Below are 57,671 nucleotides of genomic sequence, written 5' to 3' on the forward strand. Positions count from 1 at the left end.
AACAAAAAAATCATTTCAGAAAACATAAAAACCGTCTTTACAAGAAAAACCAGTTCTTTAACTAGAGAAACAAAAACACGAATATGTATACTCTAATTATACACACATCAACGTAACTACCTCTATCAATTAAATTCGAATTAAGGGAGGTTGAAAGTCGGGGATAAGTTCTTTTATTATTTCAAGTTCTGGTAGCACTTCAAAAGGTTTTTCATAAAACTCTTTTTTGTGTAAATGGTATCGAATATTTGAAAAACCTAAATACGTGCTAACTACTTTAAAATATTGAGATATCGTGAGTGGGATTTCTGGTAAGTTTTTAGAACCGCCGTTATTCACAGCTCCCTCAGCAACATAATACAATTTATAACCACCTTTTTTATCGAATTTAATTGTAATGTAATAATCTGCGCCTGGAATAAACTCAAAAATATAATGCTGTTTTATTTCTTCAACATCATCTTTATGATACCAATCTACCCAAAGTTTTCCTTCAGTCTCTTCATCAAGAATTCCAATAAAGCTTTGTAAACTCATATAGCCGTGTATTTTAGTCTCTTTTAGAGTTAAACTCCATTCCAACTCAGCACCATTTAAGGTATTATAAAATTGGAAAACTTCATCAATAATTTTAACTCCATATTCTTCTTCTAAATATGGTAGCTCTCCATCCGTTAGTATTGCTTCCGTTTCTGCATACAAAATATTGGCTCCAATTTCGTGCAATCGTTTTTGCACATTAGTAAATTCATTTAAATAATTCATTTTATCTCCTGTATCTTGGTTTAACATCTAAGTCGTTTGTGAAGTAACGTAAAATTTTCTGAAGCTTTATTCGTATTTGATCTCTTGTCGCTCTTCTTATTGCACTATCAATTTTTCTATTTTCCATTTCTTGTGTTACCTTCTCAATAAAATCTCCTTTTCCAGAATAAGGTCTATTATTTACCATTGCCTGCAGCAACCCTGTTGTAAAATCAATTCCTTTACTCGTTAAGAAGTTCCCCATATGTTGCTTTCCACTTTTGGCCAAGCTTACCCCGGTTGCCATAATATGTGGATCTGGGACTTCTAATGACGTAGTATATACAGGTTTGGTATCTTTTATCCATTTCTGTGACAGATTCGCCTTTCCTTCTTTCGGTCGATAATGATAAATCCCTGCTTTTGCACTAATTCTCTTCGCAAAGGCACTCAATGCTCCTGAAAAATATTTTACAGTGGTTTCTAGCCATACCACATTTTTTTGATTAGGTTGGTTTGCATTCTGACCTCTACTTGTTGTGTTAAATACTAATTTATATGTTTTATCTTCAAATTTTTGATATGCTTTATTTGTGTTATTAGGGGTTGGCACTAAGTTATTTGCCTGCCCTTCTCCTCCTAAATTATCATTGATTAGGTGAAAACGAATCCAAGGGTCGTCATTTCCACTTCCCGTTAAACCTAATTTATTTTTAACAACATCCCATCCAGTAACATTCTCGGTTTGTGGACCAGAACCATAAGGCACTTGATCGGTAATGTAATCTTTCTTCGCCTTAGTCGGTCGATTTCCATCTGAATGAAATTGCATATCAGGCACCGTTGGGTAATCTGCAGGAGAGAAATCTCCGGGCATTCCTCTTAACTTTTCACTTACGTTATTCACTGCTGTTTGTAAATCATTGGCCAATTGCTCATCTTGAGTAGGTGTTTTTCCTCCTTTAATAGCTAAAGTTCTTGCTCTAATAAATGCTTCATAGGCAACCCTTGCCGCCTCTGCTCTCGCTTTTACCGCTGGGTCTGAATCTTTCAAATGAGTATGTATGTGCTGTTTCACTTTTTTCTTAACACTACGCATCATTAATTCAGACTTATTTCCCTTTCCTTCAAAAAACAGTGTATGCTCTTGATTATTTTTATCTCTAAACTTCTTTTTATAGGTCCACCAACTTATTAACTTTTTTACAGCTCCCTTAACCTTAGCCTTTCCTTTTTTAACAAGCTTCTTAAACGCTTTCTTCGCCTTCTTAATAATTTTATTAATTGCCTTATCTATTTTCTTACGAACCTTTTTGATAATCTTTTGAATCTTAGCTGTCAATCCAGTAATACCTAATAACGACGCTAAAAAACCTATTAATACAGGAATTGCTTTTGCTAATGCAGTTTCAATTCCTTTGGCAACTGCTTTTACATTTCCAGCTGCAAGAGCTTTGATACTATTAATAAAGGCATTTACCAACTCAAAAATTTGTGCAGCGCGTTCAACAAAAAACTTCACAATATCAATAATCATCATTGCCGCTTTTACAAAAGCTCCCGCCGGACTTAACAAGCCTAGTATCCATTTGATTCCAGCTTCTACCACTTTGGTTACGATCATATCTCGAATGGCATCCATTACCATTTCTTTCAAGTTACTAAACTGATCTTTGATATATTCCCAAAGTCCTTCTACCCCGTCTTTCCTAACAATTTGAAAAATTTCAACAGCTTTCTCCATACCAGCAACAACAGGCTCTCCTAATAACTTAACCGCTTTGCTACGGAAGTAATCCCAAGTAAGTCCTAACATCTGAGTTACCAAGCTGAATATCCCTGAAAGACTGAATAAATTATCTGGAAGCGTTATTCCTACATTTCCAAGTGAACCTGTTAACCACTCGATCAATCCCTTAATCATATGCTGCTTAATATTAGCTCCAAAATCCATGAAACCTTGTTTCACACCACTAATTAAATTGCTAAGGAACCCAATCGGATCAGATATGATAGCTCCAATAGCACTTACAGCAGCCATCAGTAGGTTGACTAACATATCTTTAATCTTCAGAATTGTTTTAATCACTCCAGCTAATGCGTTGAAAGCTGCACCTATCCAACCTGCACTTACTTTTTCTTTTATTTCGTCAAACTTCTCCTGAAGAGAATCTACATTTTCTTTATACGATTGTGCTAAATCTGCTGCTAACTCTTCTTGCTTTTCATAAACCGTATCTTCTAAATCAGCATACTGATCATTGAAATCATTGAAAGCATCTTCCGCTAGCTTTTTCTGGGACTCATCAAGGCTATCAAATTTTTCTTTCGATTTTTTCTTACCGTCTGCAATAGCATCTAAAGCACTATTGAGTCCATTAGCTATTATGACTGAAATATCATCTAACACCCTATTCATAGTGGAAACAAACTTGCCTTTTTCAACTCTAAACAATCGATCTATTGCCTCTGTGTCTTCTCCAAAAAGCCAATCATCAATAACTGTCCAACCATAAATTTCTCCTAATCCATCTTCAACATTTTTTTCAAATGTTTGTTGCGCCGATTCGGCTTCCTCACTAAACTTTTTATCTACACTTTCCGATAGTTCCTCTAAACTATCAGTTACCGTTTTTTTAGTAGCTTCATAAAGTTTCTCGAATTCAGCATATATTTTTTCCTGCTCGGCTTTATCACTAGTTTTATTTTCTCCCTGACTGGCCAAAACGTTATTTTCTGATAACAATTTAGCCGCTTGCATTTGATCAAGACCTTCCTTACCTGTTCCTGTAGCTACCTTTTTAGCTACGGCCAATTGCGCTTGTTCTTTCTTACGATACGCAACTGGTGCTAATTTCGCTTCCTTCTGCGCATTGTTTTTCTCTTCAAGTGCCCCAGTAAACTTTGGCTCATTTGATTTAGATAATTGACCATCTGTAACCTCGTTTTCCACCATATAGTCGTCTAATGACTGACTTTCCTTTTCCATGGAAATTTCCTGAGAAGTTTTCGGTTTTGGAATTGCTGCTTTAGCATTTAAAGGTGTTGGGGCTTTTCCAGGTGTAGCAGGAGACAATGGTTTTGCTTCATGTGTTGTTTTCCCAGTGGTGGGAGCGGGTTTATCAGCCTCGCTTTTCATTGGCCCAGCTAACTTGTCACTCTCAGCTGTTACTTGGCCTGAAATATTGTCTTTTATTTTATTAATCGGCTTCTCATCCCTAAATTCTTTGGCTTCATCAGAGTTTTTAGGCAACTCTTTTTCCAAATCATCCAAGTTTTTTTGAAGCATTTTCTTAAATCCTTCAGGGGTAAATGGTTCGCGTTTTTTCTCCGCTTCAGAAGTTGAATCCATGGCTTCTGAATGTGCTACCTGATCATTTTTCTTAGATTGAGCAGCTGCTGAAGCATGTCCTGCTTCTTTTTGTTCTGAAACCTTTGCTTCAGGTTCTGGATGTTGAGACTTTTCTTCTTTTACTTTTTCTGTTTCCTTAATTTGCTCTTGGAACGCAGGATCATCTTCTGGTCTCGTAGGCGCTTTTGGTACTTGTTGCTCATCTTTTCCTACCTCTTCTTTTTGCTCTTTTTGTTTTTCTTTGTCTTTGTTTTCTTTCGTTTCTTTATTCACCTCTTTTTTAGGAGGTGTAACTTCTTTCTTAACTGAAGCAGTTGCGAGATTCTCAGTATTAGACACCACCGCCGTTACTGACTCTGAATCATTTCCTTTTGCTTCTGACGTCTGACTTTCTTTTTTCTTTCCTTCTTCTTTTTCTATCGATTTATTACCTATATTTTTTTCTTTAACAGGTGCTTTGGGAGCAAAAAAAGCATGTTGACTTTCCTTATTTTCTTGAGTTTTCTTTACTTTTTGTGTAACCTCATCCTTTTTATCATCAGCCTTCACAACCTTCATTTTAGGTTGAATAAAATTCGTGCTTGTAGATCTATTAATTGGTGAAGATTTTGCTATATTTTTCTTTGCTGTAAACATATCTTATTCTTCTTTTATAAGATTAAGTATTACTTTCATCCCTGCACTAAAGTCATGAATAAAACCATGAATTTCTTTACCATTGGCAGATACTTTACCCGTAAATTTTCCTGAAGCCCCTACATAGGTTGTATATGGAATATCAATACTTGTAGCAGTAATATCGCCACTACCGGTAGCCGTGCTTACCCATTGACCATACATTAAAGAGTATTCGGTAAAGCTTACCTCTCCATTCCTTTTATGTTCAATATAATATTTGCCATTGTTATTTTCTTTATTCCACCAATACCCTGATAGAGATACCTTTATTTTTTCTACTGGTATAAAAGATTTAATTACTTTTTCTTTTTCATTTATTGTTTCCTTTTCCTTCTCAAAAGTCTCTTTTTCAACTTTAAAATGTTTTTCATTGGGTTCTTTCAGACCTAAAAAACCTACATTGTGCAATATGGTTATCACCCCACCAATAGCAGTTATTAGTCCAGTAATGGCCATTATAGTTGTAGAAAATTTAGTTTTCATTGTATCTGACATTTATCCAATTATAGTTTACAGCGACTCTATTTTACTTTATTCGTTTTTTTCACAATCGCTGAGATTTTTAATAGTTCAGGATTAAGCTTTAGGTTTTTTAGTTTCTCTGAAACACCTGACGTGTCTTTTTTTGCGATCGTTTGCTGTTGAATTTTCGCAATCTTTTTTAACTGATAAGCCGTATTTTTTATTACAACACTTTTACCTTCCTCTTTCGGATCTTCATCTGATTTTTCTTCGGTTGCATCAGTACTTTTTCTGTTTTTATCTATTATTTTATCCGCTACTTCAATTGCCTTTTCGGGCTTACCTAACAGTATATTGGATTTACTAATTTGTATAAGATCTTCCTCTGAGGTTGCTCTAGACTCTAGCTCTTCCGTTAGCTCTTCAATTCTATCTCTGGCTATTGAATCTTCAGGGTTTTCCTGATACTGCTTTTGATACTTCGAAAGCTCTATTTTATCTTTTGAAATATTCAGTTCTTTAATACTTGGATAAGCAATCATTAAAATAGGGATCGGAAAAAAGAGTAGTAATTTTTTTATTTCTTCTTTCTTCAAAATATAGTATACTAGCCCTCCACTTAATATGAGGAACAAAAAAGTTCCTAAAAAAAGTAAGACTATTTCGTAAATGTATAAGTCGTTAAATATTCCCATCATGTTTTTTTTAATCATTTACATTTAATCCTGGGAGATACAAATCAACAACAGAAATTCTGAAAGTAAATGAATGTTGAAAAAATACACTTCCAGAAAGTGTACTGCTGCTACCAACAGAAAACCCTCCTTGGCTTATTCCTGCTGAACTCCCTTGAGAGGGTCTGCTCATTTGAACAGTTAAACTAATCGAGTCTCCTGTTTTAGAAGGAACAAAAGCGAGGTTAGCCTCAAGCCTTGGGCTTCCTAAAATAGAGGGTTGACCTACTTGCTCTAAACTAGTAAGATTACACAAGCTGTCTGTTGTATAATTCCAATTTGATAACACATTAAAATGATAATTTCGATCAGATCCTAGTATGGTATCTTCGCTAAACGGTCCATCATCAACGTCATAAAACACGTGAATTGGCATTCTTATTTGTAATACTCCACTTTGATTTTTTTCAAGTGTAATATCAAGATTGTCACTGTGATTTACTTTATAAAACTGAGATCCATTTACCCAAGCTATAGCATCTGGATCAAATTCTATATAGGAAGAGTTACTCATTGAGTTACTACCTATTTCATTGGTAACAAATCGTAAAGGTGTCCTCTGTATTTTTTTCTGCACCATTCCTTTTTGCTGAATAGTATGTGTTAACTCATGCGCCAATAAATGCTTCCCTTCTTTTGTATTTGGATCGTATTTACCTTCATTAAAATAAATATCGTGACCATGAGTAAATGCCTGCGCTCCTACATTTGAGCTCATTTCTTGAGCTTCACTATCTTTATGAATATTCACATTAGAAAAATCTGCTCCGAATCCAGCTTCCATTTCATTCCTTGTTTTCGGATCCATTTTTACCCCTCCAGAACCTCTTCGCAATTTTCCTTCAATAGAATTATTTGTATTAGTTTTCACTCCTTTTTTCGCTTGTACTTCCTCTTCTTCTTGTTTTTGAACTCCTTCTTCCTCCTCCATCATCTGAACTGATTCCTCTTCTGCCATTTCTTTCTTTTGCACCCAAGTACTTACTTCAGAAGCTAAAGGTTTCTGCTGTACTTCTTCTTCAACTTCTTTTTTTAAAACTGTACTCTCTGACTTTGTTTTATTCACCACTTTATCGGCCATTTTATCGGCTTCAACCTCATATTTATCTCCTGCCTTTCCAGTTTTCAATTTTGGCTGAATAAAAGATGTTTTTTTATTTTTAGTTGTATTCGGTCCCGTAGTTTTTTTATCTCTTAAAAACATTTTTAACAAGTTTGGTTTCCTTTGTAATCACCTAATGGAAGCATAATCCTTCCGTAATTGTGTTCAATCATATCTTCAATCTAATTTCAATATTTTAGTTATTTAACAACTGTAACTATGATTGAAGTCTATTTACATTTGATAATCGCTTTCGCATTACCAATAATTTCATCTAATTATTACACTCTTATTTCTAATAGCTATTATTGATCGCTTACTATGATTTAAAAGCTTACCACCATATTATTATCATAGGTATACTTATCAATTTCATTTTTAATTTGATAATACCAATACGGGAATATTTGCTGCAATCTTTCTTCAATTAAAGTCGTTACAGTTCCTTCATACTTTTTCACTCCAAAAAGATGGCTAAAACCAATGTTTTTGGCATTCTTAGCTTGCTCATACATGTTTTTCCCTTCGAGCAAAAGACTCGGATTTACCTGTAAATAATTTAACAGACAGGCCAATGTATATTGCTCTACTACAATACATGGTTCATACCCATTTTGCTTAAAAGCACTATAATTTCGTTTATATAGCTTATAAAGCTCTTCTACTTGATTATAACTCTCGATAAATTTGTCTTTCAACTCCAAGTTTTTAAACCCTATTACTCCACAACTATAGGATGTGCCTAAATCGTTGTTCCAAAATCCTAGATGCGCCATGTATCTATTAAAAAACGCCAACTGAGGTTTATAGTGCCTTTTGTAACTGAACTCTTGTCGTTCAATAATAATTTCGTTAAAATTAAAATCGATATTATTACTTAAAAACACATCCGTATCGAGATGCACAAAAGCAGTATCTTGTTGTTCTATAGCCTTCATTTTTACTTTCATCCATAAATCAGTATCCGATTCATGGGAAATTAAGGTTACTTTACAGGGTAGCATGTATAAAAACTTATAGGCCGTTTCATCAACAAATAACTCAATCTCTGAATACCACATATGACTTTGTAGCACGCTTAAGCTTGTCATGTAAATAGTTTCTTTTAACTTATTACCCATATGCCACCTATTGTTAATCAACGGGTAAGTATCAAGGCTATATATTATTTTGGGTTGTTTTTCCATTTGTTAAAGATTAAATTCGACTATCTAGTTAAAGCGCATCTCAAAGGGCTTCTTTCCTTTTTTGTAAATACATTATAACACACTGCATTGTACAATGAAGCTTTAATGCTATGTTTATACAATCGCTTCCATTCATACTTTTCTTTCTGCATCCTAGATGTTTGTTTTCCAATTTCCTGATTGTGAAAATTCTTCATTTCATTAAAACTAGTATGATGAACTTTTTCACCTAGTAAATAAGATTGATCAATATCTAATCGTTTTAAGTCTCTTTGAAAGAAATCGAAATGAACACATTTACCTCCAAAAGGAACTTCAATGACAAGTACCTCATTGTTTAAACTATTGTAAAATCTATTTTGATACTTTTTATAATCATAGTTTTTAAGAAAATGAGCGATGTCTTCTTCATTTTCATATGCTAAATCAATATCATTAATTACCAAATGATAGTGCTCTCTTAGATTTATGTAATCGGCTATTCCTCCTATAAAAACAACTTTAGACATGTCCATTTGATCAAAAACATTTCTTAAAACCTGCTTCTGTTCTTTGAATATTAATTCGTTATCAAGCTCTTCGTATGTTTCTTTCATTTCAGTTATCAGTTATCAGTTATCAGTTATCAGTTATCAGTTATCAGTTATCAGTTATCAGTTATCAGTTATCAGTTATCAGTTTATAAAATGTTGTTTTTCAAAAGGAGTTTCCGTTATTCATCTTTATTTATTAATTACTTTTTAACTTTATTCTGGCTTTCAATCTCAAATTTTCAAATCAACATATTGGAACATTGCTATACTGTTACCCCAAAGTGATTTACATTAGATGTCTCGATACTATTTCCCCTCCTTTTCAATTCGAAAAATCACTCGACATGACAAATTCCTTTTAATTACAAATTATTAATTTTTGAATTTTCAATTAGGAGTGATCCATTATCAGATCTTTTAATTAACTCATTGATATACTTCTATATTAATTCATTTATACATTAAGGTATCACCATTCAACTTGAATCATAGTTGTTAACCAGGGTAGTTTTACCATAGACATATTCCAATTGATTTTATTCAATAATATATCCTGTGGTTTCCTTTCTATTTTTAAGGAAACAGTTCTCTTCCCCAAAGTTAACTTTCCATTTCTGTTAAAGAACTCGTGCCTTAATAAATCATTGGAAGCATTGTTCATTTTTTCCCAATTCGATAATACTGCTTGAAGCATATTATCCGCTTCTTTTTTATCTTCTTCTGATAAATAGACGAATCTATTAATAGGCTGATTTGGAGGAATACCACAAATAATTTTTTCAAAAATCATATTACTTTCCAAATCCTGTTCTTTCCCAGTAGCTACAAAATGTATAAGATGGATTGCCTTTTCGGGATTTGTTATTTTTTTTGTTTTTTCATCATAAAGCTTTGTGTTTAACAGTACGTATTTTAAGAATGGGTGCGCAAGTATCACTCCTGCATTTTCAACATAAGTATCAGTTTTTAACCCTAAATCTAATATTGAAGATTGATGACTTTTAGAACTCAAGATTTCTTTTTCTAATTGAAGAATTTCTTCTTTTATTATTCCTATTTCATTATCCTTAAAAACCTCTTGTACTTCATTCTTTTTAAACTCCTGTTCTTCTCTCGACTGTTTCTTTTTTCTTTGAGTTTTTATTTCGGAATGAATAAAGTCTTCCGTTAATTCAGATTCTACCTCATTTGTTTCATTTCTCCTTTGATTTTCTCGGTTAATCAACCTTTCAGAAACCTTGTTTTTTGGTGTATCTATTGATAAAAGATTGCTTTTCTTTTGATGTCTCTCTGGAAACAACTTCATTATATGTTGCTCAGAAAACTCATACGTCTCGGTATCAATTTCATTTTTTTCCAAAAACTCAATGATACTTTTTTTAATTTCTACATTAAGCTCATTTACCAGAGCGATTAATTTTGACAAAATAGTTGCATACTCTTCGGCTTCTTCTTTACCAAGTTTTTCATTCGAAATTATTGCTGCATCAATTGCATTGATGATCTTTTCTATTTTAAATAATAAATCGTCTTGAGTTTTATTCTCTCTAACTTCTTTTGATATATTGTAAGAAAAATACACTGCGCATTCATCTAACAACAACGTATCTAAAGTCTTCAATACTTCTAAAATAGGTTCATTTTTAGACATTGATAATTGCTCCTTGAATTTGCTTATAAATGTCATATAAGCTTTCAATTCAGTTACAATCCTTATGATTTGACTCTCTTGATTTTCCTTAAGGTTTAGCTTGATAGCCTCTTGCTCATTACCTCTTTTTCCTTCCGATTTGGATTTCCTTAATTCGCTTTCAACTAGATTACTTTGCTCAGTAACGGTATCTTTTTTCTTATCTACAAATTTATCTCGAGAGGTTAACCTCGCCATTTTGCCTTCCTCTTGTGCTATATCTAATTTACTTTCTATCGCTATGAATTCCTTTTGCAAAACTTTAATTTCTTGAGAAATTTGAAATAACATTTCAATTGGTTGTTTATTCTTTAAAACTTTATCAACCAGATATCGCTGAAGCTTATTTTTTCTTGAATTAATCTTCTCTCGTATTTCGCGAAACTCCAAACTTTCAGTATGTGATACGTCTGATAATAACTTAGATTCATTTCGATCCTTTAATAACACCGACCTATCTAAGTTTTTATTCATAAAATTATAGAGGAATAACCTCATTTTTTTCTCGAAACTAATTGAATCTCTTGCTCTGACTTGCTCAGAGAATAAAATGTCCCAAACTAAAAAACGTTGCTTCAGATCAGTGTTTTTCTCAATAATATCAATGTATATTTTTTCAACTTTCTCAGGAGTTATTAAAGAGTTTATACTTTTTTCACTGCTATTAATTAAGTTCAATATGGTTTTCAAAAGAAACTTATTACTAAACTGTTTTATGAAACGCTCTCTTACCTCCTTCTTTTGCAAATACTCTGGCTTTACAAATTCTATAAGCTCTCTACTTTCGAAATTGGTAGTTCTATCCAGTTTCCACCATGGAGAGGCTCCACTAATTAAAAACTCTTTAAAGAAGTCCTCTTTATTTCTATTAGAACTTATTAAAACTGACTCTTCCAAACCACTGCTTTCCAATAAATCATGCTCAACAGCCCTCTGAATTTTCTTTTCGACTTTTGTAACAACATCAAACTCTACTCCTCTGAAATTGCTTAATTGATCAACAGAAACATCAATTTCTACATGAGGGATCCTAACTTTATACCCTTCATTTTTTGAAGAAATTTCTGTTAGTTTAGTGTCTAATAATGGTAAAATTTTATCCTTCAGATAATCTAAGAATGAATCTTTGAACTGATTTCCAATAGTTAAAGAGTTGGTATCTACCTCAACAAAAACTTTATGAATGATATGTGAATTATCTATCCCCAAAATCTAAACTAGTTAAAGTTTTATCTATTGAATTCGTAATTAGAGTCTGCTCTGAACACTCTTCTTTTACCGTTATTAAAAATGGTTTTAAAGTATTAACCCTATCAATATCAAAACCATTCTGCAAAGTGGCTCCTAAAAAGTCTTGCAACCCTTGCTCCAATACAATGATATTTTCAAAGTTAACATCACCTCGTTTGGAAGCACAACACCATAATAAATAAAACAATCGTACATATGCTTTACCCAGGAAACTTAAAGCAAGCTTATCTTCTTCTGTTTCGATTCTTTCGATAACCCTTATTAATCTTTGAAAAATGTTTTCGTCAATTCCACCAAATAAGTGAACAAAATTCAATGGCTCATTCGGGTCTAAATCTACGATATCTCTTAGGTCTCTAACATCTGTTAAAGTCAATAAAAACCCACTCCATAAACTGTCTATACTACTTTCTAATTTCCCTTGAAGAGTTGACGTTAAAGATTCATATTCGCTGCCTTTTTCATCAATATAATTATTAATTTCCGCTAAGCACTTATCTCTTTTTATCGTCTTTTCTAATTTTTCACTGACTCCGCAAATCTCCGTTACTGTTTGTAATGAAACTACAATTTCTTCTTCTGAATTAGGAATTTCACTCAACGGAATCGTCATTCGATGTCGTGTATTTTTTTCTACTTTTTGTCCGTTAATATCCCATAAATAGGTATCTGCATTATCCGAATTATTTACAATTACCAAGTTATCACCTTCAATAGTCAAGTCAAATCTAGGTATTGGTAGATCTGAAATACTAATTATCAAATTACTTGGTATTCCATCAATAGAAATGGTGACACTTGAAGAGGTAGTTAAACTTGGGTTGAAGCCCCATCTTCCTTCAATACTTACAACTCCTTCGCCATCCAATTCAACAATAGCGTTGGGTGGTAAAATTGTAAATGGAAACACCTCGTTTCTTGTTCTACAAAATTCTTGTGGTTCAATAGACACCGTTGTATTTCTAGGTAATTCAATCAAAATTGTATCAGAAAACTCACTACGACACGAACCTGCTGTTGCCGTTACGGTAACTAAGGGGCTAATACGACCTCTTGACGCTGTATATCTATGAGAGACTCTAAATTCTGGTGTAGTTTCCGTTGGTGTTCCATCACCGAAATCCCAAGTAAATTCTGTTCCAACAATAGGCGGATTTTGCGTTATTAAAAACGTTACCAATACAGTTTCTTCAATGGGTTCTCCTAAAGTTTCAACCATAAACTGAAAATTAGGTTTAGGAGAAACTGAAACAATACAATCGGTATCAAAACCATTTACTGTAAAACTAATAGGTTCACCATGCAAATCAGAACTCACTAATTTAGGATCAAAAAAGTAGTTTCCATCTAACCTAACAACACCTCCATTAAGCCCATTATCTGTTATAGCATCTACAACTCCACCTCTTGGCTCAACATTAAACGGTAGCGGGAATGTATTATCATCAAAGCAAATATGATCCTCTGGAAGACTTAATTCTACTTCTGGAATTTCTAATAAAATATCTTCTGAGAATTCATTCGAACAACGATCTTTCTTTCCAAACAAACTAACTTTGAATCTTGCTATGTTTTCTTCTAATTTATATGTGTAAGAAACTAACATATCGGATGTTGTTAATGAATCCGATCCATCTCCAAAGTTCCAAGTATAATCAACATCTTCTTGATCATTATTCGCTATAATTCTAAAAACGACTTTAATTTCTCTATCTGATGTTGGTTCGGAAATAGTATCGACCATAAAACTGAATTCAGGACGTCGATTAACAAGAATAGCACAATCAGTTTCAAAATTATTGGCTGTAAATTTGATTGGTTTTCCATGTAATTCATGTGAAACTAGTTTCGGATCAAAAACAAATTCTCCTTGGTTTGTATATACAACTCCCCCATTTAATCCTTCTTCTACTTCTGCTTCTACATATCCTTTTTTTGGCATTACTGTAAATGGAATGGGAAGTGTATTATCATCGAAGCACAATTCCTTAACTGGTAAGCTGAGTCCTATTAAATTTTCATCACAACATAAATAAGGTATCGAAAAATCAGCTACCACTGGGGTTAACACTTCAATGGGTTTTTCAACTTCATTTCCATCAAAATCGCCAGATAATGTTAATGCTTTCGGGTAGTAATATGGATAACCATATCCATAAGGATAAGGATATTCATCATATTCACTATCAATATAAATTAAAATAAATGTTCCTCCAGGAACTACTCCTGCCTTATGTTCGTACCCATGATTCCTTTTTAAATACTGCTCAGTATATTCATGCAAAAAATCCTTGCTTTGTTCTCTTGTTCCTTTCACCTTTAAGGCTACTATATTAAAGCTCAAGTTATATTTTGCTCGAATAGCTTCTAGCTCAGTTACTACTTCCTTATAATTTTTCCCTTGATGTCCTTCAATTCTGTAAAAATCAGTATCGAAAGTAACTTCCAATGGTCTTTTCTCATTCAGTAACTGTGTATGATAACTTCGATTTTTCCCTTGCTCTTCAATGATTGTTTTTTCAATATCCCAAAGATTGATTAGATGCTGACCTACATTATTGTAAAATGGAATTGCTTTTTTACTCAACTCACCCAATTCATAGGAAGGTGTTATTCTTATATTCGTAAAATTTGAATTATAATTTAGAAGTTGCTGTAAACTTCTTTTCAATAATGAGTACAATTTTATTTGTTGTAGGTTTTGACTCTGATACAATAACTTTAAGGTAGTATCTATATCAAAAACTTGCTCACGATTTAATTCGTCTTCCACGAATTTTGGCGATTTAAAGTCCTTTAAAGTCTTCTTACATTGTTTAAATATTGGCGATTTATAAAAGTTATATCGAAATACTCCCGTTTTCTCTTCTTGAATTCCACCCAACAAAATATGCTTAGGAAATGCATTAATATCGGGTGTACAAGAAAGGTAATATTCCATACAATGCAACTCTTGCTTCAGTTCGTTGTAGGTGTCAATAATATCTTTTAAAACATCGTATCTATATTGAAAATCTGGCGGGATATTCTCGTCTTGACCAAATTGAAATAAAAATTGATAGCGCTCTTCAAATACATTATACCAAGAAGGTAAATTAAGTCCATAAAATAACTGTTGATACGCTTTTAATGTGCGACCTACGATTTCATTTCTAAAAACTCCTTTGCTAAACTCCTTTTTTAATTCTTCATAATCCGAAAAATATTCAGGCTGCATCAACACTCGATTAGCCATAAGATCAGGTAGCCCTTTTAAAACTGATGTCGACAGATTTGGCTTCTTACTAATCGTGTCATATTGCATTATTCTCTGGGCTACAGAGCTTCTTACCAGCAATACTTTCAAACGGTTACTAACTTCTAACCCTTGATTGTCACATGATAAACTAACACATAAGTCTTTCTTTTTATCATACTCTTCTAAATAGAGCAATACAACTGCGTCATGTAAAGGTACTTTCTGAATATCACTTGAATCATCTCCAATTTCATCTCCCAATAAAAACTCTAATTGCTTCGTTTCTTCCTGAAGAACTTTTGAAGAGTTTACCTCTTTTAAAGTAAAGAGTTCATAAATTTCCAATTGATCATCATTATCATAAAAGTATGGCTTGTATTTAGCATCTTTATTATCATACTTCTTAAAAAAACTGTAGGTATTATGGTTTTGTTGAATTACATTCTTATTTCCTTCTTCATTAAAAAACTTAATAATATCACCATCAGTGGTAATAGCAGTTCCTTGAGAAATATAAATATTACTTGCCTCTTCCGAAAAGCTTACTTCAAAACCACATAGCAGTCCAACTCCACTCAAAAGAATTCTGGATAGACGATCTTGATCATCAAAATAGTTTACTATTTCGTTAAGCTGTCCTTCGGTTAATACTTGATTTTGTGTAAATCGACGATAATTTGTTGTTATATCTGAAAGTTTCGTAGCCATGATTCGTGATTTTAAAGTGATCCTAAGTTTGTTTTTCCTAAAATTATATTCCCTGATAATGATTCATTATCATCATCACTACAGTCAAATAATCTTCCAGTAGGATATACGTTTGAAAGTTTGGTTAGTTTATCAATAAATGTTTTCAACTCCAATGGTGGTTGATCTTGATCAGTTTGTCCTTCCGTTGGGTCTTTCTGAATTGTTGCTTTTGAAAACAAATAATCTTTGTACGCATTTTCAAATTGCAACAAATCATTAGCCTCCTTATCTTGTAATTCATTATCTCTATACCCAATCCAACATATTTTGGGTAAAACATGAGAAGGCAATGTTTCTTTTATTATCTTTTCCATATAATTTCTGAAGTCAGTATTCATGAAGCGAAAAGTGTATCCAGGAATTATAATACTTACACGATAAGAGTAAGGGTCTGTAGGTTCACATTGATTACATTCTTCTTTACTAATAGGCAAAAACAGTTCCTTATCTATTACATCGGCATTGACATTAGGTCTTAATAACATATGCTCTACGATAAATATACCTTCCTCAGAAAATTCATTTTTCAAGAATTGAATTAACTGAATAATAGAGTCTTTTAACTCCTCTTGAGTTTCGTAATAATTAAACCTCTTCGCTATTATTCTATCAGGGTTATGATGACTTGCTATTTTCGGATTTATAATATCGTATGAATACTTCCCTGAATCTGACTGATGAATTTGAATATTATCAATAATAATCTCTTCATCAATTACTAAAGTATTTTCAAATACTTCATTTACTTTTTCTTCAGAGGTTTGAATAATTTGAGAGATCGCAAAATAAAGTTCCCTATTAGCCGATGATAAGTCGTAATATTCTTCTGTAGCCGATAGTATAATTTTATGAGCATTATCTCTTAATCTCCAACGAAATACTTTTTCATCATCAGCGTTAATAAGTGTATAGGTTTCAACATTGTGCTGCTGAGACAAACTTCTTCTATTATAATTTTTTATCCCTAAAAGTCTGGCAATTCTTTTTTGCGTTCCGCTAACATTATTGGTATCCCACAAAGCAATTGAGTCTTGCTTATAAAGATTCGCAGCGTTTCCTCTATTCATGCTGGTTACTTTATAATCACTTAAGAAATCTTCTTTATTTCTCAACACCATTTCATCAGTACTAGCACCGTAAATAGCTCTCATTATAAAGGTATATTCTGAAAATCGCTCTGCAAACCTTGATAATAAATGGTCTAATAGTATATTTCTGCGTTCAATATCATTATCTTGTTTTTCAAACAAGGTTTGGGTTAATGAAATATCACTATTAAGATCGTAATCGGTTACCAAGTCGTCGAGTCCATCAATATCTTTAACAGCTTGCGTAAAATAAGTTTGAGTTAAATTTCCTTTTACAGAAAGTAAATCACTTACTCTTTCTAAATGCTTGAAATAGCTTGCTAAAATTTGGTCGAAAAAAGTCAAATAAGCTTTTAACTGTTTTGCTTGTGCAACGCGCTCGGGAGTTGGTGTATCAATTAAACCCTCTGGTCCAATTCCATAAGTTAATGGAAACTCATTTTGAATAGAGGTATAATCGGTTAAATTGTATTTTTCTCCATCGGGCAATGAAAAGGTTTTGTTTTCGCTAGCGTTTACTCTTTTTTCTTCTTCTTCGTCTTTTAACTCTTGTAAATACTCTACTACTTTGGCTTTGTTTATACTCAGTGGTAATACGCCTTTGTTATAATTGAAAACACTTTTATCGCATAACATTGGTTTCTGATGATCTTCCATACATAATAACCAATCATCTAACATTGCGGCTTCTTGAGCGCAATCGCCCATGGCAATTTCTTTGATATGCTTTACCCCAGGAATAGCCATTATTAACTTGATAATATCAGACAATCGAACTTCATCTGTTAAATCTGCCTTCATCAACTCTTTGCTCTCAATAAACCCGTTATCCAATATTGGGCCGTCAAATATTTCAGTTGATCCATATCCTTTATCAAGCATTTCTTGAATGGAATAAAAGTTTACCGATGGTGAAAAATACCCATCAATAGCATTTAAAATAAGAGCATGTATCTTTTCCTCATCAGCTGTTGTTTCTACTTCTATATCCGCGCAAATTTTTATCGGATACTGATTAATTGGCTTTATAGACACTAAATCTTCACACAAGTTTCTATTTGCATGAAACCTTGTTTTTATCTCCTCGTTTATATCATCCACAATATCCTCTGTACCTTCCTCATAATCTACATAGACATCGTACAGACCTTTTAACCAAAAGTCATCTTTTAAATTGTTGGTTAAATGACTAGTGTCTGATGAATTATAGGTAAGTTTTCCTTCTTTTAAATCGGCAAATACTTGTTTTTTATGGACCGTTAACCAGCAGTTTTTAACTCCTTGAATGTCGATAAACAATTTTCTGTAATCGCTTTCAGTAACAGGGCTTGTTGGTAAGACTTCCGAAGCTTTAAAAAATTGTTCATGAAAATCACCCGAATTGTTAGATGATAGTACATCTTCAATGGGTAAATTAATTCTCATTCCCAAATCGGTAATAGCATACGATAATACTTCGAGGATGGTAATTCCTGGATCGTGTGAATTAAAGTCAGTCCATAATTTACCACCAAGTTTCTCAATATACTCTATGCCTTTATTTCTCAGAAAGTAATAATCTAAGTCGTCTTTAGTGCTGACATTTTTAGGAATACTTATATGTTGATTTAGTATAGACATTGTTCTGCTTCTTGAATGTTAATTTGATTACATGTAGGAACATTCGTTGATATCGAATGAGTTTTCGAAGACACTAAAATGTGTTTAGGACTTGAAGGAGAAAGTTTCTTTTCAAAAGTTAGGCTTTCAAAAACAGTGGTATTTCCTTCTGCTAATTTGATATCATCTTCAGCAGAAATCTTCGCTAACTCCAAAGACACTAAATAATCAACATAAGGTAACTTTTCCACATAGTCAATAACACTACTATTATTTAATTCAATGCCAAATTCAATACTTTCCGATTCATTAAACGCCCATGGAGATAACAACTTGGTTATATCTTCCTGTAATTTATCCTTGTAAAAATTTTCATCAAACTGTGGATAAAACTTCACTTTTACTTCAACGTGAACTCTTTCGTATTGAGCGTTATCAACAAAGGCTTCCACTTGTTTTCCGTTTAAAGTATTTACATATTTTTCTATTTCATTAAGAGTCGTTTGGCTTAATCTTGGTTCGTAAATATCAAATACGTTTCTATTAATAATATCTGGAATAACAATAACCAAAACATTCCCTGGTGACATGAACGAAGTTTTCGATGTATGATTTAAACACTTTACTCGAAACACTTCTGGAAACTCTTCCAATATTAAATGTTCATAATCCCAAAGATTGATTGCTCTATTTTTATGACGGAGTCTTTCACTTACACGTTGATAGTATTTTAAATCGGTTTCTTCTGGTTTCCCTCCAAAAGAATTAAAAGGTTGTTGAACTCCTTTTACTTGAGGAATCCTTGTAACAAGTTTTGAAATAGTTTCAGCCGTTAGTCCTTTTTCTAAATGAGAAAGCTCATTTTTATTGTTAGAAAAAGTAGCTATAGTTGCTTGAGCATACACTCCAAACACCTTACAAACAGCATCGTAACTTTTATGCATTTTGGCGCGTAACCAAATATAATCTTCAGAAAATTTGGTGTTTTTTGCTGTTGCTTGTTCTGGAATTTTTATTTGCACAATTCCTGATTTTAGAAAATTATCCACCTCATTTACAAGTATCTCATCTTCTAATTTTTTCCAATAGTTACGGCACAAAACCGACCAAGAAATCCCTTGTTTGCCCACAAAAGTATCTACATTCGGGTTTTCACTTCCTTCTAAAACTTGTATCAACAACGATACTTGTTGTAGTGCTTCAACATCTTTTAATCCGATATACAATTCCCCTCCATGACAATAGTCAGGTACCAAATAACAAGAAACATCTTGACCAATAATTGAAGATTTTCTTGCTTCCTCTTTCAAAAAACTATGTTCTTCATAAACCCCAAATACATCGTTATGATGTAATTGAATTCTGCTAGTTTCATAAGACGCTGGTTCTACAACCTCTAAACTCACTTCTTCTTGGGCCGCATATGACATTTTAATGCTCTCAATTAAAGGTGTATATGGTTGATTAGGTATTGGTGCCTGATCGTTTTGAGAGGTAAAAGCCAATGTATACAACATTGGATATAATGAATGTAAGAAGGATTGATTTAATGTTAGTTTAAGCTGAGAAGTCTCATCGATTTCTGATTCGGTGTTTTTAAAAGATGTATTTAGCTGAAAAACACCATTGTTCTTTTGAAATAAGATAATACCGCTGTCTTTCGTTTTCCAATCTTCTTTATAATATAAGCTTGAAGTTGCTTTAAAATCTTTATCTGAATTAATGATCAAATCCGACTCATTTACCACTAATTTTTTTGCAGTATCATTTATAGCATCTGTAATACCATCCGTAGGTTGATTTGCCTCCTTCAATGGCTCTTCTTCAATCAAAAGAGCGTCTACATAATTCGTTTTACTAATTTTACTTAAAAATGACTTTTTGTAAGCATTGTAATGACTTACAAAATTGGTTGGCGTATTCATCCAGTTCGCTGAAATAGCAATATCACTCCATTTTTTAGTAAAAACTTCTGGATATTTGATATGAAAAGCCCCTCCTCGAATCGGTTGACTTGTAAAAGGCATGAAAGGCTTAGCTGGATTCAAAACGCCAAAATCACTCTCCATTTGTATATCTTTTACCTCGAAAGCAGCTACATTAATTTTGATTTTTCCAATCGCTTTTTTTACAATTCGTCTAAAAAAATCATGTCCTTCTTTAGCATTCGTTTTCAATAAAAAACGGACTACAGGAAACTCCGTACTCAAGTTATTCTTTAAACGTTCATTGTTATAATTTTCAATAGCAGGTAAATCTTTATCTACCGAAAACACCAATTGTAACTGATTTGAACTCATAAATGTTGACCTTAATCCTTGAGTTCCCTTTACATGAAGTGCTATTCCTGTTTTTGACAACTTTACTTCTTGCCATGATTTTTGAGTGCTATAAGAAACTTGTATCCATTCTAATAATTTGGTAGAAGTAATTCCTTCAATATTAATTGAGTCATTAAAGTCTATTGTAATACATACGTTTCTCGTTCCTTCCTTCATTGCTAAAACAGGAGAAGCAATACTAAACCCAAGTTCCACATCTGGAAGGTTGTCATAATTTTTTTCTGAGGAATTGTATCCAAAAGGAAACCAAAATGGTGAGTTTTCAGGTAATTCTTTCCCTAGACCGTCAAAAGAATTTGTTATTTCACTGTATTTAAATTCCCCGTTATATATATCGTTAAATGTGCTTTTTAAACTACCAACAGTCGCTTTATTAACTACAAAGTTATTATCTACTTCATAAATTAATTTACCTCCATTAACATCTTTTTTTGCATCTAATTGAGCGTTTTCTGGAATTTCCTCTTCTAATGCTTTTTTTGCTAATTCAAATACTACATGAACTTGATCTTCTCGGACTGGTAATTTTTCTATTTTTAAAATATCCTTATAGAAGAAAGAAAGATGTCTTTGCGTTAAAGAGTTAAATCTATCTTTTGAATATTCTAGTAGTTTTAAGAAACAAACAAACAATGTTAAATGAGGCGTTAGCTCACCGTTATTATCAAACTCTTTGAGCATCTCTTTAACAGACTCTTTTAACTTTGAATACTCCTTTGTGGTTCTATTTGGAATGTCTTTTTTAGTACTATTTGTTACATTAAAAAAAGATTGCCAATTTCCTTCATGATTTTCTGCATTGGTTGGTGAAAAATAATTCACTTGCTGCGCAAAATGAAAAGCAAAAAGCAACCAATCTTCAATCGTAAAATCATGCAACTCCACGTTATCAGGATTCAATGATGCTTGAAAACGATCATTTTGATTGGTCCCGTTTCTTTTAAAAATGACATTATCTATATGACAACATGTATTACACATCAGTTTGGTTTGTTTGGTTAAATATTAGTTCCTTCTTCTTTATAGAATGGGAATACATAATTGGTTCTTGAGTTGGTTGCTCTCACTATATAATCAATCGAAATAATCAACTTCCCTTCCAGGGTATCGGTTTCAGAAATATCAATTTTTAATACATCAATTCTTGGTTCATGATATAAAATGGCTGTTCTAATCAAATCCGTTACATAGGTGATTAACGTTCTATTTAGTTTTTCAAAAAGTAATTCCTCAAGATTACATCCATATTCAGGTAACATCACACGTTCACCTAATTGCGTGGTTAGTAAAATTTGAAGGCTCTTTTGAATATCTTCTTCATTGGAAGTCATAATCACTTCATTCCTACCTTTACTAAACTCAGGTGGAAATCCCCAACCTGTTCCTAAGAATGCTTTTTTACTTTCCATTTTTTCTAATTATTGATTTTGAGTATTGAATTTTAAGTTGTAATTAGAGATACCCCTATTAAAAACCTAACACTTAACACTCAACATTCATCACTTAACATTACCTTTTTATCAATTATGAATGCTTAATTACGAATGTTCAATTATGAATTGGTACACTTTTACACTTATGCATTAGTACATTTTATATAAACTCTGTCTCGATATAATTTTTAGTCCTTCCAGTCATAAAAATCACTCGACATGACAAATTCCTTTTAATTTTGAGTTGTCATTTGAAATACTACTTGTCAATAACTTAACTCTCAAAATTCATCACTTAGCCTTTTTACATTGTTACATTGATCCACTTCTACATTAACTCATTGATAAATCATCCAATTAATACTGTTGGCTCTCCAGCTACGATAGTTCCTCCATGAGCTGTTGAATCACCCATTCGGGCCGCTGGCATTCCTCCTATCAATACAGTTCCTGAACCTGCAACTATACTGTCTGGAGGTCCTGTACATACCGCCATATCACCCATCCTAGCCGCTGGCATTCCTCCGATTAAAACTGTTGGTTCTCCCGCTGGTAGTATTGGACCACCTACATGTGGAACGGGTCCTGTTGACATTGGACATACGTGCATATCGTTTACTCTTGCTGCTGGATTCCCCATTTTTTCAATTACGAATTGTTAATTATGAATTACGAATGCTCAATTATGAATTGATACATTTTTACATTGTTACATTGTTACATTAAATATGTCTCAATACAATTTTTACTCCTTCCGGTCGCAAAAAACACTCGACATGACAAACTACTTTTAATTTTGAGTAGTCATCAGAAGCACTACTTATCAACAACTTAACACTCAACATTCATCACTTAACACTACCTTAATTAATCTGTACTAACGCCCCTTTTAATACAGCGATAGCACTTGTTGACATCTCAGCTCCTGCAGAACCTTCAGCCTTGAACTCAGCATTTGCAGCAATACTTACATTGGTTCCTTCAATAGAAACATCCCCCGATGCTTTTAATGCAATATCTCCAGCACTTTCCATAAGTATCCCACTACTGTCTATCGTTATTTTATTAGAGTTATCATCTTCAACAACAATAGTTCCTGCATCTTCATCAAGTGTGATAACTTTCCCCGCTGGTGTTGATATATTTATCGATTTTTTATCATCGTCAAAAACGACTTTCATATCGCTACGTGTAACAATTCCTTTTTCGTGATTATCATCACTTGCTGATATTGGCGATGGCTTGGCACTACTATGTAACATTCCTAAAACCACTCCATTGTTTGGATCTTGATTAATGAATCCGACAATCACTTCATCACCAATTTCAGGTCTGAAAACAGTTCCTCTATTCTCTCCAGCATCTAGTAAAGCCAATCGGCACCAAATACCTTGTTCTTTATTGTTAATGATGGGGATCTGAACTAAAATGCGTTCTTCTCCATCTGGATCTTCTTCTAACTGAGAAACAATCCCTACTTGCAAACCTGCAATAGCTGGAATTAACCCTGAAGCCGGTTGTGGACTAATATCAAAAGTTTCAGAAAACCACTCTGGGTTTAATCCGAATTGCGCGTTTACCACCCAATTCCCTTCCGTTATTGTATGACTTATTCCTGTGATATAGGCATTTCCATTAAAACGATCTCCTACTCCCTCAAGCTTTAAAATAGTATTTGGTTTTACCGCCGGAATTCCTTGAAGTTTTACCCGACCTCTCACTTTTGCTAATTGTTGAAACATCCATTTCGCATCCGCCCAATCTTGCAATGAAGTATCAGTTACCGCCCCTCCATGTCTTAACTCATAGCTATCTAAACCTATAGTTTCTTTTAAATCACTTGCCGAAAGGTTACCATTTAAATTTATTGATGGATCTTTACCTTCAATCTCTAAAAGTTCCTGATCTGCATAGTTCCATCCATAAGAAGCTACTTTTTGAACCTGATGTCTGGCATCGATTTCTGCATCAAAATCGAGTAAGGTTGCCCCAAAAGTGATCGTTTCAATTTCACTCTGAGAAACATCAGGTTTTGCTATCGTTATTTTTCCATCATCAACAATGCATATTTTCCCATTTGCCTGCGCTCTTGATACGATAAAATCCCAATCAGAGGTATTGTATTGCACCAATTCTAAATGCTTTTGATTCGTAGCTTCTACATCTTTTTCTAAACCATATTTCCCTATAATTTCCTCGAATATTTCGCTGTCCTTACTTTCAAAGTAGTAGTTACTTTTTCTACCGATGGTCATTTTTACAGCTTCATCTTTACATTCAATTATTAAATGCGTAGTATTCGATCTAATCTTTAAATTATGCTTTATAATGATTCCTTTAAAAATCGTTTCTTCATCAGAATGATATCCTGCCGTTATCTCAATTTTCTTTCCAGGAATTAATAATTCTTCATTACTCAATTCAAAATCTCTTTTAGCCGCCTCGCCATCGATCAATACAATTTGAGCTGTTGGAATTCTATTGACTTCTTTTGTTACCAAAATGCTTTTTACTTGGTATACAGCAGACAATTCTTCTCCCTCTACTAATAACTTATAGGTTATTAAATCTGGACTCTTTGATGTTGCTATGACGCCGCTATTATTCATTTATGAGATTTTTGCTATGGGTGGAAAAAACAATTCTTGTCCTGGAGTTAAATTTCGAAAGTTACTTAGCTTATTTAGTTTGGCTATTTCTAAGTAATACTTAGGATCTCCATAAATTTTATACGTCATTAAAGGCAAGGTATCTCCAGCCTTAGCTATCCTATAATGGGTTAAATCTGGTGATTGATTATTTTCTTCGGCCACTCTTTTTTCTGGCTCGATATAGGCTATAAATTTTGCCTTAGCAATTGCTCTTAAAGGTGTTCCATCAGATTTAAATAACTTATACTCGAAAGAAAGTGTTGTTAATACACAGTTGAAATTGAGTGAACCCCAGATGATTTTTAAATAGTTAGGTTTGTGTTTATCTCCGTTATAATCGAAAACCGCTTTTTTGAAGTTTTCAATATCATCAATAATTCCTTTACCATGATCTTTATAAAACTTCTCATCTTGCTTCGCCTCTTTATCATTTCCAAAGTGAGCGATAACTCCTGTTCTATCAAAAAGAAATTCTAAATCTAAATCTGAAGGTAAAGACCTGGTGAACTTCGGATCAGAATTACTATTCCCAGATCCTTGTTCGGTTTTGTATTCCGTCTTATACGACTGAGTATATTTCTCTGGATTTAGGAGTGCTGTATAACGAAGCGCTTCGATTTCATCTTTTTGATCAAAGCTATCCTCTTTATAGCATCGTATTACCAGTTTTTGTAATTTACCTTCGCTCATGATTTAACTCTTAACGTTCTTTTTGCTTTTCTAACAACTCCATTACTTCCTCTATTGAAGTTGAAATGATAGCCTCATTATTATCTTTTGTTTGCTGACCGCTATTCGAACTTTCTTTGTTCGGACCTTCCTTTACATTTATTTTAATGTATAATTCTTTAATTTCTATTGCCATAACTAACTCACTGTAAAATAATGGTATGATAACTCTATCGTTTCAATAATTACTTTGTTTTCTTCGGCGTTTAAATCGGCCACACTCCATTTAATTGGATATGCATGCGATATTTTCCAAGTTTGCAAAGCCTGTTGTTTTTCATCAAGAAGTGATATGGTTAAATCCACCGGTTGAATATCAAAGTTCTCTATTGCTTTTCGACACCATTTAATCACACCTGAGTCGATAAGCATTCCGCGTTTTAAAACTAAGTTCGGGTATTTGGTTCTGACCGGAATTTTATGCTTAAATCGATTTTCTCCTCCTTCAGCAACTTCTTCAGTTTCTAGATCTACTGAAAGACCTGAAACCGATTGAAATCGATGATCGTGTTTTTTATTCGCTATGTCGGAAAACTTTACAGTAAAATGAAAGCCAACCGGTGGATAATAATTAGCCATTGTTTATTGAATTATAAATGTTTAATTATGAATTATGAGTTATTAAATCCTCAAATCAACTCATTGATACATTCGTAAATTGATATATTAAACAATAGTTAACTTCTCATGAACGAACTCTGCAGTTTCAATGGCGATTTCATTTCCATCAGCTTTTAAATCTGTTGGTTGCACTTTTGTTACATATGCATTTTGCGCTTTCCAAGTAACTGCTGGATCTCCATTCTCATCTAGTAAACTAATGGTTAGGTCTCCTCTAAATTTCTCCCCGTCTTCCTGAAAATAAACGGTTTTAGCCCATTGATCGTAGAACTGTTTGCTTTTATCAACAAAAGTTCCTCTTTTAATAGTGATGTTGCTGTATTTAAACATTCCAGGTTGCTTCGTTTTGTGATATTCACTATCGGCTCCACCTCTATATTCGATGGTTTCGTTTTGAAAATCTAACCCTGAAACTTCAGTACAATTAATTTCTGTTCCCCCGTGATTCACTTTGAAGGAAAACTTTGGAATTGGATATGCTTGTGACATGATTTTTTTAAATTTTAAATGTTAAATTTTAAATATTGATTCTTTAGCATGATGATTCAACTATGAGTAATCACCTCTATACTAACACCTCAACACTTAATACTAATTACCCCTCAACTATGCTTCTTGCATTTTATGAGAGAATTTTAAGATGATGAATTCAGCAGGACGAACTACCGCCATTCCTATTTCAATGATCATGTTTCCTTCTAATACATCTTGTGCTGTCATGGTTTCACCTAGACCAACGCTTACGTAAAACGCTTTATCTGGTGTTGGTCCAGCCAACGCACCCGCTCTCCATTGAAGTGTTAGGAAATTATCAATCATTGCCTTAACTCTCACCCAAGTATTTTTATCATTTGGTTCAAAAACAAACTGCTCACTAGCTTTTTTAATTGACTCTTCTGCCATGTTAAAGAACCTTCTTACTGGTACATAACGCCATTCGTTATCGTTTCCAGCTAAAGTTCTTGCTCCCCAAACTAAGGTTCCTTTTCCTATAAAAGTCCTAATTGCGTTAATAGATTTACCTGCTAACGTATCTACATTTAAATCTCTTTGATCTTCATGTGAAACTTGTACCGTTGGTTTAATTACATAGTTTAGACTTACATTTGCAGGTGCTTTCCAAACTCCTCTATCTGAATCAACTTTAGCATAAACTCCCGCCATAGCACTACTTGGAGGCAATACCATTGGAATGTTTGCTATTTCTGCCGTAATTTGGTTATATAACTGATTATTATCGTTTTTAACGTCGCTCAATTTTTTAACGGTCGCACTTCCACTTGCAGTTGGCAAGTTGTCAATAAGAGTTTTTAGCTCACCTGAAGCAACTAATGTTGTAATTTTATCTACTATTGAATCTGTAGAAGTTGTATGTGTTCCTAATACTCTTTGCACCGATGGATCACTTGCTGTTGAATCTGATATTTCGTTTAAAACTTTGGTTTTAGTGTCATCACTATTTAAACGATCAATAGCTTTATTTAGGTCTACTTGAATTTCTTCTAATTCGTTAGTAATCCAAGAATCAAAATCATTTGCTTGTGAAGTTGCTGATCCGTCTTCTCTAGCCAAATCTAGCGCCTTGTTTAAATTGGTTTCTAAGCCTCCTAAACTATTTTTAATATCATTGATTTTCCCAACAATGTTTGGCACTTGTGCTACAGAGTCTAAATCTTCATTTGGCCCCGTAAACCCATCAACGGTCGATGCCAAAGCATCAATATCCGCTAATAAACCACCTAAATCTGTGGTATCAATAGCATCTGAAATCGCTTTTACTTCCGCTTGAACATTTCTAGGTGCAGCTGTACTTATGGTTACATCTATTTCAGACTCATCATAATTATAATCTAAAATTGTTTCAATAAATGGATAATAGACTGCTCCGTATTTGATTTCATCTTTATTTGAAGAAATAGTATTTCTTAAAGCAGTAATATTCGGATCTGTAACACTTTCAGCATCATAAGATCTAGTATCTATAATGGTAAATCTATCTTGTAAATCTTTACACTGCATTAAAGCATTATTGTATAAAGAGTAAAAATCATTATCATTGTTTATTGCTGTTGCATCAGGAAATAGTAACAATGTTGGTTCATCTACTTTTCTAACAGTAGCAAGGCTGTCGTTTAGTGTATTGAATGACACACTACTTACTTGCGTATCATCAGTATCTAAATCATCACCATATCTACCCACTGAAATTATATAACAGGCTCCTCCTCCATTTGCATAAAACATTTGCAAACTGTTATACATTAAAAATGGCGATCTGTTTGCTGCCGAAGGAGCTTTTACTGACACTTTTCCATCTTCCACAAATACTTCTATATCTGTTTCGGCCTTCGCTGCTCCAAAAAGGTTTTCATACTCCAACATAGAGTTTATGCGAGTTGGAACTCCTTTTAAGTCTCCCTTAATTTTATTAGTTGCCTTTTCGGTATAACCAATAAAAGCAGGGATTGCTGTTTCTACTTGAGCTACCGAAGGTGGAAATTTCACGATTTCCTCTACGTAAACTCCTGGTGTTTTGTACGCTGACATAATTAATAGTTTTAATTAATTTTTGGTTTATATAAATACTTCCGAATAATACTTTTGTGCTTCTTTGATAATAATTTCAGGGGTTGGGTTTGGAAAAAAGTAATCTCCTTGTGGTTGAGGTAGAACGTCTTGATTTTCAATCTCAACCCTTCCATTTTTCGTCAATGGTTTCTTTTGTGTCGTGGTCATTATGGTTGAGGTTTGCAACTCTTTATACCTCCAAAATGTTTCTCTGTTGTTAATGAACACTTCAAAATCAGGATACACCTTAGGTAAACACTGCTTTTCAAGATCAAACTGTTGATTATTCGGATTTTTTACGTTTATACTCTCGGTAAACTCAGTGTTATCATCTCCTTTTATTTGTAATTGCAGTACGCCTACAATCCCTCTATTCTTAAGTATTTTAACAGCAGTATTGAGTGTATTAATTACCTCCTGTTCTGCATCTGTTAAAGATTGTGCGTTTTCAATTTTCATTTCTATAGCATTCAATTCGTCTGGCTGAATAACATCAATAGAAACTAGATTAGGAACGCGTAGTTGTTTCTGATTTTCTACTTCAAGATTGTATACTAGCTGTCTTGTTTCTTTTTCATTTATTAAAAACCTCTTCCATTTTCTTTCTTTCGAAGTAGCTCTGAAAATATTGATGCCACTAGAATCTCTATTCGTTAATAAATAAAGTTGAGATATCTTTTTTTCAACAATACTTGAATAGTTATAGAAATATGGATCGTGTACTTTTAAATAAAACGTAAGGTTCAGTGAATCATCTAACGGGATCACCGGGCTATATCTACTAACTTCCATCCCTCCTTCTAGTGCTATCTGCTTATTAGTCTCAGAAAGAACTCGAAACCCTTTAGCATGATTTCTAATAAACAATCTGTGATTTTTTAATTTTTGAACTGTACTCATTGTAGGTACAATACCTAGAAAGTCTTCTAACTCATACTTTTTTTCAACTGTTTCTCTATCTTCTTCTGCTAATCTCGTAGCTCCATTCGTTTGAAAAAATGTTTTTTCTCCTTCATCCAAAAAGTAGGTGTGATATAAATTAAAGTCAAATAGCGTTTTATACATAGCCTTAGTTTTTAATGAATGGTTCTTTTTGAATACCAGAAACTACTTTGCCTTCTCTAGTAATCATGTCTCTTTCAATTTCCAACAATGTTACCTTGTACAATGCTGAAGGATATTGCTTACCTCCTAAGGTTCCCCATATATAATTTAGCTCTTCGAATGATGGAGTGTACAATTGAGTAATGAACTTAAAACTCTTTAAATCTCCCAAACCATCTATACCATCGTAATTAGTATTATTATGAGTAAACACACGTTTGCCTTGAAAAAATTCAATGACTTTTGTAAGACTTTTTAGAGACTCGGTATAGGTTGATTTGTCAACACTAAATAGTACATAAAGATTTAAGTAAACTTTTGGATTCTTATAACTTACCGAAGTTCCATTGGTATAGTTATTTGAGGTGTTTTTTAAGGAAAATTCTTCCTGAAGATTAACTAAACTCAGTGAAATGTCTGGGCTGTTTCCTGGTGAGCTTCCCTCTCCATCCACTGAAGCGATGTTCGATAAAGCCACTGCGTTTTCACCAAGGTAATCGTTTAGATCTTCTGTAATGATTTGTAATACCTCAAAAATCATTTGCGTAGTTAGTTTAGTTAGTTTTTCCCCTTTCCAAAACAGCTATGTTTCTACTGATATGTAAATACACTGTTTCGGATACATGGTAAAATTACTCCTACTTAAAAAGAAAATTCGCAATGAAAATCTCTTTTCAAAAAGTAGTTTCCCCTAAATTATTTTAAGTGCTTTTAGACTTAAAAAAAGGGGAAAAGCCTGTTTCATTTTATTGACTTTTAATTGACCCTACTAGAAATAAAGGTTAAACTGATTGTTGCAAAGGATTTAGAATTTTTAAAACAAAAAATCAATTACGAATTGAATAGTCTCATTCATCCGAACAAACAATTACCGAATTAACATGCTCGTATTCGGTTTGAATATATATGGGGAAACAATTTCGAATAACAGACGAATTTTCACCCTAAGTTTTTTCCTTTTCAATTACTTTTTATCCTCTTTCATGTAGATTTACAAGTATTTAATAATCAATATTTATTTAGTTTGTCGTATCTAAAACTTTATAAATATTATCTATTATGAAACGATTTGTTTTTGTTGTATGCATACTCTTTACTTTAAGCTGTTCCAAGAATATTGAAATTGACCCTACCATTTTTAACGAAGAACTTTCAGTTCTTGAAAACCTTCAAAATGGAGTATCGACTCTTCAAATAGCAAATAGTCTTGGAAAAGAAGCTTTATATGGAGTTAATTATGAAGGAGGCTTTATTTTTCATGTGAATGAAATAAATGGATCTTTACTTGTAGCTTGTAATTATTCTGAAATTGGACCAAAATCATGGGGCGATCATTTTAATTTAACTACTAGTAATCTTATCAGCGATGGTATGAAAAACACTATTCAAATTATTGAGGGAAATGCAGCAAACAATTCAAATGTTACAAATGGTTTTGAGTTTGGAAGTGACAACTACGTCTTCAAAATTGCCTATGATTTAAACTATAAAAATCATGATGATTGGTTTATTCCGAGCAAAGAGTCGGTAGAAGCAATATATTTAAATTTACACGAAAAAGGTATGGGTAACTTCGATGAAAGTTTGTTTTACTGGACCTCATCAAAATCAGGTTATGAACCTTATGTTATGAGTTTCGATTCAAACTTTAATGGAGAAGCATTTTTAGGTTCATGCTTCAATTCAAACTCCATAATTGTTGTCAGAAAAATAAATAGATAAGAGAAAGTAATAGACAAGCAAGACTCATGATTACTTCTTTGTTTATTATCTTATTATTTATACTTGACCCGAATTTTGCCTTTTTTTGTATTACACTATCGTAAACCCTATCACATTATACGACATACTATCTCTACTTGGGTTTTATAGTTAAGTACGGAATTTCAAAGCTTATTCGGGTTCTTTTTTGAAGAACATTTCAATCATTATTCTCTATTTTCATCTATTGTCGGATATCAATATTTTTATATTTCGAATAAGTCCAAGCCTTTTAAAATTTTATCCTATACAGAAAATATACATTTTCATAATCTTTGTAACACAAAACAGAATACAAACAAAACTGGTTATAATGGAAACAAATCAACATTCATTTTTTTGTAAGGCGAAAGAAGGAACTCATGTATTATCAACAGGAAATTTATATAGAATAATTGCCGAAGGAAAAAGAACTGAAAACAACTTTTCACTAATGGAAGTAACATTAGAGTCTGGACAAGGGGCTCCTCTTCATATCCATACGAAAGAATACGAAGCCTTTTTTATATTAGAAGGAGAAGTTACTTTCAACCTAGAAAACGTTGATTTTTTTGCTAAAAAAGAAGACTTTGTTTCTTGCGCTCCGAATGAAATACGTGGTTTTAAAAACAATTCTAATACTAGAGCTCGCATGTTATTGTTTTATAGTTCAGCAGGAGTTGAAGAAATGACCCTGCGAAACGGAATGATTATTAAAGAAGGAGTAAAGCCATCTATTAAAAATGAATATAAAACTCAGTGCCCCATTTTGTCAAAAGAATATGGTATAAAGGAACTTTAAAATAATATTTCAGGGCAGCATTACTCTAAGAAATTAACAATCAAACATAAAAAAATCGCACATACTGTTAATTATGTGCGAGATTGTTTTTTTGAAACTTTTTATATTAGTCTATGCTATTTGAGTAACCGTTAATGTACCGCTTCCTGTGTTATCTGAAGATGTTACATCAACAATAAATGCATATAATTTATCACTGTCCGTTCCATAGGCTCCAGTTCTAATGATTAATGGATTCGTCGAATCGTTTGATGTATCTACAGTATAAAACCAGCCTTTCGAAGCGTTATTGGTGTTATAAATAACTACCTTATCAACAGGGTATTCGTTGTTATGATATTTAACAGTTGATTCATAGGTAATCTCGTATACGCCATTCGGGTGAATTTGATGCCCACTTAGAGTTGTCATTAGTTTTCCTTGATGAATATCCAAAACGTCCTTCTTTGGATTAATAGTAATAGAAAATGGAGCTTGAAGTGCCATAATTATAAAGTTTAGGTTCCCTACTCTTTTTAAACAGGTTTTTCGGGTAACACCTTCGTCATAAAAACCTATGACTACAATTCAAAGGTGAAGAACTTTTAATTGTTCTTTTCAAAAACTTCCATAAAAAGCCTATTCTGAAGAACAAAGTAACAAATTATTGGAAGAAGAATTTTTAACTTAACTGTAAAAATTAGATTTCTTTATCATTTCTTCCTTGGAAAGGATTTCTAGTTGTTTTTTCTCTGAAATTCAAAAAAAACAATGTGATTTCTTATTCCTCCTTTAAGAAACCTAATATCCTGTTAAAGCAAGAGTAATTATTTATTCTCTAAAATTCTTACTATATATTAGTCACCCATATAAAAGCTATTCATGAAAAGAACATCCCTCTTATTTAGTTTTATCTCAACCGTGTTTTTTTTAGTATTATTTCTTAACTCTTGTCAAAGAAATTCAAAAGCCAAACATTCAACAGAATCTCCTGCTATCATTGGAACATGGAAATTATTAACGGGCACTATTATCAAAGAAAAAGACACTACAGTTACAGATTACACCGCTAATCAAGAAGTTATAAAAATAATTAACAATACACATTTTGCTTTTCTAAGACATGATCTTAAACAAGACAGTACCGCTATTTTTGTGTCTGGTGGTGGAAGGTGTGAAATAACTTCTCAAAGATATATTGAACATTTAGATTTTTGCAATTTTAGGGAATGGGAGAATAACAAATTTGAGTTTGAATATAGACTCTATGGAGACACCTTAATAACCAAAGGAATTGAAAAAGTAACTTCAATCAATGTAAATCATTTAAACATTGAAAAGTATATTCGCTTACAGTAAATTCGAAATAGTTTTGCTACCTATTACTGAGTTAACTCTTGAAATAAGTTTTCTAAGTTTTTATTTTCTGAGTTTAACCCAAGAATTTTCAATCCGTTCTCTTGAGCAAAATCAAAAATTACGGGACGCATATCTTCAGTAGTTTCAAACTCTAGCGTCCAGTTATTCTCAGTTGTATTTTTAAAAGCACTTATATTCGGTAATCTTTTAACAAACTGTTCTTCCAATTTATAATCGAAAGTCACCTTTATTACCTGCTTATTACTTGATTTAAGAGCTTTCAAAGCTTCATCAACAACCAACTCTCCTTTGTTAATGATAATAACTCTATCACACAAAGCTTCAACCTCTTGCATAACATGCGTCGATAACAATACCGTTTTATCTTTTCCAAGTTCTCTGATCAATTGACGAATTTCAACCAATTGATTTGGGTCGAGCCCTGTAGTTGGTTCATCTAACACCAATACCTCCGGATTATGCAAAATTGCAGCTGCCAATCCAACTCGTTGTCGGTATCCTTTTGATAATTGCTTTATTTGTTTATTAGCCTCAGGTGTAAGTCCTACTTTTTCAACTATTGTTTCTATATGGCTTTTCTCTACTGAATGAATAGCCGCATGAAATTGCAAATACTCTCTAACATACATATCCAGATACAAAGGATTGTGCTCTGGCAAATATCCAATTTTCTTTTGCGCTTCAATTGGATTTTCTACAACATTAACACCTCCAACAAATACCTCGCCTTCACTTGGTTTAATAAACCCTGTAAGCATTTTCATTGTCGTAGATTTCCCTGCTCCATTAGGACCTAAAAACCCAACAATTTCTCCTTTCTCTGCTGAAAAAGAAATAGCATTCACTGCGGTTTGAGCTTTATATTTTTTCGTTAATGAAGTAAGTTGTATTGACATATTTTTCTGCGATTTGATATAACTAAACTTAAGTAGATCACTTGATCTTAACACCTAAAAACCAAAGTAAATAAGACTTAAATACTGTAAGTCATTAATTGATTTATTCCTTTTTTTGGTAGTGACCGACCTACTCGGTTTTCTGAATCTCTCGTTGAGACTTTCTTACATAAGAAACGAAGCTATAATCATATTTATTTTTATCATCGGCTTTAAAATCTTCTCGACGTACCTCTTTCCATTGGTTAGAATTAATTTCTGGAAAATAAACATCTGCTTCAAAAGATGAATGTACATGTGTGATATCTAACTTATCAATGAATTCAAAGGCTAATACTTGTTTATAGATTTGTGCGCCACCTATAATAAAAATTTCATCATCACTTTTCGCTAGTTCAACAGCCTCCTCAATACTCCCAGCAGTCAAGCACCCCTCCTGTTGATAATTTTTATCTCTTGTCACGATAATGGTTGTTCTATTTGGCAATGGTTTCCCTATACTTTCGTAAGTATTACGTCCCATGATAATATGATGCCCAGAAGTTAACCTCTTAAATCTTTTTAAATCTGCAGGTAAATGCCAGATTAAATCATTTCCTTTTCCTAACTCATTATTTTCTCCAATAGCTGCAATTACCGTTATCATTTGAGGTAGTATTTGTTTTATATGATGCTTTGCATGGTTGATGTAATCTTCAATCATTTCTGCAAAAGTATGAATCTCTTTAGTTTCCTTACTAATATCAAGTAAAAGATTTGTTTTCTCTTTTGGAAAATGCTCCCAAACATGTAAAATTTGCCAATTAACGGCCTCCCACAAACTTAATATTCTAGTGACGGGAAGTTTTTGCCAATGTTGTGATCGTACCCATTCATTTTGATTATACATCACATGTGGTGTATCTTCATATTGAACACGAATATAACGCTGTAAATTATTAAAGGTAGAATCTACTAAGTGACCCAACAATTCTTTTTTACTCCATTTTCCAGAAGATTTTTTCACATTCCAATCTTCTTCCGTAATACATAACGCTTTTTGAGGAAACTCGTGAAGTATTTTTTTTAACGATATAAGAGCACTGTCAATTACATGTTTTTCACCCATTCTTTTATATAGCTCGAAAAATCTTCTTTACTGGTTATTTGATAATCTTTACTGTTTTCAATATTATTTATGATGGTTTGAATAGCTATTAAAACATTTTCGTCATTAATTTCGGCTATTTTTTCATAAATACTTTCTTTTATTGTGTCTATTTCTGTGGTCATTTTTTTAGCTAAATTGTTTTTTACTAAGATAATAACATCTTTTAATTTTTAACACTTAGGAACGATAAAAGAACGTTAAATCATAAAAAGACCATTGAAATATATACCGATAATAGATAGCCTTACTTTGGTTTAATAAACATATTAAAACAAGCACTCATTGACAGCGCATTACTCAATAAAAAAACGCTCTTGATAACAAAAGCGTCTTAAAGTTGTATAAATAATTTCTTAAATTTCTAAATAGAAATCATGTATTTAAATTGCTACTTTTCCTTTTATATGAGGATGTGGATCGTAGCCAATCAATTCAAAATCTTCAAAAGTAAAGTCTTCTATGTTTTTAATTTCTGGATTTAATTTCATCGTAGGTAAATCCTTTGGTTCTCTCGATAGTTGCAGTTCCAATTGCTCAAAATGGTTATTGTAAATATGTGCATCTCCAAAAGTATGGACAAACTCACCTGCTTCGTAACCGCAAACTTGAGCTACCATTAACGTTAGTAATGCATAAGAAGCAATATTAAAAGGAACTCCTAAAAAAACATCAGCACTTCTCTGGTACAACTGGCAAGACAATTTACCATCAGCAACATAAAACTGGAAAAATGCGTGGCACGGTGGCAACGCTGCTTTCCCGTTGGCTACATTATCCGAAAATGATTTTGACGTGTCTGGTAGTACAGAAGGATTCCATGCAGAAACAATCATTCTTCTACTATCTGGATTCTTTTTTAAGGTCTCAATAACTTCCTTTAATTGATCAATTTCTTCACTATTCCAATTACGCCATTGATGCCCATAAACTGGTCCCAAATCTCCTTTTTCATCTGCCCACTCGTTCCAAATTCTTACGCCATTTTCTTGCAAATACTTTATATTGGTATCACCTTTTACAAACCATAACAGTTCGTAAACAATAGATTTTAAATGAAGTTTTTTTGTCGTTACCATTGGAAACCCTTCACTTAAATCAAATCTCATTTGATAGCCAAAAACACTTTTGGTTCCTGTTCCTGTTCTGTCCTCTTTCTCATTTCCGTTTTTTAAAACGTGCTTTACTAAATCTAAATATTGCTTCATTTTGTTATAATTCTACCTAAGGATAAGATTTGGTAAAAATAAAAAAGCATCCATAAAAAGTATTGATGCTTTAGAATTTCTTTTCAGTAAGTTATTAACGAAGAATTAAGTCAATTCACATTTATTACCGTGACAATAACCATAATCGAAAACTCTAAGTTATAGCCATTCAACTACAACATTGGCTATTACCTTTACAATAATGACGATCAATACCTCAGTTAATTCCCAGCTACTCTTGCTTACTCAAAGCTTTAAACCTTTGAAGGCTTTTCATAACTACCTAATTGACAATAAACTTCGTTTTCTTAAATATAGAAAGAAAGGTATCTCCATAATTATTTTAAAATGTTAAATAGAATGAATTGATCTACTTTGCACCACTTCCCCAATATTCGATATTTTAAGCTAACAAAAAACACCAATCATAACTGATTGGTGTTTCTACTATTTTTTTTACTTTAAAAAAAGATTATTAGACTATGCCCAAATACATCTATTTCCCATACAATAACCGGCATCACAATATCCTGACCCATCATCGTAACGAACACAGCATTCTCCTGGACCTCCACAGTAGATCTTCCATCCACGTCTTTGCCCGCTAATTTCCTTTTTTTCTTCTTTGCTTAGAATTTTAAATCCTTGTAAATTTTGTAATTTTTTCATAATTAGTTGATTTAAATAAAATTTGGTTACTCTAATATAGTAAAAACCATCAACGAATCATGTATAATTTAATCGAATTTTGAACAAAAATTATCCTATAATCATTCCTGCAATTGTAGCTGACATTAAAGAAGCAATAGTACCTCCGATAAGAGCTTTTATTCCAAACTCAGATAATGTTTTTCGTTGTCCAGGAGCTAATGATCCTATACCTCCGATTTGAATACCAATAGAAGCGAAATTAGCAAACCCACAAAGCATATAAGTAGCCATAATTACCGACTTATTATACGTTAAGTGCGTAACATTTTCGATATCTTTTAAATCAGCCAACTGTATATACCCTACAAACTCGCTCGCTGCAAGTTTTATCCCTAACAACTGCCCCATAAGTGCCATATCTTCACTGGCAACACCAATTAACCACATGAGTGGAGCAAATAGGTATCCTAGAATAAATTCGAGTGATAAATATTGATATGGTGTAGCTCCTGCGATACGTTCATTTAACGAAACAAATTTCCAATCAAAATATTCTATTCCGTCAAAACTACCAATTCCTCCTAAAACGCCATTAATCATAGCTATAAAAGCTACAAAAACTAACAACATGGCTCCTACGTTCATAGCTAGTTGTAATCCTTCTGTAGTCCCGTTAGCAATGGCATCTAGTATATTAGAACCTATTTTCTCCTGAGAAACTTGAACATCTGTATTCACTTCCTCGGTTTGAGGATACAATATTTTTGAAATAATAATAGCTCCAGGTGCCGCCATTACCGATGCCGCTAATAAATGCTTTGCATATAGTAATTTTAAAGCTTCATCATTTCCTCCTAAGAACCCTATATACGCAGCTAAAACAGCTCCTGCCACTGTTGCCATACCACCAATCATCACTAAAAGCATTTCTGATCGATTCATTTTTTCAAGATATGCCTTGATCAATAAAGGTGCTTCTGTTTGTCCTAAAAAAATATTTCCTGCAACAGATAAACTCTCAGCTCCTGAAATTTTTAATATTTTACTTAGCGACCAGGCCATAATTTTTACCACTTTCTGAATAATTCCAAGGTAAAATAATAATGAAGTTAATGCGGAGAAGAAAATAATGGTTGGTAAAATTTGAAAAGCAAAGATAAATCCAAAGGTATCCATATCTGAAATTAAACCTTCAAATAAAAACTTACTCCCCGCTTTAGTATACTCTAAAATTTCTACAAACCCTTTTCCAATAAAATTGAATACAGCTTGTACAAACGATATTTTAAGTACTCCAATAGCTATAATAACTTGAAAAATTAAGCCCAAACCTACTATTTTCCAATCTATAGCTCTTCTATTGGAACTAAATAAAAAGGCTAATACAAGCAAAACAAACATTCCAAGCATCCCTCTGAACATACTGTTCATTGAAAAACCTTGACTAGGAATAATTCCATTTTTTTTCTGTTCGATTTGAATATCCTGATCAGCACTTACTACAGCACCCGCCATTTCTTTCTGGGTATCAGAAAACTTGTATAAAATATTTTTTTCAGAAAGCACTAAAACACTATCTGATAATTCGGTTATATTATAGTAACGTACAGTATCTTTTGGTAAGGTGTAATTAAAGATTAAAAGATTATTCTGGTGTATATAAGTTCCAGTTGCCTTTAAACTATCTTTTGAAACTAATGAATAATTGAAATCTCCTTTGGTTAATTCAAAAACATCATTCTCATTAACAGGAAGAATCTCCTTCCCATCTAAGGTTTCTATCGAAGAAAAACTCCATTCTTTTTCAATACTTTGAGCCATCGTTCCAAACGAAAGCCAAAGTATTAAAAGAGTTAATACCTTTTTCATTCTTTGTAGTTTTATAAGATTAAGATCGCTTACTTATTTCATCACGAATTTTCGCAGCAAGTTCATAATCTTCATTAGTAACAGCATCAGTCAACTGATTTTGTAATTCAGCGAGAGACATTTCTTTAAAAACACCATCGTCGTTGTCTAGAGCAAGTTCAAATTCGTCTTCAAGATCTTCTTCGTCTTCATCTATATCAGAAAGCTCCTCATCTATCTTTAAATAGATTCCAGCTTTATCGAGTATATTTTCGTAAGTAAATATTGGAGCATGAAAACGAACGGCTAAGGCAATAGCATCGGATGTTCTTGTATCAATAACTTCCTCTTCTCCGTCTCTTTCACAAAGAAGGCTAGAAAAAAACACTCCATCAACCAACTTATGAATAATCACTTGCTTGACTGTAATAAAGAAGCGGTCAGCAAATGTTTTAAAAAGATCATGTGTTAGCGGCCTTGGAGGCTTAATTTCTTTTTCTAATGCTATAGCGATAGATTGTGCTTCAAAAGCACCTATAATAATTGGCAACGTTCGTGTACCATCAACCTCACTCAAAACCAAAGCGTACGCGCCACTTTGAGTTTGACTGTAAGAAATTCCTTTAATAGTTAGTTTTATTAGACCCATTTATCATCAACATAAAATAAAAAAGACTGTCTAACTTAAGCTTTTTGAAAGTTTTAGACAGTCTTTTATAAGCGGGCACAATTTAATAAAAATTATGGGTTCTTCTCTATTTTCTTTAAAAAGAATCTTTTCCCTAATTTCTATCCTTGTTTAAATGCCTTAAGCTTTTCAATTAATTCTGGGACTACTGTAAAAGCATCTGCAACAATACCATAATCAGCCGCCTTAAAGAAAGGTGCTTCCGCATCGTTATTAATTACCACTTTTACTTTTGAAGCATTTACTCCAGCTAAATGCTGAATTGCCCCTGAAATACCAATTGCAATATATAAGTTAGACGCTACTGGTTTACCTGTCTGCCCTACGTGTTCACTGTGAGGTCTCCATCCTAAATCTGAAACTGGCTTAGAACAAGCAGTTGCTGCTCCTAAAATATCAGCCAATTCCTCAACCATTCCCCAATTTTCAGGGCCTTTCAAACCTCTACCTCCAGAAACCACAACATCAGCATCAGCGATTGACACCTTTCCTGAAGCTTTTTCTATAGATTCTGATTTCACAGTTAATTCTTCAACAGAAGCATCAAAACTCTCTACATTTCCTGACACTGCATTCTCATGAGCTCCGTAAGAATTTTTTGCTACTCCAACTACTTTTCTCTCTGTTGAAATTTCTGTGTTATTAAAGCCTTTATTTGAAAAAGCTTTTCTTTTAACTACGAAAGGAGCTGTACTACTAGGTAATTCGACAACATTTGAAGCATATCCTGCCTCTAACCCAACAGCAACCAATGGCGCCACTGTTAAGCCATCGATACTTGAATCAATTACCACAATATTTGCAGATTTATCATCAGCTACCTGCTTAATAATTCCCGAATACGCTTTTGCGTTAAATGACGATAAACCATTTTTCACTTCTATAACGTGCTCCGCTCCATAAGTAAATAACTCAGATGCATCACCTCCATTTATCGTTAATGTTATTAAATCGGTCCCTAACTGTTCAGCTACTTTTTTTCCGTATGATACAACCTCAAAAGCTGATTTTTTAAATTTTCCTTCCGACGAATCGGCAAAAACTAATACAGACATATTTTTATATTTTTTGATATTGATCATTTCTCATATAAGAAACCACCAACATTGAATTCTACTTTGTTTAATTAAATTGCTTTCGCTTCATTGTGCAATAAGTCTATTAACTCATCAACACTCTCAACTAATTTTACAGCTCCCTTTGCAGCTGGCTTTTCAAAAGTTTTCGTTGATGTTGCAGCAGTTGCACCCAACGGTTCAATAACATTTAACGGCTTTTTACGAGCCATCATAATTCCACGCATGTTTGGAATACGTAAATCTTTTTCCTCTACAATTCCTTTCTGTCCAGCAACTACCATTGGCAAAACGGAAGAAACTTTTTCATCACCGCCATCAATTTCTCTTTCTAAAGTTACATTTGAACCTTCTACCTCTAAACCAACACAACCATTTACAAAATTAAAATCTAAAAAAGAAGCTAGCATTCCAGGAACCATTTGCCCGTTGTAATCAGCAGATTCTTTTCCAGCTAATACCAAGTCATACTCTCCATTTTTCACAACCTCTGCTAATTCTTTGGCTACCATAAACCCATCAGTTGGAACAGTATTTACCCTTATAGCTTCGTCTGCACCTATCGCCAACGCTTTTCTTAAAGTTGGTTCTGTAGAAGCGTCTCCTACATTTACAACAGTAACCTTTGCTCCTTGTTTTTCTTTAAACCACATTGCTCTAGTTAAGCTAAACTCATCGTACGGATTAATCACAAATTGAACTCCATTCGTATCGAATTTAGTTTCATTTTCAGTGAAGTTAATTTTTGAAGTGGTATCAGGAACATGACTGATACATACTAATATTTTCATATATTGTTGTTTTAAAGAATCTTATTTTGAATGACGAAGTTAAGTAATTTTTTTAAAAAATACTATGCATGCATAGTATTTTTCATTACATCCCAGTCTTTGATGACAAAAATAATGAATTAACCTTTAATTTTCACCTGAAGTATTTGATTATTTAGACTAGATAAAGACGATATCACAAAAGGAATCAACATTCCTAAATAAGACAAATCGAAAGCTTTTCCATAAATATTCTTCGATGCACCTTCTTCCATGACATTTAACAAAAACGTACTCAATAACAAACCACTTAACACATACATCGAATAGTTCAAAATAGGTCTAGAAGCACTAAATTCTCTAGAAAGAAAAAAAGGAACCACTAAAGCCAATAAGATTAACAACTTTGGAGCATATTTAGTTTGATGATTGAAAGGATTATTTTCGATAATTGTATAAAAATCTTCAAGAGATAATAGTATTGGAAGTATTAGAACGAACATGGAAACTACAACTCCTAACAGAAACAATACTTTCTTACGAAGCTCCGTCTTTACGAATTCATAGAAAAGCATAATTGTTAAAGGAATTAAAACAACTCCTCTTGTTAAACAGAAAAAACCAACAAGTATTCCAAGTAGCCAAGGTTTTCTAAATGTAAATTCACTATACTTTTCTTTCCAAAAATCAATAAAAATCAAGAGTAACAACACATTGCTCATTAAATCGCTCTTAGCAAAAACTTCCCACCAATACGCAGGAGACAAAACAAGCAGTATTAAAATCAACACTTTCTCTTTCTTTTCTCTTTTAGATTTATAGATCCAACCGCCAAAAACACCAAAAACAAACACTTGTAAATACCCAACATCACCCAATAGGTAAAAAGGCAATCCTAATAGAGAAAGTCCAGGAAGATTCGATGACGTTTGTCCTAAATGGTCTAATTTATTATAAGGATACACCCCTTCTACTATATTCTTAATGGTGACTTCCATTGCAGACCATCTGTCTACTTGCAAACTATTTGCATCAATTGAAACATTTACCACTATCAGACTTAAAAAAACAATAAAACTAAGTACCATATAACCTTTTTTAAAATTCGCTGTTTTCTCATAAAAACACGGCCTATTAAGGTACATCAGGACAAAAAGTACAGAAAGGATATAGACGATAAGAACAACAAATTCAGATATATGGTTTTGCCTTGAGGCATACTTTAACAAAAACAAACCGTTTATAATTAAGTATAATTTTAAAGGAAAGCCTCTCTTTAACAGTTCAATCATAGCCTTTAACATTTTTATACATCTTTTATAACAGACAAATATAATTTTTTTACATCTATTTTTATTACTTTTGCAATCTTGATAAACAACTACTTATAAAACGTATGAAAACAGTACAATTTAGAGAGGCCGTTTGCGAAGCGATGAGTGAGGAAATGCGCAGAGACGAAACCATTTATTTGATTGGAGAAGAGGTTGCTGAGTATAATGGTGCTTATAAAGCAAGTAAAGGAATGCTTGATGAGTTTGGAGAAAAACGCGTTATTGACGCTCCTATTGCTGAATTAGGTTTTGGTGGTATTGCTGTTGGTTCTGCAATGAACGGAAATCGTCCGATTGTAGAGTACATGACTTTTAATTTCTCTTTGGTAGGAATTGATCAAATCATTAACAACGCTGCTAAAATCAGACAAATGAGTGGTGGGCAATTTAACTGCCCAATTGTTTTTAGAGGGCCAACTGCTTCTGCGGGTCAACTAGCTGCAACACACTCTCAAGCCTTTGAAAATTGGTTTGCTAATTGTCCTGGCTTAAAGGTAATCGTTCCTTCAAACCCTTATGATGCGAAAGGCTTGTTAAAAGCTGCTATACGTGATGACGATCCAGTTATTTTTATGGAATCAGAGCAGATGTATGGTGATAAGATGGAAATTCCAGAAGGAGAATACATTATTCCAATTGGAGTGGCCGATATCAAACGAGAAGGAACTGACGTTACTGTTGTTTCTTTTGGAAAGATCATTAAAGAGGCTTATAAAGCGGCAGACGAGCTAGCAAAGGAAGGTATTTCAATAGAAATTATCGACTTACGTACCGTTCGCCCTATGGATCATAAAACCATTTTAGAGTCTGTTAAGAAAACCAACAGGCTTGTTGTTTTAGAAGAAGCTTGGCCTTTTGCAAGTGTTTCTTCAGAAATAACATACAGAGTTCAAGATGAAGCATTCGATCATTTAGATGCTCCAATCAAGAGAATTACAACAGCTGACACACCAGCTCCATATTCTCCTGTTTTATTTGAAAAGTGGTTACCAAATTCCAACGATGTTGTAAAAGCAGTTAAAGAAGTAATGTATATTAAATAAACTTACTTAACTAAAAAATAATTTTAAATCCTTTTGATTGCAATAATCAAAAGGATTTTGCGGTAAAAAAGATAATGAAAAATAAAATTTTACACTTACTCATCCTTATAACCACCTCGGTAAGTGCACAACTCACATTAAAAGGAAAAGTTGTTGATGAATTTGACAATCCTTTACCTTTTGTAAATGTTGTTCTTCAAAAGACAACACACGGAACGGTAACTGACGATGATGGAAAGTTCTATTTGAAAACGAAAAAGTATAGAGGTATTTTAGAAATATCATTTGTTGGATTTGAAACACAAACCGTTCGGGTTAGTGAAAAAACAAAATACTTAAACATTGTTCTTAAAGAAGAATCTAATCAACTAGAGGAAGTAGTTGTTGTTACAAAACCAAAAAAACGCTTAAAAAAAGAGGAGAACCCTGCTTACAAAATATTAAAAGAGTTATGGAAACGGAAGCGAAAGCTAGGCTTAAACTTAGTTGATCATTACGAGTACAAGAAGCATACAGCAATTGAAATCGGATTAAACAACCTAGACACTGTTTTCCTCAAAAGCGTTTTTAAAAAAAGCTATAATAAAGACATTAAACAAGTGAAATATGATAGTGACGGCATTAACTATTATATCCCTATTTACCTTCAAGAAAAAATCACTAAAGTTTATGGTGATACTAAAAACGACCGCATAAGAGAAGATATAAAAGCTGAAAAAGAAGAAGGGTTAGGAGCGCAAGGCTTTGTTTTTGATAGAATGTCCAATACATTTCAAAATGTTGATATTTTTAGAAACAATATCAGACTCCTTCAAAAATCATTCGTAAGCCCTTTGTCTTCAAATGGTTTTGCTACTTATGACTATGTTTTATACGATAGCATTGTAAAAAACGATCAAAAACTTTACAATATTTATTTCTTTCCAAGAAGAAATGGAGACTTAGCTTTTCAAGGAAACGTATGGATTGCTGACAAAAACTACTCTGTCAGAAGAATAAAAATGGCAGTTCATAAAAGCATTAACTTAAACTTTGTTAGAGGCTTAAGTTTTGACAAGGAATTCGAAGTAAAAAACGATAGTATTTACTTACCTACCAAAAACACCTATGATGGAGATTTTACGCTTGTCGATAAAAACGAAACTAACAAAGGTTTAACGATAAAGAAAACCGTAACCTTTAACGATTATATTTTAGACAAACCTAAACCTGACGACTTCTATTTAAAGTCTTTAGAAAAAATTAGACCTGATCAGTTTAAAAGGGATGAAACCTTCTGGGAAAAATCAGGAAAAATTGTTGATGAAGATACTTACAGTTTAATTAGCAGCGTTAAAAAGAAGAAAAAAATTAAAACCATTACTGGCTTCATCAACACAGTTGCTAATGGTTATTTGAATACCGGAGGAAACATTCAAATAGGACCTCTTTGGACCTTATTTGCTAATAATCAAGTAGAAGGTTTTAGAACAAAAATTGGCTTTAGAACTTTTAAAACAAAAGATGATCGCTTTAGAGTTGGTGGACATATTGCTTATGGCTTTAAGGATAAGAAATTTAAATATGGTTTAGAGACCAGATACTTACTATCATACCAACCGAGAATTGCCGTTGGTGTAGCCTATCAGAATGATATAGAGCAATTAGGAAGTAATTTGTTAAATACTACACAACTTTTAGGAAATACTTTTGGAACAACTGCCTTGTTCAATCGAGGAGACAACTTCTTTTTATCGAAAGTTCGCAAAATAGCCACGAATTTTGACTACCAGGTAAAACTAAATTTACATGTTGGTTTCAACCTCTCTCATTCAAGAATTCGTTCCGCTTCTGAAGCCGATTTTTCTATGAGCTATATTGATCAAAATGGTACTTTACAATCGCAAATAACTGATGTAGCTTCTGACATTTATGTTTCGTATACTCCTGGACGTTTTGTTTATGGTTTAGGCGTGGAGCGAAGATTTGGGCGAAACATTTTCCCTACTTTCGTTTTAAACTATAGAAAAGGTTATAAAGGCCCTTTCAACGGTACGCATAGTTACGATAAAATTCAGTTTAAATATAATCACCCTATACTTTTAGGCGAGCTAGGATTATTAGACGCTACATTTGAAGGAGGTAAAACTTTTGGTGCGGTTCCTATTGGTTTGTTAAACCCAATTCCAGCTAACCAATCGCTCTCGTTAGTAAAAAACACTTTTACTTTACTTAACTATTATGATTTTGTTACTGATACTTATGCTGCAACCCATTTAGAACATCATTTTAATGGTTTCATCTTTAATCGAATTCCTTTATTGAAAAAATTAAAACTTAGAAGTTTGGTTACGTTTAGAGCGGCGTATGGTAGCATCTCTGATGAAAATAAAGCTTTGAGTCGATCAAACATCAACTATAACACTCCTAACGATTTATATTATGAGTACGGTGTCGGAATTGAAAATATAGGGTATGGAAATCTACGTTTTTTACGTATTGATGCTATTTGGAGAAGTAATTATACGCCTCCTGCTGGAGCATTGGTTTCTCCAACACCTAAGTTTGCAATTAGAATCGGTATCAAACCGGGCTTATAACCATAGATTTAACTATAAAATAACAGCGTTTTCTACATAAAAAACGGCAAAAAATAGCTACTTTTGCACACCTATTTTAGAAAACGAAGATAAGTTAATAAACAATATGACTGCAAAAGAAAAACAAACAGTAGATGTTTTAATTGAAATACCTAAAGGAAGTAGAAACAAATATGAATATGATTTCGAATTAAAAAAAATTCGTTTTGATAGAATGTTATTCTCTTCAATGATGTATCCTGGTGATTACGGATTTATTCCAGAAACCTTAGCATTAGATGGAGATCCTTTAGATGTATTAGTTTTAGGTGCAGAACCAACTTTTCCAATGTGTGTAATGGAAGTAAAACCAATTGGTGTTTTCCATATGGCTGATGAAAAAGGTCCGGATGAAAAAATAGTTTGTGTTCCTGTTTCAGATCCTATTTGGAATAAATACAATGACCTTTCTGATTTAAATCCGCATAGAAAAGAGGAAATCACTCATTTCTTCCAAGTATATAAAGATCTTGAAAAGAAAAAGGTTGATGTTGGAGATTGGGGAGATGCAAACGAAGCATATGACATCCTTCAAAAATGTATCGATCGTTATACAGAAAGCGAGCATAGTAAAAAAGAAAGCTTTATTATCTAAGCAAACGCTAATACAACAATATTAAAAACTCTCAGAAAATTCTGAGAGTTTTTTTATTACCCGTTGATTTAGTTATATTTACCAAAACTATAACTAATCAAATAACAAAAAACATGAAACAAAACATGGTTTATGTGCCCATTATTTTGGCATTAATAGGACTTATTTTTATGTACATAAAAATGGTTTGGGTTAAAAAACAAGATGCGGGTAATGAAAAAATGCAAGCTATTTCAAAAAGTATCAAAGAAGGAGCTCTTGCCTTTTTAGCTGCCGAATACCGTCTTCTATTAATTTTCGTAGTTGTGGCTTCTCTAGCCCTATTCGGTATCTCTCAAATAGTAGAAACCACAAGCATTATGATTGTTCCAGCATTTATCATTGGAGCAATCTTTTCAGCCTTGGCTGGAAATATAGGAATGAGAATTGCTACCGATGCAAATGCTCGTACCGCTGAGGCCGCCAAAACTAGTTTACCACAAGCGCTAAAAGTATCATTTGGAGGTGGAACCGTTATGGGATTGGGGGTTGCTGGTTTAGCTGTTTTAGGTTTAGGATTATTCTTTCTATTATTCCTCAATCAATTTATTACTGATGGTGGTAACTTTTACAACGAAATGACCGTTGTTTTAGAAGCACTGGCAGGTTTTTCATTAGGAGCTGAATCTATCGCTCTTTTTGCAAGAGTTGGTGGAGGTATCTATACAAAAGCCGCTGATGTTGGAGCCGACTTGGTTGGAAAGGTAGAAGCTGGAATCCCAGAGGATGACCCAAGAAACCCAGCCACTATTGCCGATAATGTTGGAGACAACGTTGGAGATGTTGCTGGTATGGGAGCTGATTTATTCGGATCGTATGTGGCTACTGTTTTAGCCGCTATGGTTTTAGGAAACTATGTTATTCGCGATATGTCTTTAAGTATTCCGTATACCGATGATTTTAATGGATTAGGTCCAATACTTTTACCTTTAGTTATTGCTGGGGTAGGAATCATTGCATCTATTATTGGAACATTTTTAGTAGGAATAAAAGATAACACAGCAAAAGAGCCACAAGTTCAAAAAGCTTTAGACCTAGGTAACTGGGTTTCTATTATTATTACCTTGGCAGCAAGTTATTTCTTAATTGAATTGATGCTTCCAGAAACTTTAAAAATGAGCTTCTTTGGAGAAGGTATTAAAGATGTTGCTTCTATCAACGTGTTTTGGTCAGCTTGTATTGGACTCGCTGTTGGCGCCTTAATTTCAATAGTTACTGCTTACTATACAAGTCTTGGAAAAAAACCTGTTTTAGACATTGTTCAAAATAGTGCCACCGGTGCTGGAACAAACATTATTGCTGGTTTGGCTGTAGGAATGAAATCTACCTTTTTATCGGTATTATTATTTGCTGCAGCAATTTACGGATCGTATTATTTTGCAGGTTTTTATGGTGTCGCTCTAGCGGCTTCTGCAATGATGGCAACCACCGCTATGCAATTAGCTATCGATGCCTTTGGACCTATTGCAGATAATGCAGGAGGTGTTGCTGAAATGAGCGAACTGGAAGAACATGTTCGTGAACGTACTGATATTTTAGATTCAGTTGGAAATACAACAGCTGCTGTTGGTAAAGGGTTTGCTATTGCCTCGGCTGCTTTAACAGCCTTAGCATTATTCGCAGCTTATGTAACTTTTACTGGTATTGACGGAATTAATATTTTTAAAGCAGATGTTTTAGCTGCTTTATTCGTTGGAGGAATGATTCCTGTTATTTTTTCTGCCTTAGCCATGCAATCTGTTGGAAAAGCAGCTATGGAAATGGTACATGAAGTTCGTAGACAGTTCAAAGAAATTCCTGGGATTATGGAAGGAACTGGAACTCCTGAATATGCCAAATGTGTTGACATTTCAACAAAAGCAGCCTTAAGAGAAATGTTATTACCTGGATTAATCACTATTATAACACCTATTATTATTGGTTTAATATTTGGTCCAGAACCTTTAGGAGGTTATATGGCTGGTGTTTGTGTATCTGGAGTTATGTGGGCTATATTTCAAAATAATGCCGGAGGTGCATGGGATAATGCTAAAAAATCTTTCGAAGCAGGTGTTGAAATAAATGGCGAAATGACCTATAAAGGATCAGACGCACATAAAGCCGCTGTTACAGGAGATACTGTGGGTGATCCTTTTAAAGATACTTCAGGTCCTTCAATGAACATCTTAATTAAATTAACTTGTTTAATTGGTTTAGTGATTGCTCCAATTTTAGGAGGGCATTCTTCTGGTGACCATACTGGCAGTCAAGCGATCAAAAAAGAAGTGAAAGTAAAGGTAAAAGCAGCTACTGCTGACAATGCAACGGCTACTGTTACTACAACTACCACAAAAGACGGCAAAACAGTAACTGAAACAAAAGAATTAAAAGGAACCGTTGAGGAAATTGAGAAGAAAGCTGAAGAGCTTTCTAAGGAGCTTGAAAATGCTGAAATAAAAATCAAAAAGGAAGTTACTAAAGAGTAGTAACAAATAAACTTTATATTATAGAAACCTCATATTGATTCAATGTGAGGTTCTTTTATTTTAGAACAAATCGTAATGTATCATTGGTTGTTTTCTGAGCAAGTCTGTTTATTCCTTCTTCAGTTAACTGTAAAACTCTTGGATAGCCACCTGTAACTTGACAATCCCTCATCAAAACCACTAATTTTCCCGAAGGTGTTAACTGCACCGTTCCAGGTAAAACAGCAGAGGTTAACATCGATTCCAAATTGTTTGGGATCCCCTCCTTTAAACGGTAGCCCATTCTGCTATTATCTCCTGATATCGTGAATTGTTGAGCAACTAGCACCTCTTCGAGATCAGAGGATAGCAGATCAAACTCTGGCCCTCGTGAGCATTCTATTTCTTCAGATAAAAAATGATCTTTTGGTGTTTTAAGAACACCTCTTTCCTTACCCCAACTATATTTCGCTTTCGTATTTAGAGGTATCTTCATTTCTTTTTCCAACTTCATTCGCGATGTAATCCCTTGATACCAACTCCTACTTCCCAATACTTTCTCCACATCAAGACCTCCTTTAACTGCCACGTAAGACCTTGCTCCATACTTTCTTTTACCAAACTTTAATTCACTTCCTTTGGTCGCTAAAAAAGGGGCGTTTAATTTTATGGATTCATCGTTTAGTTCAACCGAAAAATCAGCGCCAGAAATACACAAATAACTATCTTCTAAAAATTTTAATCGAACACCTCCAAAAAACACTTCTAAAACAGCTTCATTTAAACTATTCTCTAGCAACATATTTGCTAATTTTGCAGAATAGGAATCCATAACTCCCGAAATTGGAACCCCCATAGTTCGATATCCAATTCTTCCTAAATCCTGCATGGCGGCATAAAACCCTGGGGAAAGTACCTTTATCATAACAATTCTCTTTTCAAATTATATACACCTAAAGTCAATTCTTTTTGAATCTCAATGTACTGCAATTCTGTTATAGGATAAAACTGTAAACGATCTCCCGATTTCGCAAAACAGGGGTTTTCTTTATTCAAATCAAAAAAAGGAACGGGTGTTCTTCCAATAATATTCCAACCACCAGGACTGTCCATTGGATACACTCCTGTTTGACTTCCTCCTATCGCTACTGATCCCTTCTCTACTTTTAATCTCGGGTTCGCCTTACGATTGGTATGAAGTGTTTCTTCTAAACCACCTAAGTATAAAAACCCAGGTAAAAAACCAATAAAATATATTGTGTAAGCACGATCGGTATGAAGTTTTATTAACTGGTCCATCGATATGTTTTTACCAGTAGACATTTCTTCTAAATCAATTCCAAATTTCGATTCGTAACATACAGGTATTTTCCATAGTACTTTCTGCCTTTTTTCAGAAACTACTCTTGTTTTCCGTACTTTTTCCAAATTCTCACGCAAACTTTCATAATCATTCAACTCATTATTAAAAATAAGTGTTAACGAATGATACCCAAGTACCAAATCATTTAACTCGAAACTCTCTGAATCAATAATTTTATTTTTAAAGTTGATTATATCCACCAATATAGATTCATCCACTCTTCTTTCCCATTCAATCAAAATGGCTTTTTCTCCGAAACGTTTATATGTAATAATAAATTCCTTCAATTTTAATAAATCAACTTGTCTATTTTTATATTTAATTTTTTGAATTCATCAAACAAATATTTCACCAATACATCAGCATTTTTACTATCTCCATGAATGCAAAAAGTATCGGCCTTTATTGGCAATTCTTTTCCCGTAATTGTTCTTACTTTATTCTTTTCAATCATACTCAACAGATGAGAGAAAACCTCTTCTTTACGATGAATTAACGCCTGAACATTACTCCTTGCAACAAGGGTTAAATCTTCATTATAGTTTCTATCCGCAAAAGCTTCAACCCTTAATTGCAAGCCTTTCTGTTTTGCTATCTCGGAAATTTCAGATTGATAAGGAACATATAAAAAGGAATCAGGGGAACATTTCAAAACCACATCAACCACCAATTCTGCCATTTTTTTATCCGTTGCAGTGAGATTATATAAAGCTCCATGAGCCTTTACATGATGCAAGCTTTTCTTATAATATTCAGTTCTTTCTTTCAGAACCATTACTTGAACCTCAAGGCTCTTTTTTAGTTCACTTAAAGAAATATCCATCACCTTTCTACCAAAATTTTCTCTATCAGGAAATGACGGATGAGCACCAACCTTTACATTGTATAGCTTTGCTAACTTGAGCACTTTGTCAATAGTTTTCTCATCTCCAGCATGCCCTCCACAAGCAATATTGCATGATGAAATAAATGGTAATAACTGAGCTTCATTACCGACTCCTTCACCAACATCACAATTAATATCTATATTCATTAAAGTATATTAAAGACCTTTAAAATGCTACGAAGTCCCAAAAATATGGTGATTACCAAAATACAAAGTCCAAAAAGATTTTGAATTTTCGTATTACTATGTTCACCTAGTATCGTTTTTTTATTCATTACCCACAGTAAAACGCCAACAATAATAGGTAATAACATTCCGTTAGCCACCTGAGCAAACTTGATAATTTCTATAGGTTTAATGCCTATTGAAGAAAATAATACTCCTAAAAATAAAATACCACCCCAAACACACCTGAACCTTAACGATTTCATATTGTCTTCCCATCCTAAACAACCTTTTGCAACGAAGGCAGCTGCTAAAGGAGCAGTTATTGCCGATGTAATACCAGCCGCAAACAACCCTATCGCCAAAAAGTATTTGGCAAAAGCCCCATACAATGGTTCTAAGCCTAGCGCTAAATCCGCTCCATTATTAATACTTCCAGAAGGTATTCCAGCCGCAGAAATAATAATAGCCATAGACACCAGCCCTCCTAGTATAATGGAAATAAACGTGTCTTTTTTAGCATGTGATAAATCTTTATCACTTTTCCATTTTTCTTTTACTAAAGAAGCATGCAAAAACAAGTTATATGGTACCACTGTCGTTCCAATAAGTCCAATAATCATAAACAAACTATTATCTGGAAACGAAGGCACTAACATTCCTTTTACTACTTCTATTATATCTGGTTTTGTTATAATAGCAGTAATAACAAAAGAAACACTCATCAGTAAAACAAGTACTACCAAGATCTTTTCCAATACTTTATAATTCCCGAGGAATAATAATATGAAAGCGATAACCCCTATAGAAAAGCTTAACATATTTAATGAAAAACTTCCAAAATCCACTGTTATGCTTCCTAATATCGTTTCCAAACCTAAAACACCTCCACTTATATTTCCAGCTTCATAAGCTGCATTACCAATAACAATTGCTGATAAAATGAGCAACATCATAAAATTTCGAAGACCTGGTTTCACTATTTCATGTCGTAATACCTCTGACAATCCTCTTTGCGAAACAATTCCTAGTCGCGCCGCCATTTCTTGTAATACTATTGTTGCAAATATCGATAACAACATAGCCCATAAAAGATGTGTTCCAAAATTAACACCGGCCAATGTACAGAGCGTGACCGTTCCTGGACCAATAAAGGCAGCCGCTACCAGAGTACCAGGTCCGATATTGTTAAACCATTTTTTAATCATAAAAGGATGTTTATAGGCATAAATGTAGTAAAAAGAAACTAGGTTATTTAAGTTTCATTTTTTCATGTTATCAAGTTTACTGTGGGTTTCTTATTTTTGCGCAATGCAAAGAGTGATTCGAAATTTTTCTATAGACAACCCAACTGAGTTTAAAAACAAACTTTTTGGATGGTCGAAACAATACGAAACTGCAGTTTGGCTAGACTCTAACAATTACAATCAAAAATATAGCTCGTTTGATTGTGCATTGGCTGTAGAAGAGTTTACTTCTATTAAAACAGATTATTACAATGGTTTTGATAAGTTAAAAGAATATCAATCATACACTAAAGATTATATTTTTGGTTATATTTCTTACGATGTCAAAAATGATGTTGAAGAATTACAGTCTAAGAATTTCGATGGGCTTCATTTTCCTGATTTATTTTTCTTTCAACCTCAAAAGTTAATCCTAATCAAAGGTAAAACTGTCGAGTTTCATTATTTAAATATGATTGATGATGAGCTAGAAGAAGATTTTGAAGAGATTTTTCAAGCGAATCCAACTCTTATCAACTACGAAAAGAGACCTAATAACGGCAATGATTCAGTAAAAATAAAACTGAGAATTCACAAAGATGAATATCACCAAAAAGTCAACAAAATCTTAGAGCATATTCATAGAGGAGATATTTACGAAGCCAATTTCTGTCAAGAATTTTATGTTGAAAACACTGAAATTGACCCTTACGATATTTACACACATTTAAATGCAATATCAGAACCTCCTTTTGCCACATTTTTCAGAAATGAAAATCAATATTTGCTGTCGGCTTCCCCAGAACGATACATTAAAAAAGAGGATCGTAAAATAATATCTCAACCTATCAAAGGAACCGCCAAAAGGCTAATTAATAAAATTGATGATGAAAAAATTGCATTTGACTTATCAAGAGATGATAAAGAGCGTTCCGAAAACATTATGATTGTTGATTTAGTGAGAAACGATTTATCACGAACAGCTGAGAAAGGTAGTGTTCAAGTGGAAGAATTATGCAAAGTATATTCATTTAAGCAAGTGCATCAAATGATATCAACAATAACCTCTACTATTGAGCCAACAAGGCATCCAGTCGACGTCATTCGAGACACCTTTCCTATGGGTAGTATGACAGGAGCTCCAAAAATTTCCGCAATGGAAATCATAGAGAACTTAGAGGAAAGTAAAAGAGGGTTATACTCGGGTACTGTTGGATACTTTACTCCTAGTGGCGACTTTGATTTCAATGTTGTTATTAGAAGTATTTTGTATAATTCAGCTAATAAATACATTTCCTTCTCCGTTGGTGGAGCAATTACGGCGAAATCAACTCCCGAAAAAGAATATGAAGAATGCTTATTAAAAGCGAAAGCGATGAAATACGTTCTATTGAATTCTTAAGTGTTTCATAAATATATTTGATAAATCCTTTCATTTTAACTACTTTGAGTCGATAAGTTAACCAACTATTTAACAAAATACGATGACACACAAAAGCTTTACATACCCATTTCATGAAACCACATTTTTCGGACAATATTGGCACCCTGAAAAAGCAAAGGCCGTAATAGTTATAATTCATGGTATGGGCGAACATTCTGGTCGTTATGAACATGTTGCGAACACGTTCGTAAAGAATAATTTCGCAGTTATTGCTTTTGATCACTTTGGTCATGGAAATACAAAAGGTAAACGAGGTCATAACCCAGGGTATTCATATGTATTGGATAGTATTACTGAACTTATTAAGAAATCAGAAGCATTGTTCGGAGTTCTTCCAACTTTTTTATATGGTCATTCTATGGGAGGAAATGCTGTTATTAATTATTCCCTTAAAAGAAAAAGTAATATTAAGGGCGTTATTGCCACAAGTCCTTTTTTAAGACTTGCCTTTGAACCACCTGCTTGGAAGTTAACTTTAGGAAAATTAATGCAAAAAATAGCTCCTTCGATTACGCTTGGAAATGAATTGGACGCCAACGATATTTCGAGAGATCCTATTGAAGTTCAAAAATATGTTGATGATCCATTAGTTCATGATAAGGTAAGTCCTAATTTTTCACTGAGCTTTATTGACGCTGGAGAATGGGCCATTTCAAACGCTAATTCATTAAAAACCCCTATGTTCATATTACATGGAACTGAAGATAAAATTATCGATTATAAAGGCTCGCAAGAGTTCGCTGAAAATTCTAATTTAACAACTATCAAAATATACGAAGGAGGCTATCATGAACTTCAAAACGATCTTTGTAAAGAAGAATTATTAACTGATGTTACTCATTGGTTAAATACTCAAATCTAAATTATATGGAGCACAAACTTGCCGAACATTTAATTTCTAATTTCCCATTTTTAACTGGAAAAAATATATTAATTGCTATATCAGGAGGGATTGATAGTGTGGTCGCTGCCCACATTCTAAAGAAGCTCTCTTATAAAATATCACTGGCACATTGCAATTTTCAGCTCAGAAATAAAGAAAGTAATGATGACGAGCAGTTTATTCATAATTTAGGAAAAGAGCTAGAGCTTGAAACCCATATCACAAAGTTCAATACTTTAGAATACGCTTCAAAACGAAAATTATCAACTCAAATTGCAGCAAGAGAACTTAGATACGAATGGTTTGATTCTTTAGTAAAAAATAACGGCTACGATTATCTTATCACTGCACATCATGCGGATGATAATTTAGAAACATTTTTAATTAACCTTTCAAGAGGAAGTGGCTTGGATGGGTTAACTGGAATTCCAGAACGAAATGATTACATTTTACGGCCTTTTTTACCGTTTTCAAGAGAAGAAATTGAGCTTTATGCGACTGAAAATCATATTTCTTGGAGAGAAGATGCAAGTAATTCCGAGACAAAATACGTTAGAAATAAACTTCGTCACACCGTTGTTCCTGTTTTAAAAGAAATTAATCCGAGTTTATTAAAATCGTTTGGAAACACTTTAAAATATTTAAAACAAGGGCAACGAATTATAAACGACAAAACTAAGGAAACAACCCTAGAAATTACTGAAAAAGAAGGAGATACATTAAAAATAAACATTAAAAAACTTAAAGAGCTATCAAGCCCAGATGCTTATTTATATCAAATCCTTCGTCCCTACGGATTTACGGAATGGAATGATGTAAATACCCTTGTTGAAGCTGAAAATGGCAAATTAATTGCAACAAAATCACATACTTTACTAAAAGACAGAGATTTTTTATTACTTTTACCACCTTATAAACTTACATCCCCTGACACCCAGAAGTTTGCTATAAACAGCGACACTCTAACTATCTCAGAGCCTATAAGTTTGTTATTTAAAAACGTTCAAAAAACAACATTTTTAGGCAAAAAGTCTATTTATGTTGACAAAAATTTACTAAATTACCCCCTGACTGTGCGTAAATGCAAAGCCGGAGACCTGATTTATCCTAAAGGAATGAAGGGAAAAAAGAAGGTTAGTAAATATTTAAAAGACGAGAAATTATCATTAATAGCAAAACAAAATACATGGTTGCTTTGTTCCAATAAAAATGAAGTAATTTGGATTATTGGTAAAAGGCAAGACCGCAGATTTTTGCCTTTAAAAGGTTCAGCCAGTATTTTACAAATATGTATATATCAACCCCTGTAAACTATTATAGAATGAAAAAACTCATTACTCTGATTTTGTTTTTTATAGGTTTTGTTACTTTCTCCCAGACTGATGACGCACCTTTAGAGGTAAATCCTACAGTTAAAAAAGTATCAGACACAGAATATGACTTGATCTTCGAAATTTCGATTGCTGAAGATTGGCATTTATACTCTCAATACAATCCCGAGGATGCTTCTTTACCAATGACTATTTCTCCAGCAGAAGGAGAAACTGGTTATACTTTAGTTGGAAAAGCAACCGAAAGTGAAACTGAAAG

The 57,671-nt window shown here is 33.3% G+C and carries 47 protein-coding genes (1 of these 47 running past the window's edge); 11 read left to right on the top strand and 36 right to left on the bottom strand.

The genetic code is table 11. The features are described from left to right. Positions 1–129 precede the first annotated feature (129 nt). From BLW23_RS11620 to BLW23_RS11715, 21 genes are all read right to left on the bottom strand, one after another. On the bottom strand, positions 130–792 hold the full coding sequence (locus BLW23_RS11620) for a hypothetical protein (protein WP_093670010.1): 663 nt from the start codon (positions 790–792) through the stop codon (positions 130–132). Then, positions 767–4,732, bottom strand: coding sequence for a hypothetical protein (locus BLW23_RS11625; RefSeq protein WP_093670012.1), 3,966 nt, complete (start codon positions 4,730–4,732; stop codon positions 767–769). Before BLW23_RS11625 ends, BLW23_RS11620 begins: the two co-directional genes overlap by 26 nt. 3 nt (positions 4,733–4,735) lie before the next feature. Further along, positions 4,736–5,257 (bottom strand): hypothetical protein, encoded by a 522-nt coding sequence (locus BLW23_RS11630; protein ID WP_143032157.1) that lies wholly within the window; start codon positions 5,255–5,257, stop codon positions 4,736–4,738. Positions 5,258–5,295: 38 nt separating this feature from the next. Then, on the bottom strand, positions 5,296–5,949 hold the full coding sequence (locus BLW23_RS11635; RefSeq protein ID WP_093670016.1) for a hypothetical protein: 654 nt from the start codon (positions 5,947–5,949) through the stop codon (positions 5,296–5,298). Beyond that, complete coding sequence (locus tag BLW23_RS11640) at positions 5,942–7,174, bottom strand: eCIS core domain-containing protein (RefSeq protein ID WP_093670018.1); 1,233 nt, start codon at positions 7,172–7,174, stop codon at positions 5,942–5,944. The genes BLW23_RS11635 and BLW23_RS11640 overlap by 8 nt, the downstream gene beginning before the upstream one ends. 224 nt (positions 7,175–7,398) lie before the next feature. Continuing rightward, complete coding sequence (locus BLW23_RS11645; protein ID WP_093670020.1) at positions 7,399–8,259, bottom strand: DUF6734 family protein; 861 nt, start codon at positions 8,257–8,259, stop codon at positions 7,399–7,401. A 20-nt stretch (positions 8,260–8,279) separates the two neighbouring features. Then, on the bottom strand, positions 8,280–8,855 hold the full coding sequence (locus BLW23_RS11650) for a hypothetical protein (RefSeq protein WP_255362785.1): 576 nt from the start codon (positions 8,853–8,855) through the stop codon (positions 8,280–8,282). A gap of 406 nt (positions 8,856–9,261) precedes the next feature. Further along, a complete protein-coding gene (locus BLW23_RS11655; RefSeq protein ID WP_093670024.1) occupies positions 9,262–11,691 on the bottom strand; it encodes a contractile injection system tape measure protein in 2,430 nt (809 codons plus the stop codon). Next, positions 11,678–15,679 carry a PKD domain-containing protein gene (locus BLW23_RS11660; RefSeq protein WP_093670026.1) on the bottom strand — a complete coding sequence of 1,334 codons (4,002 nt, stop codon included), beginning with the start codon at positions 15,677–15,679 and terminating at the stop codon, positions 11,678–11,680. The genes BLW23_RS11655 and BLW23_RS11660 overlap by 14 nt, the downstream gene beginning before the upstream one ends. Before the next feature lie 11 nt (positions 15,680–15,690). Continuing rightward, entirely contained in the window at positions 15,691–18,429 is a 2,739-nt protein-coding gene (locus tag BLW23_RS11665; RefSeq protein ID WP_093670028.1) for a hypothetical protein, read from the bottom strand. After that, the gene (locus BLW23_RS11670) at positions 18,417–21,731 is read right to left on the bottom strand and encodes a baseplate J/gp47 family protein (protein ID WP_093670030.1); all 3,315 of its coding nucleotides are present in this window, start codon (positions 21,729–21,731) and stop codon (positions 18,417–18,419) included. The genes BLW23_RS11665 and BLW23_RS11670 overlap by 13 nt, the downstream gene beginning before the upstream one ends. A gap of 17 nt (positions 21,732–21,748) precedes the next feature. Further along, on the bottom strand, positions 21,749–22,159 hold the full coding sequence (locus BLW23_RS11675) for a GPW/gp25 family protein (protein WP_093670032.1): 411 nt from the start codon (positions 22,157–22,159) through the stop codon (positions 21,749–21,751). 373 nt (positions 22,160–22,532) lie between these two features. Further along, a complete protein-coding gene (locus tag BLW23_RS11680; RefSeq protein WP_093670034.1) occupies positions 22,533–22,823 on the bottom strand; it encodes a PAAR domain-containing protein in 291 nt (96 codons plus the stop codon). 223 nt (positions 22,824–23,046) lie between these two features. After that, positions 23,047–24,792 carry a type VI secretion system tip protein VgrG gene (vgrG, locus tag BLW23_RS11685; protein WP_093670036.1) on the bottom strand — a complete coding sequence of 582 codons (1,746 nt, stop codon included), beginning with the start codon at positions 24,790–24,792 and terminating at the stop codon, positions 23,047–23,049. Next, positions 24,793–25,524 (bottom strand): CIS tube protein, encoded by a 732-nt coding sequence (locus tag BLW23_RS11690; RefSeq protein ID WP_093670038.1) that lies wholly within the window; start codon positions 25,522–25,524, stop codon positions 24,793–24,795. Positions 25,525–25,534: 10 nt separating this feature from the next. Further along, entirely contained in the window at positions 25,535–25,699 is a 165-nt protein-coding gene (locus tag BLW23_RS23230; RefSeq protein WP_176829806.1) for a DUF5908 family protein, read from the bottom strand. Between the two features lie 2 nt (positions 25,700–25,701). Beyond that, positions 25,702–26,142: a phage tail protein gene (locus BLW23_RS11695; RefSeq protein WP_093670040.1), complete on the bottom strand. Its 441-nt coding sequence runs from the start codon at positions 26,140–26,142 to the stop codon at positions 25,702–25,704. Positions 26,143–26,229: 87 nt separating this feature from the next. After that, on the bottom strand, positions 26,230–26,673 hold the full coding sequence (locus tag BLW23_RS11700) for a phage tail protein (RefSeq protein WP_093670042.1): 444 nt from the start codon (positions 26,671–26,673) through the stop codon (positions 26,230–26,232). A gap of 117 nt (positions 26,674–26,790) precedes the next feature. After that, positions 26,791–28,734, bottom strand: coding sequence for a phage tail sheath family protein (locus BLW23_RS11705; protein WP_093670044.1), 1,944 nt, complete (start codon positions 28,732–28,734; stop codon positions 26,791–26,793). 24 nt (positions 28,735–28,758) lie between these two features. Continuing rightward, positions 28,759–29,817 (bottom strand): hypothetical protein, encoded by a 1,059-nt coding sequence (locus BLW23_RS11710; RefSeq protein WP_143032159.1) that lies wholly within the window; start codon positions 29,815–29,817, stop codon positions 28,759–28,761. A gap of 4 nt (positions 29,818–29,821) precedes the next feature. After that, the gene (locus tag BLW23_RS11715) at positions 29,822–30,397 is read right to left on the bottom strand and encodes a Pvc16 family protein (RefSeq protein WP_093670048.1); all 576 of its coding nucleotides are present in this window, start codon (positions 30,395–30,397) and stop codon (positions 29,822–29,824) included. Positions 30,398–30,915: 518 nt separating this feature from the next. Between BLW23_RS11715 and BLW23_RS11720 the strand changes: the two genes are divergently transcribed. Together BLW23_RS11720 and BLW23_RS11725 are read left to right on the top strand one after the other, a co-directional pair. After that, positions 30,916–31,578 carry a hypothetical protein gene (locus BLW23_RS11720; RefSeq protein WP_093670050.1) on the top strand — a complete coding sequence of 221 codons (663 nt, stop codon included), beginning with the start codon at positions 30,916–30,918 and terminating at the stop codon, positions 31,576–31,578. 352 nt (positions 31,579–31,930) lie between these two features. Continuing rightward, complete coding sequence (locus BLW23_RS11725) at positions 31,931–32,398, top strand: cupin domain-containing protein (protein WP_093670052.1); 468 nt, start codon at positions 31,931–31,933, stop codon at positions 32,396–32,398. Positions 32,399–32,509: 111 nt separating this feature from the next. On the opposite strand, the gene BLW23_RS11730 is transcribed toward BLW23_RS11725, so the two are convergent. Then, entirely contained in the window at positions 32,510–32,884 is a 375-nt protein-coding gene (locus tag BLW23_RS11730) for a hypothetical protein (protein WP_093670054.1), read from the bottom strand. A 375-nt stretch (positions 32,885–33,259) separates the two neighbouring features. Between BLW23_RS11730 and BLW23_RS11735 the strand changes: the two genes are divergently transcribed. Continuing rightward, positions 33,260–33,736, top strand: a complete 477-nt coding sequence (locus BLW23_RS11735) for a hypothetical protein (protein WP_093670056.1) — start codon at positions 33,260–33,262, stop codon at positions 33,734–33,736. A 23-nt stretch (positions 33,737–33,759) separates the two neighbouring features. Here the strand turns inward: BLW23_RS11735 and gldA are convergent, their stop codons facing one another. The 10 genes from gldA to BLW23_RS11785 all read right to left on the bottom strand — a co-directional run bounded on the left by gldA (position 33,760) and on the right by BLW23_RS11785 (position 43,129). Continuing rightward, on the bottom strand, positions 33,760–34,653 hold the full coding sequence (gldA, locus tag BLW23_RS11740; RefSeq protein WP_093670058.1) for a gliding motility-associated ABC transporter ATP-binding subunit GldA: 894 nt from the start codon (positions 34,651–34,653) through the stop codon (positions 33,760–33,762). A gap of 130 nt (positions 34,654–34,783) precedes the next feature. After that, positions 34,784–35,761, bottom strand: a complete 978-nt coding sequence (locus BLW23_RS23865) for a dihydrofolate reductase (protein WP_093670060.1) — start codon at positions 35,759–35,761, stop codon at positions 34,784–34,786. Then, entirely contained in the window at positions 35,743–35,925 is a 183-nt protein-coding gene (locus BLW23_RS11750) for a hypothetical protein (protein WP_093670062.1), read from the bottom strand. Before BLW23_RS11750 ends, BLW23_RS23865 begins: the two co-directional genes overlap by 19 nt. 258 nt (positions 35,926–36,183) lie before the next feature. Further along, positions 36,184–37,008, bottom strand: coding sequence for a thymidylate synthase (locus BLW23_RS11755; protein WP_093670064.1), 825 nt, complete (start codon positions 37,006–37,008; stop codon positions 36,184–36,186). 480 nt (positions 37,009–37,488) lie between these two features. Continuing rightward, on the bottom strand, positions 37,489–37,677 hold the full coding sequence (locus BLW23_RS11760) for a hypothetical protein (RefSeq protein WP_093670066.1): 189 nt from the start codon (positions 37,675–37,677) through the stop codon (positions 37,489–37,491). Positions 37,678–37,767: 90 nt separating this feature from the next. Next, entirely contained in the window at positions 37,768–39,528 is a 1,761-nt protein-coding gene (locus tag BLW23_RS11765) for a NupC/NupG family nucleoside CNT transporter (protein WP_093670068.1), read from the bottom strand. Positions 39,529–39,547: 19 nt separating this feature from the next. Next, a complete protein-coding gene (locus BLW23_RS11770) occupies positions 39,548–40,156 on the bottom strand; it encodes a bifunctional nuclease family protein (protein WP_093670070.1) in 609 nt (202 codons plus the stop codon). 140 nt (positions 40,157–40,296) lie between these two features. Continuing rightward, positions 40,297–41,250 (bottom strand): electron transfer flavoprotein subunit alpha/FixB family protein, encoded by a 954-nt coding sequence (locus tag BLW23_RS11775; RefSeq protein WP_093671764.1) that lies wholly within the window; start codon positions 41,248–41,250, stop codon positions 40,297–40,299. Between the two features lie 71 nt (positions 41,251–41,321). Further along, on the bottom strand, positions 41,322–42,062 hold the full coding sequence (locus tag BLW23_RS11780; RefSeq protein WP_093670072.1) for an electron transfer flavoprotein subunit beta/FixA family protein: 741 nt from the start codon (positions 42,060–42,062) through the stop codon (positions 41,322–41,324). 119 nt (positions 42,063–42,181) lie between these two features. Next, a complete protein-coding gene (locus tag BLW23_RS11785; protein ID WP_143032160.1) occupies positions 42,182–43,129 on the bottom strand; it encodes a hypothetical protein in 948 nt (315 codons plus the stop codon). 308 nt (positions 43,130–43,437) lie between these two features. Between BLW23_RS11785 and BLW23_RS11790 the strand changes: the two genes are divergently transcribed. The 4 genes from BLW23_RS11790 to BLW23_RS11805 all read left to right on the top strand — a co-directional run bounded on the left by BLW23_RS11790 (position 43,438) and on the right by BLW23_RS11805 (position 50,135). Continuing rightward, entirely contained in the window at positions 43,438–44,418 is a 981-nt protein-coding gene (locus BLW23_RS11790; RefSeq protein WP_093670076.1) for a pyruvate dehydrogenase complex E1 component subunit beta, read from the top strand. Between the two features lie 74 nt (positions 44,419–44,492). Then, positions 44,493–46,997, top strand: a complete 2,505-nt coding sequence (locus BLW23_RS11795) for a DUF5686 family protein (RefSeq protein WP_093670079.1) — start codon at positions 44,493–44,495, stop codon at positions 46,995–46,997. A 106-nt stretch (positions 46,998–47,103) separates the two neighbouring features. After that, complete coding sequence (locus BLW23_RS11800) at positions 47,104–47,631, top strand: inorganic diphosphatase (RefSeq protein ID WP_093670081.1); 528 nt, start codon at positions 47,104–47,106, stop codon at positions 47,629–47,631. A 113-nt stretch (positions 47,632–47,744) separates the two neighbouring features. Then, the gene (locus tag BLW23_RS11805; RefSeq protein WP_093670083.1) at positions 47,745–50,135 is read left to right on the top strand and encodes a sodium-translocating pyrophosphatase; all 2,391 of its coding nucleotides are present in this window, start codon (positions 47,745–47,747) and stop codon (positions 50,133–50,135) included. 55 nt (positions 50,136–50,190) lie between these two features. Here BLW23_RS11805 and BLW23_RS11810 read toward each other — a convergent pair whose 3' ends face one another. Genes BLW23_RS11810 through BLW23_RS11825 form a run of 4 tightly spaced genes read right to left on the bottom strand, consistent with a single transcriptional unit; the run spans position 50,191 to position 53,736 of the window. Further along, positions 50,191–51,039, bottom strand: coding sequence for a 5-oxoprolinase subunit C family protein (locus BLW23_RS11810; protein ID WP_093670085.1), 849 nt, complete (start codon positions 51,037–51,039; stop codon positions 50,191–50,193). Then, the gene (gene pxpB / locus BLW23_RS11815) at positions 51,036–51,764 is read right to left on the bottom strand and encodes a 5-oxoprolinase subunit PxpB (RefSeq protein WP_093670087.1); all 729 of its coding nucleotides are present in this window, start codon (positions 51,762–51,764) and stop codon (positions 51,036–51,038) included. Before pxpB ends, BLW23_RS11810 begins: the two co-directional genes overlap by 4 nt. Positions 51,765–51,766: 2 nt before the next feature. Beyond that, positions 51,767–52,510, bottom strand: coding sequence for a 5-oxoprolinase subunit PxpA (gene pxpA / locus BLW23_RS11820; RefSeq protein ID WP_093670089.1), 744 nt, complete (start codon positions 52,508–52,510; stop codon positions 51,767–51,769). After that, complete coding sequence (locus tag BLW23_RS11825) at positions 52,510–53,736, bottom strand: Nramp family divalent metal transporter (RefSeq protein WP_093670091.1); 1,227 nt, start codon at positions 53,734–53,736, stop codon at positions 52,510–52,512. The genes pxpA and BLW23_RS11825 overlap by 1 nt, the downstream gene beginning before the upstream one ends. Before the next feature lie 103 nt (positions 53,737–53,839). Here BLW23_RS11825 and pabB point away from each other — a divergent pair, with 103 nt between their 5' ends. The 4 genes from pabB to BLW23_RS11845 all read left to right on the top strand — a co-directional run. Next, the gene (gene pabB / locus BLW23_RS11830) at positions 53,840–55,156 is read left to right on the top strand and encodes an aminodeoxychorismate synthase component I (RefSeq protein WP_093670093.1); all 1,317 of its coding nucleotides are present in this window, start codon (positions 53,840–53,842) and stop codon (positions 55,154–55,156) included. A gap of 82 nt (positions 55,157–55,238) precedes the next feature. Beyond that, complete coding sequence (locus BLW23_RS11835) at positions 55,239–56,060, top strand: alpha/beta hydrolase (protein ID WP_093670095.1); 822 nt, start codon at positions 55,239–55,241, stop codon at positions 56,058–56,060. Between the two features lie 5 nt (positions 56,061–56,065). Next, complete coding sequence (gene tilS, locus BLW23_RS11840; RefSeq protein WP_093671766.1) at positions 56,066–57,391, top strand: tRNA lysidine(34) synthetase TilS; 1,326 nt, start codon at positions 56,066–56,068, stop codon at positions 57,389–57,391. An 11-nt stretch (positions 57,392–57,402) separates the two neighbouring features. Further along, positions 57,403–57,671: the start of a protein-disulfide reductase DsbD family protein gene (locus BLW23_RS11845; protein ID WP_093671768.1), read on the top strand. 1,708 nt of this gene lie beyond the right edge of the window; the window shows 269 of its 1,977 coding nt (coding positions 1–269); it begins with the start codon at positions 57,403–57,405; its stop codon lies off the right edge, out of view.

The organism is Tenacibaculum sp. MAR_2009_124 (assembly GCF_900105455.1).
In the GTDB taxonomy this organism is placed as follows: Bacteria; Bacteroidota; Bacteroidia; order Flavobacteriales; family Flavobacteriaceae; genus Polaribacter.

What these genes read in the sequence shown, in the direction of transcription:
- BLW23_RS11620 (WP_093670010.1), bottom strand. Translation starts at nt 792, where the DNA reads ATGTTAAACCAAGATACAGGAGATAAAATGAATTATTTAAATGAATTT.
- BLW23_RS11625 (WP_093670012.1), bottom strand. Translation starts at nt 4,732, where the DNA reads ATGTTTACAGCAAAGAAAAATATAGCAAAATCTTCACCAATTAATAGA.
- BLW23_RS11630 (WP_143032157.1), bottom strand. Translation starts at nt 5,257, where the DNA reads ATGAAAACTAAATTTTCTACAACTATAATGGCCATTACTGGACTAATA.
- BLW23_RS11635 (WP_093670016.1), bottom strand. Translation starts at nt 5,949, where the DNA reads ATGATTAAAAAAAACATGATGGGAATATTTAACGACTTATACATTTAC.
- BLW23_RS11640 (WP_093670018.1), bottom strand. Translation starts at nt 7,174, where the DNA reads ATGTTTTTAAGAGATAAAAAAACTACGGGACCGAATACAACTAAAAAT.
- BLW23_RS11645 (WP_093670020.1), bottom strand. Translation starts at nt 8,259, where the DNA reads ATGGAAAAACAACCCAAAATAATATATAGCCTTGATACTTACCCGTTG.
- BLW23_RS11650 (WP_255362785.1), bottom strand. Translation starts at nt 8,855, where the DNA reads ATGAAAGAAACATACGAAGAGCTTGATAACGAATTAATATTCAAAGAA.
- BLW23_RS11660 (WP_093670026.1), bottom strand. Translation starts at nt 15,679, where the DNA reads ATGGCTACGAAACTTTCAGATATAACAACAAATTATCGTCGATTTACA.
- BLW23_RS11665 (WP_093670028.1), bottom strand. Translation starts at nt 18,429, where the DNA reads ATGTCTATACTAAATCAACATATAAGTATTCCTAAAAATGTCAGCACT.
- BLW23_RS11670 (WP_093670030.1), bottom strand. Translation starts at nt 21,731, where the DNA reads ATGTGTAATACATGTTGTCATATAGATAATGTCATTTTTAAAAGAAAC.
- BLW23_RS11675 (WP_093670032.1), bottom strand. Translation starts at nt 22,159, where the DNA reads ATGGAAAGTAAAAAAGCATTCTTAGGAACAGGTTGGGGATTTCCACCT.
- BLW23_RS11680 (WP_093670034.1), bottom strand. Translation starts at nt 22,823, where the DNA reads ATGGGGAATCCAGCAGCAAGAGTAAACGATATGCACGTATGTCCAATG.
- vgrG (WP_093670036.1), bottom strand. Translation starts at nt 24,792, where the DNA reads ATGAATAATAGCGGCGTCATAGCAACATCAAAGAGTCCAGATTTAATA.
- BLW23_RS11690 (WP_093670038.1), bottom strand. Translation starts at nt 25,524, where the DNA reads ATGAGCGAAGGTAAATTACAAAAACTGGTAATACGATGCTATAAAGAG.
- BLW23_RS23230 (WP_176829806.1), bottom strand. Translation starts at nt 25,699, where the DNA reads ATGGCAATAGAAATTAAAGAATTATACATTAAAATAAATGTAAAGGAA.
- BLW23_RS11695 (WP_093670040.1), bottom strand. Translation starts at nt 26,142, where the DNA reads ATGGCTAATTATTATCCACCGGTTGGCTTTCATTTTACTGTAAAGTTT.
- BLW23_RS11700 (WP_093670042.1), bottom strand. Translation starts at nt 26,673, where the DNA reads ATGTCACAAGCATATCCAATTCCAAAGTTTTCCTTCAAAGTGAATCAC.
- BLW23_RS11710 (WP_143032159.1), bottom strand. Translation starts at nt 29,817, where the DNA reads ATGTATAAAACGCTATTTGACTTTAATTTATATCACACCTACTTTTTG.
- BLW23_RS11715 (WP_093670048.1), bottom strand. Translation starts at nt 30,397, where the DNA reads ATGATTTTTGAGGTATTACAAATCATTACAGAAGATCTAAACGATTAC.
- BLW23_RS11720 (WP_093670050.1), top strand. Translation starts at nt 30,916, where the DNA reads ATGAAACGATTTGTTTTTGTTGTATGCATACTCTTTACTTTAAGCTGT.
- BLW23_RS11725 (WP_093670052.1), top strand. Translation starts at nt 31,931, where the DNA reads ATGGAAACAAATCAACATTCATTTTTTTGTAAGGCGAAAGAAGGAACT.
- BLW23_RS11730 (WP_093670054.1), bottom strand. Translation starts at nt 32,884, where the DNA reads ATGGCACTTCAAGCTCCATTTTCTATTACTATTAATCCAAAGAAGGAC.
- BLW23_RS11735 (WP_093670056.1), top strand. Translation starts at nt 33,260, where the DNA reads ATGAAAAGAACATCCCTCTTATTTAGTTTTATCTCAACCGTGTTTTTT.
- gldA (WP_093670058.1), bottom strand. Translation starts at nt 34,653, where the DNA reads ATGTCAATACAACTTACTTCATTAACGAAAAAATATAAAGCTCAAACC.
- BLW23_RS23865 (WP_093670060.1), bottom strand. Translation starts at nt 35,761, where the DNA reads ATGGGTGAAAAACATGTAATTGACAGTGCTCTTATATCGTTAAAAAAA.
- BLW23_RS11750 (WP_093670062.1), bottom strand. Translation starts at nt 35,925, where the DNA reads ATGACCACAGAAATAGACACAATAAAAGAAAGTATTTATGAAAAAATA.
- BLW23_RS11755 (WP_093670064.1), bottom strand. Translation starts at nt 37,008, where the DNA reads ATGAAGCAATATTTAGATTTAGTAAAGCACGTTTTAAAAAACGGAAAT.
- BLW23_RS11760 (WP_093670066.1), bottom strand. Translation starts at nt 37,677, where the DNA reads ATGAAAAAATTACAAAATTTACAAGGATTTAAAATTCTAAGCAAAGAA.
- BLW23_RS11765 (WP_093670068.1), bottom strand. Translation starts at nt 39,528, where the DNA reads ATGAAAAAGGTATTAACTCTTTTAATACTTTGGCTTTCGTTTGGAACG.
- BLW23_RS11770 (WP_093670070.1), bottom strand. Translation starts at nt 40,156, where the DNA reads ATGGGTCTAATAAAACTAACTATTAAAGGAATTTCTTACAGTCAAACT.
- BLW23_RS11775 (WP_093671764.1), bottom strand. Translation starts at nt 41,250, where the DNA reads ATGTCTGTATTAGTTTTTGCCGATTCGTCGGAAGGAAAATTTAAAAAA.
- BLW23_RS11780 (WP_093670072.1), bottom strand. Translation starts at nt 42,062, where the DNA reads ATGAAAATATTAGTATGTATCAGTCATGTTCCTGATACCACTTCAAAA.
- BLW23_RS11785 (WP_143032160.1), bottom strand. Translation starts at nt 43,129, where the DNA reads ATGGTACTTAGTTTTATTGTTTTTTTAAGTCTGATAGTGGTAAATGTT.
- BLW23_RS11790 (WP_093670076.1), top strand. Translation starts at nt 43,438, where the DNA reads ATGAAAACAGTACAATTTAGAGAGGCCGTTTGCGAAGCGATGAGTGAG.
- BLW23_RS11795 (WP_093670079.1), top strand. Translation starts at nt 44,493, where the DNA reads ATGAAAAATAAAATTTTACACTTACTCATCCTTATAACCACCTCGGTA.
- BLW23_RS11800 (WP_093670081.1), top strand. Translation starts at nt 47,104, where the DNA reads ATGACTGCAAAAGAAAAACAAACAGTAGATGTTTTAATTGAAATACCT.
- BLW23_RS11805 (WP_093670083.1), top strand. Translation starts at nt 47,745, where the DNA reads ATGAAACAAAACATGGTTTATGTGCCCATTATTTTGGCATTAATAGGA.
- BLW23_RS11810 (WP_093670085.1), bottom strand. Translation starts at nt 51,039, where the DNA reads ATGATAAAGGTACTTTCCCCAGGGTTTTATGCCGCCATGCAGGATTTA.
- pxpA (WP_093670089.1), bottom strand. Translation starts at nt 52,510, where the DNA reads ATGAATATAGATATTAATTGTGATGTTGGTGAAGGAGTCGGTAATGAA.
- BLW23_RS11825 (WP_093670091.1), bottom strand. Translation starts at nt 53,736, where the DNA reads ATGATTAAAAAATGGTTTAACAATATCGGACCTGGTACTCTGGTAGCG.
- pabB (WP_093670093.1), top strand. Translation starts at nt 53,840, where the DNA reads ATGCAAAGAGTGATTCGAAATTTTTCTATAGACAACCCAACTGAGTTT.
- BLW23_RS11835 (WP_093670095.1), top strand. Translation starts at nt 55,239, where the DNA reads ATGACACACAAAAGCTTTACATACCCATTTCATGAAACCACATTTTTC.
- tilS (WP_093671766.1), top strand. Translation starts at nt 56,066, where the DNA reads ATGGAGCACAAACTTGCCGAACATTTAATTTCTAATTTCCCATTTTTA.